The sequence below is a fragment of the Actinosynnema sp. NPDC023587 genome (assembly GCF_040640215.1).
Classification (GTDB): domain Bacteria; phylum Actinomycetota; class Actinomycetes; order Mycobacteriales; family Pseudonocardiaceae; genus Actinosynnema.
The window spans coordinates 904199-960474 of sequence record NZ_JBFABG010000001.1; the positions used below are offsets into that span (position 1 = coordinate 904199).

A 56276-nucleotide genomic window follows, 5' to 3' on the forward strand; every position below is an offset into this window, starting at 1 on the left:
GTCGCGGTGGTCGCCGAGGCCGGCGCGCCGGCACTGGTCGAGACACCGGACGAGGGACAGGCCGAGGACATCGCGTACCTCCGCGAGCACCTGGCCCGATGAGCGTGACACGGGAGGTGGCCGCCGTGCCCGAACGGTCGTCCGGGCGGCGGTCGCACCGGCTCGGCCGGATCGCGCTGGCCGCGCTGGTCCTCCTGTGCGGGCTGACGCTGCTCGCGGGATTCGCCAACAAGGACCGCTGCACCGGCCCGTTCTTCGACCCGTGGGGCCGCAGCCAGCCCGACTACGAGAAGCGCAACAAGCGGGACGTCTGCTACTCGGACATCCAGCACCTGTGGATCGGCCGCGACGTCGACCGGCACGTGTTCCCCTACGTCGACGGCAGCATCAACACCGACGGCGTGCTGATCGGCGGCACGGTCGAGTACCCGGTGCTGACCGGCCTGCTGATCTGGGCCGGGGCGATCTTCGCGCACGACGACGCGACGTTCCTGCTGTTCTCGGCGCTGCTGATGGCCCCGTTCGGGCTGGCCACGGCGTGGCTGCTGGGCAAGTTGAGCCGCTGGCGCGCGCTGCTGTGGGCGGTGGGCCCGCCGCTGGTGCTCTACGCGTTCCACAACTGGGACCTGCCGGTGGTGTTCTGCGCGGTGGCGGCGGTGTTCGTCGTGCACCGGGGCTGGGGGCGCACGCCCAGACCGCTGGTGGACCGCGCGGTGGTCGCGGCGGTGCTGCTCGGGCTGGGGTTCGCGTTCAAGATCTACCCGGCGGCGTTCGTGCTGCCGCTGTGCCTGTACGTGCTGACCGGCGGCCGTGAGGGCCTGGGCGAGGACCGCAAGCTCGACTGGCCGGGCGCGGTGAAGGTGGCGCTCGCGGCGGCCCTCACGGTCCTGCTGGTGAACCTGCCGTTCGCGCTGGCCGGGTTCGCGGGCTGGCAGGCGTCGTTCACGTTCCAGCAGTTGCGCCGGGTCGACATCACCACGAACTCGATCTGGTTCTGGGGCATGCGCCCGTTCATGCCGGACGAGACGATGCAGGCGGTCGTCGGCGTGCTGTCGCCGGTGGGCATCCTGGCGTCGTTCGGCCTGGCCTGCTGGATCGGCTGGCGGCGGTTCCAGCGCGAGGGCATCTACCCGTGGGTGCCGGTGTCGGCGGCGATGCTGTGCGGGTTCCTGCTGCTGCACAAGGTCCACTCGCCGCAGTACACGCTGTGGCTGGTGCCGATGTTCGTGCTGCTGCGCGTCCCGCTCGGCTGGGCGTTCGCGTACTTCGCGGCCGACCTCGCGATGGGCATCGGCATCTTCCGCTGGTACTACGCGATCGAGTTCGGCCAGCCGTCCGGCATCTACGACGGGCTCGCCGCGCAGGCCGTGACGATCGGCGTGTGGGGCCGGGCGGCGCTGCTCGCCACGTTGTTCTTCGTGTTCCTGAAGGCGCAGGTGAGCTTCCGGGACCGCCCGCTGGACCGGTTCCTCGCGGTGACGAAGGCGAGGGCGAAGCCCTGACCGACTTCCTGGACGCCACCAGGGCCGCCTACGACGTGGTCGCGGTGTCCTACGAGGAGCTGCTCCGGGACGACCTGGCGGCCAACGCGCCGGACCGGGCCGTGCTCGGGCTGTTCGCGGAGTGCGCCACCGGCCGGGTCGCCGACGTCGGCTGCGGACCGGGCCGGATCACCGCGCACCTGGCCTCGCTCGGGGTGGACGCGTTCGGCGTCGACCTGTCGCCGGGGATGGTCGAGGTGGCCCGCGCCCGCCACCCGCACCTGCGGTTCGAGGTCGGGTCGATGACGTCGCCGGACCTGCCGGACGAGTCGCTCGGGGGCCTGGTGGCCTGGTACTCGCTGATCCACGTCCCGCCGGAGCTGCACCCGGAGGTGCTCGCCGGGTTCTTCCGCGTCCTGGAGCCGGGCGGTCACCTGCTGCTGGCGTTCCAGGTCGGCGACGAGCGCCGCGACCTCACCGAGGGCTACGGCCACCGGATCGACCTCACGGCGTACCGGCTGCCGCCGGAGCGGATCGCGGCGCACCTGGTCGACGCCGGGTTCGAGCCGCGCACCACGGTCGTCCGCGCGCCCGAGCCTCGGGAGAAGACCGCGCAGGCGTACCTGATCGCCCGCAAACCGGGGTGAGGTGCGGCGGGGTCCGCGAACCCCGCCGCACCGTCAGCTCCGTGCCGAAACGATCGCCCCGACCACCAGGCGGACGAGCCTGACCAGCACCACGAGCAGCCCCGGGCAGATGACGGCACAGGTCAGGGCCAGGTCGTCGGAGGCTCCGTACGCCTCGGCCGTCGCGGTGATCGCCCACGCGGACAACCCGCCGTGCACCGCGAACAACGCCAGCCGCGCCGCGACCGCCCGCACCGGCACGAGCGCCACGGCCACCCAGAAGACGGTGAAGAAGAAGCTGACCACCAGCCCCGTCAAGCCACCACCCATCAGGACCTCCTCCTGATCACCGGCTGTGGCCGGGGTCGGGAACCAGGGTCCCCTGCGAGCAGAACTGCTTGAACGGCGGGTTGATCCCGGCGTTGGAGTCGCCCCCGGGCACCGGTTGATCGCTGACGACGAACTGGCCGGCGCGGTTCATCGCCCGACCGTCGTGGTAGAGGTGCTGGTCCGGCATCAGGCTGCTGACCGGCACCGGGGTCTGCGGGCGCAACCGCTGGATCGCGCCGTCCGCGCACACCTCGAAGTACAGCTCCTGCCAGATGGGCGGCGCTTTGCCGAAGATCGACGAATTGATGCCGGATATGCCGCCCGCGTTGAAGAACATGCCCTGGACGGTGCTCACGAGGTCCTTCACCAGGCCGGGCACGCGACCGTCGTTCTCCAGCCGGTCGACCCAGGCGGTCACCGCGCGCACGCACACCGCGTTCGTCGTGGTCTGCGTGCCCGACGCGTCGAGCAGCGCGGGTGCGGTGCCACCCGACGAGGAGGAACGGCCGGGCAGCAGCCCCGTCCGCACCGGGTCGAACAGGTCCTGCACGACGAAGCCCCTCGCCCGGACGGGCGAGGGGCTTCGTCGTGCGTCGGTGGGGATCAGGCCGCCGGGACCGCCCGCGCCCGCCGGCCGATCCGCAGCACCCGCTGGTCCGGCGCGCCGTCCAGGAACCCGCCGCACGGGTCGTCGTCGCCCGCCCGGCGCACCAGGTCCAGCGACGGCCGGTAGATCTCCCGCAGGATGATCACACTCAGCGCGATCACCGCGACGTCCCGGATCACCACCGCGCCCAGGAACCAGTCGATCGGCAGGCCCTTGTTGTCGGTGCCCAGGTAGAAGTACATGCGGGGGGCCCAGACCAGCGCGTCGACCGCCATCCACGCCAGCAGCGGCTTCCAGCGCGGCAGCGCCAGCACGGCCAGCGGCACCAGCCACAGCGAGTACTGCGGGCTCCACACCTTGTTCGTCAGCAGGAACGCCGCCACCACCAGGAACCCGAGCTGCGCCAGGCGCGGCCGGGTCGGGGCCGACAGCGTCACGTACCCGATCCCCAGGCAGCACAGCAGGAACAGCACCGCGCTGACCGTGTTCAGCACCTCGGGGGCCTGCCCGTGCAGCAGGCCGGGGTCGAAGCCCTGCCAGTTCGTCCACTGCGCGACCACGTTGTAGAGCGAGTCCGGGTCCACGCCGCGTTCGGTGTTGAGCCGGAAGAACTCCCGCCAGCCGTCCGGGTAGAGGTACGCGATCGGCGCGTTCACCGCCGCCCACGTGGCCAGCGTCGCGGCCAGCGTCGACAGGCCGGCCTTCACCTTGCCGGTGCGCCAGCACAGCAGCAGCAGAGGCCCGAGCAGGAACAGCGGGTACAGCTTCGCCGCGCCGCCCAGCCCGAGCAGGACACCGGCCAGCACCGGTTTCTTCCGCGCCCAGGCCAGCAGGCCCGCCGTCGCGAACGCCGTGGCGAGCGTGTCGAAGTTGGTGAACGCGTGCACCACGACCAGCGGTGACACCGCGACGATCGCCGCGTCCCAGACCCGCCGCCGGGCGAGCCGGGCCACCGCCCACGCGGTCACCAGCCACGCCAGCGCCAGCCACAGCGCGGTGATGTTGAAGTACACGATCACCGTCATCGGGTTCGGCAGCCAGCCGGTCTGCGCGATGACCGTCCAACCCTGCGCCATCTTCGCGTTGAGCCACTGGAACACGCCGGTCAGCACCGGGTACTCCATGTACCGGACGTGCTCGGTCGCCTTGCCCTCGTCGTCCACCCAGGACGTCTTGTAGGGGAACATCCCCGGCTGGTCGAGCCGCTCCGCGGTGTACAGCGGCACGGTGTCGGAGTAGCACATCGCGGTGAACTGCCTGCTGCCCCGCCAGTCGAGCTGCGCCACGCCGTTCTGGTCGGTGTACTGCTGCACGCACGGCGACTTCGCGATCCACGCGAACGACAGGGTCACCACGGCCAGCAGCAGCACGACGCGCACCGGCGTCCAGAACCACTGGCGTCCCACCGAGGCGTGCCGGCCGAGCGCTCCGCCGAGCGGTCTGGACGCCGCCTTCGCCAACGGCTCGGTCCACGTGGGGTACACCCGCTCGTCCGGGCCGAGCGAATCGGTGTCGTCGGCGCTCGCCGGTGTGTGCTGTGAAGGGCTGGACACCTGCCGGATGCTACGGGGAGGCGTCCACGGTTGTGGTGAAGAAGGCCGGTCGGGAGGGAATCCGGATCGGTTCCCCGGGAAGAGGACCCCGCGACCCGGCCCCGTGCGACGACGAGGGCGGGGCGCGCACCGCGCACCCCGCCCTCGTCGTCAGTCGACTACCGCCTGGTCATCCGGACTTCCGGTGGGCTCTGCGGTGTCACGCCGCCCCCGCCCCCGATCGGATCGGGGTTCGGGTTCGGGATCGTGGGCTCGCTGGTCGGCACCGTCGTCGTCTGGCACTGGCGGCCGAGGCACCGCGTCGTGGTCGTGGTCGTCGTCGGCTCGACCTCGGTCGGCTTCGGCGGCGTGGTGGTCGTGGTCTTCTCCTCGACGTCCCTGGGGACCGTCGTGGTGGTCGTCGGAACGATCTTCGGCGCTTCGATCTGGCCGATCGCGTTGGCCTTCGGGAACCGGTCCACCGGCTGGCCGTTCATCGCCTGGTTCATGAACTGCTGCCAGATCTGGCCGGGGATGCCGGAACCGTAGATGTCCCTGCCCAGGTTGTTGATCAGCGCCTTGCTGCCCGTGTCCGTACCGAGCCACACGCCGACGGACAGCGTCGGGGTGTAGCCCACCATCCACGCCTTGGCGTTCTGCGAGGTGTCGGCGAGCTCGTGCGTGCCGGTCTTGCCCGCGCAGTCGCGCTTCTCGGCGCAGCCGATGTTGGACTTGGTCGGGATCTCCTTCAGCACGTCCGTGACGTTGTCCGCGATGTCCTGGCTCTTGGTCGCGTCCGTGTCGAACGCGGGCGAGGTGACGTCGACGTGCTGGTGGATCATGTCGCCGGCCGCGTTGGTGATCTTCGTGATGAAGAACGGCTCGTGGTAGACGCCGCGCGCGGCGAACGTCGCGTACGCCGAGGTCATGTCGAACGGCCGGACCAGCGTCTGGCCACCACCGATCGAGATGTTGCCGTCGGGGACGCCGCCGTCCTCGCCGACCAGGAGCTTGCGCGTCCCGCCGTCGTAGTTGATCTCGCGCGGGATGCCCGCCTGGTGGGCGGCCTCCGCGACGTTGCCGGTGCCGATCTGCATGGCCATGTCGAAGAACACGGTGTTGACCGACTTCACCATCGCCTCGCGCACGCTGCACTGCTTCGGCACCGCGCAGGAGACGCCGAGCGAGTTGCGGACGGGGCGGTTCTCACCGCGACCGGGGAACGTCCGGGGCGAACTGCCGTCGTAGAGCTTGCCCGCGCCCTCGCCCTTCTGGAGGGCCGCGACGAAGTCGAACGGCTTGAACGACGAGCCGGGCTCCTGGAGGGTGCCCTTCTGGTAGTCGATGCCGTTGCCGTCGCCGCCCATGTAGGCGCGCACCGCACCGGTCGCCGGGTCGATGGCGGACATCGAGGCCCGCAGGTCCGGGTCCTCGCCCGCCAGCTTGTCGCTCACCGCCCGCTCGGCGGCGGTCTGGAGCGTCGGGTCGATCGTGGTGTGCACGATCGCGCCGGACTTCTGGGCCCGCTCGACCGGCCAGTCGACCTTGGCCATCTCGGCCTCGACCTGCATCCGGATGAACAGCCGGGTCCCGTCCAGCCCGTTGGACTCGATCTCGGCCAGCGGGCGCAGCTCCGGCTGCTGCTGCGCGTTGCGGTACTCCTGGTCGATCCAGTTGCCCTTGACGAGCTGGTCCATCACGTAGTTCCAGCGTTCCTTGACGTACAGGGGCTCCTCGGACCGGCCGGGGCTCTGGATCATGCCCGCGAGCAGCGCGGCTTCGGGCTGGGTGAGCTCCTTGAGGTCGTTGCGGTTGAAGTAGACCTTCGCGGCCTCCTTCACGCCGTACGCGGAGCGGCCCAGGTAGATCGTGTTCAGGTAGGCCGTCAGGATGTCCTTCTTGTCCTGCGACTCGGACATCTTGTACGCCTTGACGACCTCGGTGAACTTCCGGCTCAGCGTGCCCTGGTCCTCGGTGGTCGCCTGCTTCACGTACTGCTGGGTGAGGCCGGAGCCACCGCTGTCCCGGCCGGTCGCCTGGTAGAAGACCGCGCGGGCGATGGCGGTGAAGTCGAAGCCCGGGTTCGTCTCGAAGGTCGGGTCCTCGGCCGCGAACACCGCCTGTTTGAGCTGGTCGGGCAGGTCCTCGTACTTGACCAGGGTGCGGTTCGCGCCGGAGGGCGCGATCTTGGTCATCTCCGAGCCGTCGGAGTACAGGATGGTGATCGCCTTGGCCTGCTCGAAGGCGACCTGCTCCGGGTTCGGCACGTTGACCAACTGGTAGGCGATGGCGAACGCGACGATCGGGCCGAGGATCATCAGGAACAGGCCGACGTAGGTGACGCGGCGCACCCGCCGCCAGATCTTCTTCCGGCGCAGGACCTTCGCCTCCTCCGGAGTCGGCTCGTCCTCGTAGTCGTCCTCGTAGAACGGCTCCAGCTCGACCTCGTCCTCGCGGTGGGTGAGCAGCTCCGGCTCACGGGCCACCGTCTGGTGCACCGGGGGCAGCAGGTCGGTCGGCTCCTCGCCCGGCCGTCGCGGCGGGCCGCCGGGACCGCCGGCAGGGGGGCGTCCGGGCGGCACGGGGCCGTTCGGGCCGGGCCGGCGGGTGCCGCCGGGAGGCGTGGTGGGGCGCGCCGGACCTCGGGGGACCTGGCGCGTGGCGTTCGGGTCGGCGTTGGCCGGACCCGGCACCCCGGGAGCGCCCGGACGCGGTGCCGCGCCGCCGTGGGACCCGGGGCCGGGGGGCGCACCGGGACCGCCGCGCGGGTTCGGACCACCGGGGCCCGGCTCGGGCGCGCGGCGTCGACCGCCACCGCCCTGCGGGAAACCGCCCGGCGGCGTGCCGGTGCCCTGGGGGGGACCACCCTGCGGACCGCCCTGGGGAGGACCGCCCTGCGGGATGCCGCCCGGGGGCGTGCCCAGGGGCGGGCGTCCCGGCGGCGGACCACCGGCCGGCGGGCGCGCGAAACCGCCCGGCGGCGTGCCCTGGCGGGGACCCGGCTGGCGGGCGAAACCGCCCGGCGGGGTGTTCGGACGCTCCGGCTGATCCCCTGCGCCGTGGCGTGGGGGCTGCGCGCCGCCGTCCGGGTCCTCCCCGGTCGGCCATTGCGGCTCTCCGCCACGGTGCCTGTCGTCATGCTGGTCGTTCACGAAAAAGCCTCCCAGACCGGCGTGCCGTCGCACGCGGTTCGGTGGTCGTACGCCGTCGCCCGGGATGAGCGACGTCCGTGGTCGGAGACGTCCTTCACTCCGCCGCGGTCCTCCTCCGTGGCTTTCGAGAGTCCAGGCCACGTGTTCCCAGGACGTATGACTGCACCAGGTGGTTCCAACTGCACGTGCGGCAAACTTCCACCACGTACACGGTGAACTCCTCGAAGAGGTTCGCCATGCGGGTGAGCTCCTCGACGGTGCGCGCGGAGCCGGCCGCGTGCTTGAGCTCGTCGCCGTAGACCCAGGACACCAGGGTAAGCGGCTCCTTGCGGCACACCGGGCACGTCACATCGCTCGGCCGGCCGTGGAACTTCGCGGCTCGCAGCAGGTACGGGCTCGCGTCGCAGACCTCCATCGTGCCCGTCCGGCCCGCGTAGACCTCCGCCAGCAGCGCACGGCGCTGTAGCGCGTAGTCCACGACCTGCCGTTGGGTCAGCACGGGACCAGAGTACGTGGCGGCCCCACCCCCTCGTTGAGCCGTTCAGGGCAGTGGCCGTGATCACGGTGTGACCTGGCGCGCCACGCCGCTTCTCGACTCGTGGGCGGATGTATCGCCCCGATATACTGGCCGCACACATCGGCAGCAGGTGGGGGAGGTGTCACGTGCTGGAGTTCGCCATCCTCGGACTGCTGCACGAGGCACCGATGCACGGCTACGAGCTGCGCAAGCGCCTCCACGAGCTGCTGGGCGCGTTCCGCGCGTTCTCCTACGGAACGCTGTACCCCACGCTGCGCAGGTTGCAGCGCGACGGGTGGATCATCGAGGAGGCCCCGGAGGAGGTCCGGTCCTGGGGCCGCCGCGCGCGGAAGGTCTACAAGCTCACCGCCGAGGGCAAGGAGCGGTTCGCCGACCTCCTGGTCAACGCGGGCCCGCAGACGTGGGACGACGACTCCTTCGGCGTCCACCTGGCGTTCTTCTCCCGAACGCCCGCCGAGATCAGGATGCGGATCCTCGAAGGCCGCCGGCGGCGGGTCGAGGAGCGCCGGGAAGGGCTGCGGACGGCCCTGGCGGGCGCGAGCGAGCGGATCGACCGCTACACGCGCGAGCTGCACCGCATGGGGTTGGACAGCACCGAGCGCGAAGTGCGGTGGCTCAACGAGCTGATCGCGCACGAGCAGGCCGAACAGCGCGAACAGGACGAAAAGCCCAATGGGCATTGACGTAGAACAAGAAGGAGGACTCGGCATGGGCGACAACCGCCGCACCGTTCGAGTGGCCATCGTCGGGGTCGGCAACTGCGCGGCGTCGCTGGTGCAGGGTGTCCACTACTACCGCGATGCCGACCCGAGCACCCGCGTGCCCGGTCTGATGCACGTCGAGTTCGGCGACTACCACGTCCGCGACGTGGAGTTCGTGGCCGCGTTCGACGTGGACGCCAAGAAGGTCGGCGTCGACCTGTCCGAGGCGATCGTGGCCAGCGAGAACAACACGGTCAAGATCGCGGACGTGCCGCCGCTCGGCGTCACGGTCCAGCGCGGGCACACCCTCGACGGGCTCGGCCGGTTCTACCGGGAGACCATCGAGGAGTCCGACGAGCAGCCGGTGGACGTGGCGCAGGCGCTGCGCGACGCCGAGGTCGACGTGCTGGTCTCGTACCTGCCGGTCGGCTCCGAGGACGCGGACCGCCACTACGCGCAGGCGGCGATCGACGCGCGGGTGGCGTTCGTGAACGCGCTGCCGGTGTTCATCGCCTCCGACCCGGAGTGGGCCCGCAAGTTCGAGGAGGCCGGCGTCCCGATCGTCGGCGACGACATCAAGTCCCAGGTCGGCGCGACCATCACGCACCGCGTGCTGGCGAAGCTCTTCGAGGACCGGGGCGTCCAGCTCGACCGCACCATGCAGTTGAACGTGGGCGGCAACATGGACTTCCTGAACATGAAGGAGCTGGAGCGGCTGGAGTCCAAGAAGGTCTCCAAGACCCAGGCCGTCACCTCGCAGGTGGATCGCGACCTCGGCAAGCGGAACGTGCACATCGGACCGTCGGACTACGTGGCCTGGCTGGACGACCGCAAGTGGGCGTACGTGCGGCTGGAGGGCCGGGCGTTCGGCGACGTGCCGCTGAACCTGGAGTACAAGCTGGAGGTCTGGGACTCGCCGAACTCGGCGGGCATCATCATCGACGCGGTGCGCGCGGCGAAGATCGCCCTGGACCGGGGTATCGGCGGACCGATCCTGTCGGCGTCCTCGTACTTCATGAAGTCCCCGCCGGTCCAGTACTCGGACTCGGCGGCGCACGAGGCGGTCGAGGCGTTCATCCGCGGCGACGTGGAGCGCTGACCACCCCACCTCCGGGCACCCACCCCCTCGGTCCGCCGGCTCCGGCCTGCGGACCGAGGGGGTGGGTGCGTCGTCCCGCCGCCCGGCCGGGGCCGTCCACCCGTGCCGACCCGTCCGGCCCCGCACCGGTTCAGCCGAACAGCGCCGCCGGCAGGTCGGTGATCGAGCGCAGCACGGTGACCCGCGCCAACACCGCCGGGTCCGGCGGGAAGTGCGGGTTCGGGACGGCGTAGACGGTCATCGCGGCGGCGAGCGCCGAGCGCAGCCCGTTGGTGGAGTCCTCGACGGCCGCGCAGCGGGACGCCTCGACGCCGAGTTCGCCGGTGGCCAGCAGGTACACGTCCGGCGCGGGTTTGCCCGCGCCCGCCCGCTCGCTGGACACCGCGACCGGCACGACGTCGGCCAGGCCGGTCGCGGCGAGGAACGACGTGATCAGCACGGGCGGGGACGAACTGGCGATGGCGACCGGGCAGCGGGCGGCGACCGCGCGCACCACGTCCACCGCGCCGGGCAGCACGGGAGGCCCGGCCTCGTACCGGTGGGCCATCTCGGCCACGACGCCGGCCGCGGCCTCGGCCGGGTCCAGCCGCACGCCGACCGCCGTGACCAGGTACTCCGCCCACTCGGGGGTGCTCATCCCCTGCATCGCGCGGGTCGAGTCGGGCAGCCAGGTGCCGCCGTGCCGGCGGGCGAACGCCTGCCGCACCTCGTCCCACACGGTCTCGGAGTCGACGAGCACGCCGTCGAGGTCGAACACCACCGCATCCATCCCCGCACCGTAGTGGGAGACCACTTACTTAGCTACCCTAAGCAAATAATATCAGGACAGCTAAGTGAACTTCCTCGACCAACCCCGTCAGGTGCGGGTCACGGCGTTCGCCGCGGTGATCGTGGTCGCGACCGTGCTGTGCTCGCTCGCGTCGAACATCACCCAGTTGGTGGGCCTACGGGCCGTCTGGGGCCTCGGCAACGCCTTCTTCATCGCCACCGTGCTTAGCGTCATCGTCGGCGCGGCGGCCGGCGGCCAGGGCAAGGCGGTCCTGCTCTACGAGGCCGCGCTCGGCATCGGCCTCTCGGTCGGCGCGCTGCTCATGCTGGTGATGGCGATTCCGGTCAAGCCGCTGCCGATGGTCGCGGTGATCGTCAGCGGCGCGGAACGGCCGATCACGCCCACCGACGTGCTCGTCGGCGAAGAGGGGTGCCCCGTGCGGCATCTTCCCCACTGTGCGCAGGAGTGTGCGGGCCATCCGTCGTAGCGGTGGTGCGCTATGGGTTCACCGGCGGCTGACCAATCCCGAAACATGCGGTGAGCAGGAGGTTCCGGGCGGTGAGTGGTCGAGGTGTTCGTTCGGCGTTCACCTCGACGTCCGGTGGATGAGGCGTTGCCGACCTACCGTCGCCGAGTTCCCACTGAGCGATCTCGGAGGCCCGTCGTGTCCTCGTCCACCACCGGATCCACCACCGGGGGCCGCGCGCTGCTGCCCCTGCTGCCCAACCACCCCCTGGGGCGGTCGGCGATCACCTGCAAGTACCGCTGCGGCGACGCCTGCGCGCACGAGGCCCCCAACACGTCCGACAACAGCTACTTCGGCGACGTGGTCGGCGAGGTCGTGCGCCGGCGCGGCCTGCTCAAGGCCGGTGCGGTGCTCGCCGTCGCGGGTGCGGGCCTCGGGTTCGCCGGTGCGGGCACGGCCGCCGCCGCGCCCGAGGTCGAGGCGGACCGCGACCTCGGCGGCGGACGTCGCCGGGACGGGCTGAACTTCAAGGCCGTCGCGCCGAACACCGAGGACCGGATCGTCACGCCGGAGGGCTACGAGTCCGCGATCGTCATCCGCTGGGGCGACCCTGTGCTGCCGGGCGCGCCGGAGTTCGACTTCGACAACCAGACGGCCGCCGCGCAGGCCGAGCAGTTCGGCTACAACAACGACTTCTGCGGCCTGGTCCCGCTGAACCACTGGAACCGGTGGCTCATGGTCAGCAACCACGAGTACACCACCGAAGAGTTCCTGTTCGAGAACTGGGACGGGAACAACCCGACCCGCGAGCAGACCGAGATCGCGTGGGCCGCGCACGGCCTGTCCGTGGTGCTGGTCGAGCGCGAGCACCGCAGCGGCAAGCTGGTGCCGAAGGTGGACCGCCACTACAACCGCCGGATCACCGCGACCACCGAGTTCAAGGTCACCGGACCGGCCGCCGGCTCGGCGCTGCTGAAGACGTCCGCCGACCCGACCGGCAGGAAGGTGCTCGGCACGCTGAACAACTGCGCCGGCGGCGTGACCCCGTGGGGCACGATCCTGTCCGGCGAGGAGAACTTCAACCAGTACTTCGCCAACGCGGGCAGCGTCACCGACCCGGCGGTGAAGGAGCGGCTGGCCCGCTACGGCCTCGGCGGCGCGGCGTCCACCCGCAAGTGGGAGCGCTTCGACAAGCGGTTCGACGTGGCGCGGGAACCCAACGAGGTCAACAGGTTCGGCTGGGTGGTCGAGATCGACCCGCTCGACCCGACGTCCACGCCGGTCAAGCACACCGCGCTGGGGCGCTTCAAGCACGAGGGCGCGAACGTCATCATCGCGCGGGACGGCCGCGTCGTCGCGTACATGGGTGACGACGAGCGCTTCGACTACATGTACAAGTTCGTCTCCGACGACCGGTACAAGCCGGGCAACAGCCGCCACGCCCGTGAGCACAACAAGAAGCTGCTCGACAACGGCACGCTCTACGTCGCCGAGTTCACCGGCGACAGCCCGGCCGGCGAGTTCGACGGCTCCGGCAAGCTCCCGTCCGACGGCGAGTTCGACGGCGCGGGCCGGTGGATCCCGCTCGCGGCCGGCACCCGGTCGTTCGTGGAGGGCTTCACCGCGGAAGAGGTCTACGTCTTCACGCGGCAGGCGGCCGACAAGGTCGGCGCGACCAAGATGGACCGCCCCGAGGACGTCGAGCCGAACCCGCGCAACCGTCGCATCTACGCGGCCCTGACCAACAACACCGACCGCGGCAAGGCCGGCAAGGAAGGCGCGACGGAGATCAACCCGCGCGTCAACAACAAGCACGGGCACGTCCTGGAGATCGAAGAGCGGCGCGGCGACAACACCGCGCTGACGTTCTCCTGGAAGCTGCTGCTGGTGTGCGGCGACCCGACGTCGGCGGACACCTACTTCGGCGGCTACGACAAGACCCAGGTCTCGCCGATCTCGTGCCCGGACAACGTGGCGTTCGACAGCCACGGCAACCTGTGGATCTCCACCGACGGCAACGCCCTGAAGTCCAACGACGGCCTGTTCGCCGTCCCGGTCGAGGGCCGTTACCGGGGCCGGGTCAAGCAGTTCCTCACCGTGCCGAAGGGCGCGGAGACCTGCGGCCCGGTCGTGCAGGACGACTTCGTGCTGGTCAGCGTCCAGCACCCGGGCGAGATCGACGGCGCGTCGGCGAACAACCCGCTCTCCCACTGGCCGGACGGCGGCACCAGCCAACCGCGCCCGGCCGTCGTGGTGGCGTGGAAGAAGGACAAGGGCCGCATCTGCGGCTGACCGGGTGCCGCGCCGGGTCGCCGACGCGGGTGCCACGACGGGAGCCGGGCGGCACGAGACCCGGCTCCCGCTGTTCGCGAACTACCGGTTCCGCCAGGCAAGGGGCGACAGCGTGACGGCGGCCTGGGCGATCTTGCGGGCCGTTCCGGTCCGGATGCCCCGCAGCGCCGAGTCGATCCACCCGTCGACCCGCTGGACGCCGATGTCGCGGTACTCGACGGCCTGGAGCAGCATCTCCAGCTTGTCCGCGTCCCTGGCGCACCGGGCCTCGACCGTCTCCCCCGACTCGTACTCGTCGACGGCCGCCCGGACCACCTCCCGAGACCGGTCGGGCAGTTCGGCGGTCTGGTCGGCGGTGATGCGCCGGGGATCGGGCTTGTCGACGTAACCGCCGATCGTGTGCGGGAGGTCGCCGGTCCGGGTCTCCTGCGTGTCGTGCCACAGCGCCAGGTGCGAAGCCCGCGCCGGGTCACCACCCTCCTCGGCGGCGATCAAGGCGGCCAACTGCGCGACCCGCATCGTGTGCTCCGCAACGGACTCCGGATCGCGCACACCCGCGTGCGTCCACCCGGTCCGGCGGGTCCGCTTCAGAACTCCGAGTTCGTAGCCGAACGCCGCGAGCGAGGTGCCTTCGTCGGTCATGCGGTTCTCCTTGGTCGGCGATGCGCAGCAAGTGGTCGAAGAAGTGTCGCTGCTCTCCCGCGTCGACCCGGCGCACGGGCCGCGTCTCGCGGCGCTCCCTGCGACCTCGTCTGGGCCACGACCTGGGGTACCGACGCCAACGACCCGAACCCTGTTCGCCTGCGCGGACGGCCGTGACCAGCGTCCGGTACCGGCGATCTTGGCGTGGGGCGGGGAAGACGGGACGATGACGGCATTGATCGTCTTGCCGACCAGGAGGTGGCGTCATGCCGAGCAGGATCGGCGGGAGTGCGGCGTCTGATCTGTTGCGGGACCTCGCCGGGAGAACGGTCCACGGGCCGGAGCCACGCGGTGCCGGCAAATACCACTACGTGCACACTTCCAGCACCTACCTGCGCAGAATCCAGACGCTGGGCAGTCGGGAGATCCAGGGCAGCGTCGATCACGAGGAACGTCGGCAGTGGATCGCGGCCGACGGGTCGGGGCGGCTGCTGGTGACCCAGGACGGCCGGTGCGTGCAACCCTCCGGTGACTTCGAGCCGGGGCGGTTGCCGGCCACCTTCGTCACCGACACCGATCCCGCCGCCCTCGCCGCCGAGTTGCGGAAGGGGAACCCTAGGGGCTCCACCCCGGCCGCGCTCACGCTGTTCGGCCGGATCTGGAAGAACCAGGTCGTCCCGCCGGCGTTGCAACGCCTGCTCCTGCTCGACCTGGCCGACTGCCCCGACCTCTCGGTGGGCAGCGCGCCCCGGGTTTTCGCCGCCCGGTCCGGTGTCGCCGTCGGGTACGTCGACGAGGAGCGGCACACCCGACATCTCCTGGTGTTCGACCAGGAGACCGGTGCGCTGATCGGCGACGACCTGGTCGCGCTGGACGGTGCCGAGGTGCCGGTGCCCACCCCCGCGCCCATCAGCAGCACCGAATGGCATTCCTCGGGGTACTCCACGACCACCGCCGAGCCGCCCGGTTAGGGCGTCTCACCACCCGCGCGCGAGGGGTGCCGGCGGGTCAGCCGGCAGCGGACCGGTGGCGAAGCTCTAGGGTCGAGCCATGACCGAACGTCCCGTCGCCCTGATCACCGGCGCGTCCCGAGGGATCGGGTTCGCCGTCGCCCGCGCGCTGGCCCCCACCCACGACCTGCTGCTGGGCGGGCGCGAGGTGGAAACCGACCTGCCGAACGCGCGCCCGTGGGCCGTCGACCTGACCGACGCCGCCGCGCTCGCCGACGCCGCGAAGGACCTCACCCGCCTGGACGTGCTGGTGCACAGCGCGGGGATCGCCGAGCTCGGCCCGCTCGCCGAGGTCACCGCCGACACCTGGCGGCGGACGTTCGAGCTGAACCTGTTCGCGGTGGCCGAGCTGACCCGGTTGACGCTCCCGCTGCTGCGCGCCGCCCGGGGTGACGTCGTCCTGATCAACTCCGGCGCGGGCAAGCGCGCCGACGCGAACTGGGGCGTCTACGCGGCCAGCAAGTTCGCCCTGCGCGCCTACGCCGACGTGCTGCGCGCCGAGGAGACCGACCTCCGGGTCACCTCGGTCCACCCGGGCCGGGTGGACACCGACATGCAGCGCGACGTCCGCGCCCAGGAGGCCGGCGACTACGAGCCCGGCAAGTACCTCACGGCCGACTCGGTCGCCCGCGCCGTCCTCACCGCCGTCCTGGCCGACGAGGACGCGCACTTCCCCGAGATCGCCGTCCGCCCCCGCGCCCGCTAGCCACCACGACCCGCGCGCACGTCGGCGGACGACAGCCGGCGCAGCCGCACGACGGCTAGCGCAGCCGCCGGGACACCGCCGCGACCCCCGCCTGGGCCTCCCGCCGGTCCACGCGGGTGGTGTCGCCGTCCGCCACCACCTGCTCGCCCGCGACCCACACGTCCTTGACCCGCCGCGTGCCCGACGCCCACACGAGGTTCGCCAGCACCTGGTCGTCCGGCGCGTCCAGGCCGGTCGCGAACGCCGGGTCGTCCACGTCGACGTGCACGACGTCGCCCCACCGGCCGACCTCCAGCGCGCCCAGGTCGTCCCGGCCCAGCGCGCCCGCGCCGCCCCGGGTGGCCAGCAGCAGCGCGTCGGCGGCGCGGATCGCGGTGGCGTCCATCGACGTCACGCGCGCGAGCAGCGCCGCCAGCCGGGCCTCCTCGAACAGGTCCAGGTCGTCGTTGGACGCCGGGCCGTCGGTGCCCAGGCCGATCGGCACGCCCGCGTCCAGGTACCCGCGCAGCGGCGCGATCCCGGACGCCAGCTTGGTGTTGGAGCCGGGGCAGTGCGCGACGCCCACCCGGTGCTCGGCGTAGATCGCGATGTCCTCCGGCGACAGGTGCACGGAGTGCGCCGACAGCACCCGCCCGCCGAGCACGCCGGCCCGCTCCAGCAGCCGGGGCACGGAGCCGTGCGCCGCGCGCTGGGCCACGTCCTCCTCCAGCGACTCGGCGACGTGCAGTTGCAGCAGCGCGCCGCGCTCGCGGGCCTCGCCGGCGATCTCGGCGAGCGCCTCGGGCTTGAGCAGGTACGCCGAGTGGGGCCCGTAGGACAGCTCGACCCGCTCGTGCGGGCCGAACCGCAGCCCGTCCGCGTCGATCCACCGGCTGATCTCGTCGGTCATCGGCCGCCACGGCATCCCCGGCAGGTCCATGATCGCCGCCCCGAACACCACCCGCGAGCCCGCGCGGAGCACGGCGTCGGTGAGCTCGGGACCGTGGAAGTACATCTCGGAGCTGGTGGTGACGCCGTTGCGCAGCATCTCCACCGCGCCGAGCAGCATGCCCGCGCCGATGTCCGACGCCGTCATCCTCGCCTCGGCGGGCCACATCGCCTCGCGCAGCCACCGCAGCAGCGGCAGGTCGCCGCCGAGGCCGCGGAGCACCACCATCGGGCTGTGCGCGTGGGTGTTCACCAGGCCGGGCAGCAGGATGCCGGTCAGCTCGCGGACCTCGCCGTCGAACGCGGGCGCGTCGGCGGCGGGGCCGACGTGGGCCACCCGGCCGTCGACGACGTCGACGACCGCGTCCCGCAGCACGGTGCAGGACGGATCACACGGCAGGACCACGGGAGCGTGCAGGCGCAACGACATGCCGACGATCCTGCCGCACGGCTCACCCCGTCTCGGCGATGGGCAGTTCGGCGCGGACCTCCCAGCCGCCGCCGTCGCGCCGCCCGGCGGTGAACGTGCCGCCCAGCAGGGCCACCCGTTCGCGCATTCCCACCAGGCCGAACCCGCCGGAACCGCCGACCGGCGCGGCTTTCGGGGCGCGGCCGTCGTCGGCCACCACGACCAGCACCGCGTCCGCCACGACCGCCACCGAGACGTCCACGGCGGACACCCCTTCGGCGTGCTTCCGGGCGTTGGTCAGGGATTCCTGTACCAGGCGCAGCACCGAGCGGGCCAGCGAGGGCGGCACCTCGGACGGCAGGTCGAGGCTGAGCCGCACCGGCTGGCCGGACTGCGCCACGACCTGCCGCACGTCGTCGGCCAGGTCGCTGGTCGCCGCCGGCGCGTCGCTCTCCGCGCCGCGCAACGTCCCGACCAGCCGGCGCATCGCGGTCAGCGCCTCGCTCCCGCTCTGCGCGATGATCGGCAGCACCTCCTGCGCCGCCGCCGGGACGGCCTGCGCCGCCTGCGCGTGCACGACGATCGCGGTCACGTAGTGCGCGACGACGTCGTGCAGCTCACGGGCCAGCGCGATCCGCTCGGCGTGCTGCGCGGCGGTCACCTCGGAGCGCACGAGCGTGGCCCGTTCCCGGTCCCGCGCCCGGAAGTACAGCCCGGTGCCCACCGACAGCACCAGCAGCACCACGCCGGCGATGACCTGCGGCCACGAGCCCGGCCCGCGGTAGTCGTGGAGCTCGGCGTACTCGTCCCAGAACGACGGCCGGAGCCAGTGCGTCGAGGCCGCCGCGCCGACCAGCACGAGGGTGCCGACGAGCGCCTTGAGCACGGGGGCCTGCCGCACCACGATCGCGGTGGTCGCCATCACCGCCGCCGTCTCCGACAGCACCAGCTCGCCCACCACCGAACCCGTCGGCGTCTCGCCCGCCACCCGTAGCAGCACGGACGTGGCCAGCACGGCGGTCGCGCCGGCCAGCGCGGCGTCGAACGGGCGGCGCGGGGCCAGCACCGCGATCCCGGCCAGCACCAGCGTGCCGGGCAGTTGCCACCAGTTGTCGGCGTCGAGCGCTTCGGTGCCGACGAAGAGGAGCAGTGCGCCCGCCAGCGGCCACTGGCGGCGGGCCAGTGCGCGCCAGCCGAGGTGAGAGCTCTCCACAGCACGTCACGGTATGTCCTCGGAGCTGAGAGCGCGTCCGCCCGGGGGTGTGCGGCGGGTCATCCGCAGGACTGACCCGAACGCGCCGGGAAATACCCCGCTGGCCGATGTCGGATGAGCTTTTCGCGGGTGACTCTGGAGTGGCAGTCGGGGAACGGAGGAACGTCGTGCTGAGTGTTGTGGCGACCTGGGCGGGTGCGGTACTCGGTCTGTTGGTGCTGGTCCTGATGGCGCTGGCGGGCGTGCTGGTCGATTCGCAGCGGTGATCCGATCACGCTCCCGGGTACCCGCGGAGAAGTTCCGCGAGGCGTCCGGGGGAATGCGGCCGGGTGGTTTCCACCGGGCCGGGGGAAAAGCGTGCCGGCCCGCCGGAGCGCGCCCGGCGGGCGGCGACGGGATCGAGCCGGAAGGCCGGGCGGTTGCCCGCCGGCCGCTGCCGGGAGCGCAGCCAGGACAGCCGGTGCAGCGATTCGGCGTGGTGGTCGGTGATGGTGACCTGGGCCAGGTCGAACGAGTGCAGCACGGCCCGGTTCAGCTCCACCGCGGCCCGGTCGCGCCAGAGCGAGCGCTCGGCGGACGTGTCCAGGCCCAGCGCCTCGGCCACCGGGCGGGCGGCCCCGCAGGCGTTCTCGTCGGCCAGGCTGCGGGAGCCGATCTCGGAGCCGACGAACCAGGTGTTGAACGGTGCGGCGGGGTAGTGCACGCCGCCGACGGACAGCCGCAGGTTGGTGATCAGCGGCACGGAGTGCCAGCGCAGCCCGAGGGACCCGAACCACGGCAGGTCGGGGTGCTCCAGGCACACCTCGTGCACCACGTCGGGCGGGATCGCGAACAGCCTCGGCCCCTCGTGCGCGGTCTCCACCACGAGCGGGAGCACGTCGAACGGGCCGGGCGGGCCGGGTGCGCGCCAGCCCAGGCCCCGCACCACGTCGGTGAACCCCCGGTAGCGGAGGTCGCCGCCGCCGTCCGCGTGGCCCGCGTACCGGACGAGCTGCTCGTTCCAGATCACCGGGCCGGGCGCGGCGGGGGCGTCCGGGGCGAACACGGTGATCAGCGGCCGGATCGCACCGCCGTTGGTGGCCAGTCGGAGGTGTTCCACGCACTCGGCGGCCACGGCACCGGCGTTGCGCAACCCGCGCAGGTCGCGGACCTTCAGCCGACGCCAGGGGACGCCGCTGGTGCACCAGCCGCTGTCCCGCAGCGCGATCCGCGCGCCGTAGGAGAGCTCGGGCGTGGTGTGCCGGTAGGTGCCGGTCTCGGCGATCTCGTCGCGGATGTGCGCGAGGCGCGGTCCGACCGGCCCGGCCTCGGGGTGGGCGATGTGGAACATGCGGAGGAAACCCTCGGCGGCGTCCAGGTCGAGCGTTACCGGTTCGTTGTCGATGGCGGTCACGGTCGGCAACCGTAGTTGCGGAACGAGGTGACTCGTCACTGCCAGACGGGGCACACCAAGTGATCACGCTGGCCCACTCGATGGGATGACGAAACAACGCAGAGTTGCCGCGTCGACCACTCCACGTCGTGACTTTATGACACGGTCAGGTGAGTTCGATCCGGTCGAACATCAGATCGTGGCTGATCCGGTCCTCCTCGACGGCCCGCTGCTCGAACTTCGTCACGGGCCGCCAGTCCGGGCGCGGGGCCCAGTCGGCGTGCCGGTTGCGCAGCAGCGGCTCGGCCGAGCAGACCGCCAGCATCTGCTCGGCGTAGTTCTCCCAGTCGGTGGCCAGGTGCAGCGTGCCGCCGGGCCGCAGGCGGGTCGCGAGCAGGCGCACGAACTCCGGCTGCACGAGCCGGCGCTTGTGGTGCTTCTTCTTCGGCCACGGGTCCGGGAAGAAGATCCGGACACCGGTCAGCGAGTCGGGCGCGACGTGCTCGGTGAGCAGGTCGACGGCGTCACCGCGCAGCACGCGCAGGTTCGTCACGCCGAGCGCCTCGGCGCGCATCAGCAACTGGGCGAGGCCGGGCTTGTAGACCTCGACGGCCACGTAGTTGAGCTCGGGCGCGGCGGCGACCAGCCGGGAGGTCGTCTCGCCCATGCCGGACCCGATCTCCAGCAGCACCGGGGCCTCCCGGTCGAACCACCCGGCGAAGTCGAGGGGACCGGCCGGGAGCGCCTTGACCTCGCGGCCCAAGCGCTCCCAGTGGCGGTCCCAGGCCCGCTCCTGCCCGACGGTCATCCGCTCACCGCGTTGCACGTAGCTGACGATGGAGCGGTGGTGGGCCGGGCGATGGCTGGACGTCGTCACGGGCGTACAGCCTAAGCGGTGGATCGGGCGGCGCTGCGTCAGGCGATGTTCTCCAGGTCGTCGATCTGGTCGCGCAGCTCGGCGGGGGTGAACGGGAGGGGCCGGCGCAGGCCCGGTCCCCGGTGGGCGGGGAGCAGGTCCACCCAGCCAGCGTGGCGGTCGGTGAACTGGACGGTGGTGGGGTCGGCGGGGCCGTACACGCCGCTCTCGGACGGCACGAACTCCCAGTACCCGACCTCGCCCTCGGTCGCCCACGGCACGAAGACCCAGCCGGGTCGGGCGGCCAGCAGCGCGGTCACCTCGTCCTCGACGGCGAAACCGGCCGCGCGGGAGGGCAGCTTGCCCCGGTCGAGCGCGCGGAGCCACCACGGCGCGGGTGCCGCACCGCCCACGGCCCGGTAGAGGGCCAGCACCTGTTGCTCGTCGGCCCGGTGGATCCAGGCCCGCCGGCTCTGCGCCGGTGCGGTGGAGAGGCCGGCACCACCGGCGGGTTCGATCGCGTGCGACCATTCGAGGGCGATCATCGGCTCGACGCGAAGGGCGCGGTCACGTTGCCGTGGCACCCTCTTCGAACCGGCCGACGACTCGGCGTTCACATCTGGATCGAGCACCGTCACGGGTTCACCTCCGGGGAGTTCCTTGACGGGGGTTATCCGAATTCGTGTGCGGCACGTCGCCGCCTCACGATTCGCTGCTTTCCATCTGACCTGGTTCAGACGGTTCTGTCACCGTGCTGTGCGGGAGTTCACGGGGCCTTCACGGCTCCCCTACTCCGATTGCCGGTCCGGGGCTGTTCGAAACGTGGAATCATCGGAATATCTGTGACCTCGACCACAGGGGGAAATCGGGGATGAGGAGCCGGGTGATCGCCGTCGTCGGCGCGATCCTGCTATTCCTTCCGGGGGCGGCTTGGGGCACCGGCGCGAGGTCTTCCGGGTGGCGGGCGCAGACCGTCGGAGAACAGCAGTGGCACCTGGGCGCGATGGGCGTGGCGCGGGCCTACGACTGGGCGCGCGGCGACGGCGTAGTGGTCGCCGTGGTCGACTCCGGCGTCGACGCCGGCACCCCTGACCTGGCCGGAGCGCTGCTGCCGGGTGCCGGCTTCGGCAGTGCGGCGGGCACCGGCGGCACCGCGGACGAAAACGGCCACGGCACCGCGATGGCCACTCTCATCGCCGGTCGGGCGATCGGCGGAGGTGCGTTGGGAGTAGCGCCGGGCGCGCGCATCCTGCCGGTTTCGGTGGGGTCGGGCGGCGGTCGGTTCACCACCGCTTCGGTCTCCTCCGGGATTTCCTGGGCGGTGGACAACGGGGCCGACGTGATCAACCTTTCGCTCACCTCGGAAGCGACCCTGACGCCGGATTTGCGGCACGCCGTCGACTACGCGTTCGACCACGACGTCGTCGTGGTCGCGGGCACCGGGAATGCCGGCGTGCGGCACGTCGGCGCGCCCGCGAACATCCGGGGGGTGATCGCGGTGTCCGGGACCGAGGAGGGGAATGCGGTGTGGGCGTCGTCCAACACCGGTCCCGAGACGGTGTTGGCGGCACCGGCCCGGGGCATCGTCACGGCGGTGCCGGCCGGGGTCTCCTCCACCGGCTACGCCTCGGTCGACGGGACCTCGGCGGCCACCGCCCTGGTCTCCGGCGCGGCGGCCCTGGTCCGGTCGAGGTTCCCCGACCTGGACGCCGGGAACGTGGTGCACCGGCTGATCACCACCGCCGTCGACCTGGGCCCCGCCGGGCGGGACGACCTGACCGGGTTCGGCCTGGTCGACGTGGTGGCGGCGCTGTCCGCGGAGGTCGCGCCGGTGGACCGCAACCCGCTGGCCCCGCCGCCCCGCACCACGACCGCGACCCCGCCGACCGCGCCGACCGCGCCGACCGGCGAGCCGGGTGACGGGGTCGCCGCCACCGGACCCGAGGCGACGCCGAGGTTCCGGCTGCTGGTGGCGTTCGGCGGGCTGCTGCTGGTCGTGGTCGCCGTGGTCGTGGTCGCGCTGCTGCTGTCCCGCCGGTCGCGGCCGGCGGGACCCCGGGTCGTCGAGCTGCCGCCGCCGTCCGACGACTTCTGGCGGCACGTGCCCTGAGCCGCTACTCGTGCGCGTGGTACTCGACCGACTCGCGGGTGAGCTGCATGAAAGCCTCCTCCAGCGACCCGAGCTGGGGGCTCAGCTCGTGCAGGGTGATGTCGTGCCGCGCGGCCAGCTCGCCGATCGCCGCCGCCTCCACGCCGTGGACCACCAGCGCCTGGTCCGCCACGCCGTCCTCGGTGCGGCCCAGTTCGGCGAGCAGCGGGCGCAGCCGGTCGAGCTGCGGCGAGCGGACCTTCACGGTGTCCTCGGTGGCGTCCTTGATGAACTGGGCGGTGCTGGTCTGCGCGATCAGCCGGCCCTTGCCGATGACGATCAGGTCCTGGGCGGTCTGCGCCATCTCCGACAGCAGGTGGCTGGAGACGAAGACCGTGCGGCCCTCCTCGGCCAGGCGGTGCATGAACTGGCGGATCCAGAGGATGCCCTCCGGGTCCAGGCCGTTCACCGGCTCGTCGAACAGCAGCACCCTCGGGTCGCCCAGCAGCGTGCCGGCGATGCCCAGGCGCTGCGACATGCCCAGCGAGAACCCGCCCGCGCGGCGCTTGGCGACCTGGGACAGGCCGACCAGGTCCAGCACCTCGTCCACCCGCCCGTCGGGGATGCCGTTGGACTTGGCCAGCCACTGGAGGTGGGCGCGCGCGGAGCGGTTGGGGTGCACCCACTTGGCGTCCAGCAGCGCGCCGACCGTCCGCAGTGGTCGGTGCAGCTCGTGGTAGTCCTTGCCGTCGATCAGGACCTTGCCGCCCGACGGGCGGTCCAGTCCGAGGATCATCCGCATGGTGGTGGACTTGCCCGCGCCGTTCGGGCCGAGGAAGCCGGTGACCCGACCCGCCTCGACCGTGAACGAGAGGTTGTCCACGGCCACGGTGCTCCCGTAGCGCTTGGTCAGTCCGGTCGCCTCGATCATGGCTGCTCCTGTCCGATCCGCCACTGCCGAACGTGCCACTGCCGAACGTGCCACTGCGTCGAACGACGAGAGCTCGGGTCACCCCCCGAAGGTGACCCGAGCTCTCCCCCTTTCCCCCTGTTCCCGGCGCGGCCGGCCCCGATGCCGGCCGTGTCGGGGACGATCGGTCCTAGGCGTCCCGCCGCTTCACGACGACCAGCGAGATGACGTAGACCGCGAGCGCGATGGCCGCGAAGTACCCCAGCGAGCCCCACGGCGACAGCTCGCCGACCACCGGCGGCCCCGCGCCGTCCGGCAGCGATCCCACGTCCGGGTCGCCGAAGATGAACTTGCTGACCACGGTGAACGGCATCCACTTCTGGATGTCGTCGCCGATGTTGGGGATGAAGCCGACCACGCTCTCCAGCACCAGCGCGAACACCAGGATGATCGACACCGCGCCGGCGGTCTGCCGGACCAGCGCGCCGACGCCCAGCGCCAGGATCGCGCCCGCCGCGTACACCAGGCCGATGCCGGCCACGTGCCGCCAGTCGGCGGCGGAGGTCAGCGCGAGCTGCGAGTTGTCGCTCGCCAGCACCCAACTGATGCCCCACGAGCCGAACGCCACGGCCTCGCCGACCAGGCCGGCCAGCAGCGAGACCACGACCGCCTTCGCGACCAGCGGCGAGATGCGGTCCGGCACGGCCTGGAACGTCGCCTTGATCGTGCCGAAGCGGTACTCGGTGGTCACCGCCAGCGCGGCCATCACCATGATCACGTAGAGGCCGAAGGTGTGCGTGAACACGGCCCCGATCACCGGCATCGGCGCGCCGTCCCAGTTCGCCGCGATGATCGCGGTGAGACCGACGGTCAGGCCGAGCGCCAGCACCATGCACCACCACGGGGACCGCGTGGTGAAGAGCTTGATCCGTTCAACAGCGAGCAGAGTCATGTCACTTTCCCGTCTCGACCGCGTGGTACTCGACCGAATCACCCGTGAGCCGCATGAAGGCCTCTTCCAGCGAACCGCGCTGGGGGCTCAACTCGTGCAGCACCACGCCGGCGGAAGCCGCGATGTCACCGATCTGGTCACTGGAAGCACCCGACACGGTCAACAGCGTGTCGGCGTCCTCGTGGACCGTGAAGCCCTTGTCCACCAGCAGCGCGCCGAGCTTGTCGGCGTGCGGGCTGCGCACCTTGACGGTGTTCTCGGCGGACCGCTCCACGAACTCCTCGGTGGAGGACTGCGAGATCAGCTTGCCCCGCCCGATGACCACGAGGTCGGTGGCGGTCACCGCCATCTCCGACAGCAGGTGGCTGGACACCAGGACGGTGCGCCCCTCGGCCGCCAGGCCCTGCATGAACCGGCGGATCCAGAGGATGCCCTCCGGGTCCAGGCCGTTCACCGGCTCGTCGAACAGCAGGACCTTCGGGTCGCCGAGCAACGCCCCCGCGATGCCCAGCCGCTGCGACATGCCCAGCGAGAACCCCCCGGCGCGGCGCTTGGCCACCTTCGACAGCCCGACCAGGTCCAGCACCTCGTCCACCCGGCGGACGGGCAACCCGTTGGACTTGGCCAGCCACTGGAGGTGGGCGCGTGCGGAGCGGTTCGGGTGCACCCACTTGGCGTCCAGCAGCGCGCCGACGGTCCGCAGCGGGCGGTCCAGCTTCGCGTACGGCGTCCCGTCGATCAGCACCTTGCCGGACGACGGGCGGTCGAGCCCGAGGATCATCCGCATGGTGGTGGACTTGCCCGCGCCGTTGGGGCCCAGGAAGCCGGTGACGCGACCCGGTGCGATGGTGAACGACAGGTTGTCCACCGCCACCGTGTTCCCGTAGCGCTTGGTGAGGCCGACAGCCTCGATCATGGTTTCTCCCCCTGGACGGCACATCCCCGGTCTCGACGAGAACTCTGCCCGGTCGGCGGGGTCGTCCACATCGGTCTGTAGTTGACTCGTGGGTGCGACTTCAGTCTTATCGTCCTTGCTACCTCGGTTGTAGTAATCCGTGATCACCCTGAGTACAACCCTGAGGGGTCGCCCGGTGGTCGTCGGGGTTCCGGTGGTCCTACGGTGGCGGTATGGGTTACACCGACGCCCCGAACGGCTGGTGGCGCGAGTTCGTCTCGGCCACCCCGGCACGAACCGGCAAGCTGGCCGTCGTCCGCAAGGACGGCTCGCCGCACGTTTCGCCCGTCTGGGTCGACCTGGACGGGGGCACCATCGTCTTCACCACCCACCTCGACTCGGTCAAGGGCAGGTCCATCACCCGCGACGGCCGGGTCTCCCTCTGCCTGGACGACGAGAAACCCCCGTTCGCCTTCGTCACGATCACCGGTCGTGCGGAGATCGTGGACGATCCCGAACAGGTCCGCTACTGGACGGGCCGGATCGGGGGGCGCTACATGGGCGCGACGCGGGCCAACGAGTACGCGGAGCGCAACGGCGGCCCCGGCGAGGTCGTCGTCCGCATCCGGGACGCGCACGTCGTCGCGAAGGTCGACGTGGCCGAGTAGTCCGATCGGGTGGACCACGTCGTGGTCCACGACCGGCCGGGTGGACATCCGGGCGATCAGCCGCCGGAGCACCCGCGCGGGCCGACTGACCGGCGCGGGGCACCACCACGGCGGCTGACGACCGCCGTCGCGCTAGGCGAACCAGCGGTCGAGCTCGGCGGCTGCGCCGTCCTCCAGCACCGTCGAGGTGACGGCGTCCGCGACCGCCCGCACGGTCGCGGGTGCCTGACCCATCGCCACGCCGCGCGCGGCCCACTTGAGCATCTCCACGTCGTTGTGCCCGTCGCCGATGGCGAGGGTGTCCTCCTCGGGCACGCCGAGGCGCACCCGCAGGTCTTCCAGCGCCGACCCCTTGGTCACGCCCGACGGCGACACGGTCACCCACGGCTCGGTGTTGTCCACCCACCACGTCACGCCGGGCAGCTCGACGTCGAGCATGCGCAACGCCACCTCCTCGGGCGTCCGGCCGGTCCACCGCATGACCAGCCGGGGCGTGGTGTCGGCGGTGAGCTCGGCGGCGGACACCTGGTGGACCTCGCCCCACAGGTCGCCGTCGGGGAAGCGGCCCAGCGACAGGTTGCCGACGCCGATCCGCTCGGTGGCGAACACCGCGCCGGGGAACAGGCCGCGCAGCAGGCCCACGGTGGGGCCGGCGTCGAAGCCGAGTTCGCGGACCACCTCGCGGGCGGCGGTGTCCCACCACACCGCGCCGTTGGAGCAGATCGCGGTGGTGTCGCGGAGCCCGAGGTCGTCGGCGATCGGGCGGGTGCCGATCAGGCTGCGACCGGTGGCGAGGACCACGTGCGCGCCGTGGTCGACCGCGCGCCCAACGGCGGCGCGCACGGCGGGGGCGATGTCCTCCCGGCCCGCCGGGGTGATGGTGCCGTCGATGTCCAGGGCGACGAGGCGCGGTCTCCGGCTCACCGGCCGAACCCTAGTGGACCAGGTTATTGAATCGTGGTTCAATAACGGGGTGGCGCGACCGAAGACCATCACCGACGAGCGCCTGCTGACCGCGACCGCCGTGGTGATCGGCCGCCGGGGGCCGGGGTTCACCCTCGCCGAGGTGGCCGCCGAGGCGGGCGTCTCGGTCGGCACCGCGGCGCAGCGGTTCGGCTCGAAGCTCGGGCTGCTGCGAGCGCTGACCAGGCAGACCACCTCGGACGTCGAGCGCCGGATGCTCGCCGCCGCCCGCGCGTGCGCCGACCCGGCGGCGGGGCTGCGCGCGGCCCTGCTGACGTGGTTCGAGGACGTGGCCGACCCGGTCGAGGCGGGCAACCACCTGGCGCAGCTCGGGGTCGACCTGATCGACCCGGAGCTGCGGGCGCTGCTCGGCGAGCTCCACGCGGTGACCGAGCGGACCGTGCTCGCGCTCACCCGCGAGGTGGACCTGCCGAGCGGACCGCCGGCCGGCCGCGCGGCGCGGGTGCTCACCGGTCTGCTCTTCGGCGTGTCGATGGACTGGTCGGTCCGGCCGCGCGGTGCGCTGGCGGACCGACTGGCGGAGGACGTGGACGCGGTGTTGGCCGCGTGGCGGAAGGGGAGCTGATGTCGTTGCGGGGCAAGGTGGCCGCGGTCACGGGGGCGACGCGGGGCGCGGGACGGGCCATCGCGGTGGAGCTGGGCGCGGCGGGCGCGACCGTGTTCGTCGGCGGTCGGTCGACGCGCGGGTCGAAGTCGCCGATCGGGCGGGACGAGACGATCGAGGAGACCGCCGAACTGGTCGACGCGGCGGGTGGCCGGGGCATCGCGGTGCGGTGCGACTTCACCGCGGCGCGGGACGTCGACGCGTTCCGGGCGCGCATCGAGTCCGAAGGGGACGGACGCCTGGACGTCCTGGTGGACGACGTGTGGGGCGGCGAGGCCGACACGGAGTTCATCCCGTTCTGGGAGCAGGACCTGGAGCGGCAGCTCGGCATGTGGCGCAACAGCGTCCAGGCGCACCTGGTCGCGCTGCACCGGCTGATCCCGCTGGTGATCGCCCGGCCGGGCGGGCTGGTGGTCGAGGTGACCGACGGCGACAGCGACGAGCACTACTCCGGGATGCTGGCCTACGACTCGGTGAAGGTCGCGATCCGGCGGTTCGGCGTGGTGCTGGCGCGGGACGTCGCGAAGTACGGGACGACGTCGGTCGCGGTCACGCCGGGGTTCCTGCGGTCGGAGCAGATGCTGGAGCACTTCGGCGTGACCGAGGAGAACTGGCGGGACGCGATCCCCCGGTCGCCGCACTACGCGATGTCCGAGACGCCCCGGTACGTCGGGCGCGGGATCGCGGCGCTCGCGGCCGACCCCGAGCGCGACCGGTTCACCGGCAGGGCGCTCGCGTCGTGGACCCTCATGCGGGAGTACGGCTTCACCGACGTCGACGGTTCGCGACCGGACTGGGGGCGGTGGAACGAGGAGGTCGTGAAGCCGGAGCTCGACCCGACCGCGGTCGACGTCGCGCGGTACCGCTGAGCCCGGGGGTGCCCGGCACCCGCGCCGGCTGAACGGCGGCGTCGCCGGCCGCACGGCCCGCCAGGTCGCGGAGGAGCACCTGGTGAGCCGTGCGGGACCGCCCGCGAGGGGTCAGACGTCGCCGGGGCGGACCAGTCCGGTCTCGTAGGCCAGCACCACGGCCTGCACCCGGTCGCGCAGCTCCAGCTTCGCCAAGATCCGCCCCACGTGCGTCTTCACCGTCGCCTCGGACAGGAACAGCTTCCGCGCGATCTCGGTGTTCGACAGCCCCTTGGCGATCAGCACCAGCACCTCGCGCTCGCGCTCGGTCAACGCCTCCAGCACGGACGCGTCCCGCAGCTCGCCGCCGCTCTCCCCGAGGAACCGGCTGAGCAGCCGCTTGGTGACCGACGGCGACACGACGGCGTCCCCGGAGGCCACCGCCCGCAGCGCCGACACCAGGTCAGCCGGCGGCGTGTCCTTCAGCAGGAACCCGGACGCCCCGTTGCGCAGCGCCGACAGGGCGTACTCGTCCATGTCGAACGTGGTCATGACCAGCACCTTGGCGGTGCCGGCCTCGGCGATCCGCTTGGTCGCCTCCACCCCGTCCAGCACCGGCATCCGCACGTCCATCAACACCACGTCCGGCCGCAGCGAAGCCGCCAGGTGCACCGCGTCGAGCCCGTCGCCGGCCTCGCCGACCACGTCGATGTCCTCCTGGGCACCGAGCACCATCCGGAAGCCCATCCGCATGAGCTCCTGATCATCCACCAGCAGTACTCGGATCACGTTCCCCACCCTATGACGGCACCAGCGGGAGCACCGCGCGCACCCGCCACCCGCCGCCGGGGTTGGGCCCGGCCTCCAGCGTGCCGCCGAGCACACCGGCCCGCTCGCGCATCCCGATCAACCCGTTCCCACCCGCCACCGCGACGATGTCGTGGGGCGTCCCGAACCCGTCGTCGGAGACCTCCAGCTCCACCCGCTCGCCCTCGTGGGCGACGCGCACCACGGCCGTCGCACCCGCCCCGGCGTGCTTGAGCGTGTTGGTCAGCGCCTCCTGCACGATCCGGTAGATCCCCAGCCCCAGTCCGGTGGGCAGCAGCGCGAGGTCGCCCGCCGTCTCCAACCGCACCGGCAGGCCGGACGTGCGCAGGCTCTCGGTGAGCTCCGCCAGGTCGCCCGCGCCCGGCTGCGGTGCCCACTGGGTGCCGGACTGGCCCTCCGACCGCAGCACGCCGAGCAGCCGCCGCAGCTCGGTCAGCGCCTGCCGCCCGGTGTCCGCGATGGTCCCCATGGCGGCCTGGGCCAGCTCCGGGTTCGACTTGATCGCGTACCCGGCCCCGTCCGCCTGCACGACCATCACCGACACCGCGTGGGCCACCACGTCGTGCAGCTCGCGCGCGATCCGCGACCGCTCCTCGCCGACCGCGATCCGGGCCTGCTGGTCGCGTTCGGTCTCCAGCATCCGGAGCCGCTTCTCCAGCTCGACGTTGTAGGCCCGGCGCGCGCCGACGAACTCGCCGAGCGCCCAGCTGAAACCGAAGACGACCGCGATCATGAAGACCAGGACGACGGATTCGAGGGCCGTGCCGATCCGCCAGAACGCCCACGTGATCGTGCCGGCGGCCAGCCAGACCGCGTAGACCAGCGCCGGTTTGCGCCCGACGAAGGCCACCATCGTGTACAGCGCGAAGGCCAGCGCGAAGTCCGCCGGCCGCACCGGCAGCCCGTCGTCGAGCCGGCCGTGGGTGAGCAACTGGAGGATGCCGGCGGCCAGGATCGTGTAACTGGTGCCGCGCGGGTACTTGCGGCGGAATGCCACCGGCACGACCAGGAGCAGGCCCACGAAGATCAGCGCCGGCACCGGCACGCTGCCGGCGGCGGCCATCGCGCCCAGGTCGAACAACGCGAGAAACCCGGCGATCAGGGAATCCCCGAACACCGGGTGAGCTCGCATCCAGAGGCTCAGCCGACGCACGTGACCAGGTTAGGCAACGGTCTGCCCGGCCCGCGTCGCGCCACGGTCTGACCTCGACTAATCCTCCAGGCGGATGGCTTTCACCTGGTGGTCTTGATCTGCAACGGGTCGGTCTCGGCGGGCTTGACCGGCTCGACCCGGGGCGACTGCGACGGCACGTGGTGCTCCCGCTCGAACTGCTGGTGGTCGCGCGACATCTCGTCGGCCATCTGCTGCTGGATCTGCCGGTCCCGGATGCGGCCGAGGATGACCATCGTCACCCCGTGCACCAGAGCCAGCAGGAGCAGCACTATGCCGAGCTTCACCACGACGTTCTTCGCCGCGTCGCCGGTGTCGACGTCGATGATGGAGACCAGCGCCAGCAGCCCGAGCACCACGAGGTGGAACAGCACGGTGGCGAGCGCGGTCATCGACTTGGCGGCCTCGGGGTCGCCGTAAGCGCGGCGCATGTACGCTCGCCCGCTGCGGTAGATGAGCTGGCCGTCGATCAGCACCAGCACCACGCCCAGCAGCAGGAACACCGCGTAATCCTGTCCCATGACGTGACCTCCCTCTCGGCTCGGCGAATACCCCCGAGGGCCCGTTCACAAACCGCTCCTCACCCGGTCGTGGCACGATCTGCGCGTGACCGCCCAGGCGCACCAGCTCGCCGGCCCGCTGTCGGCCGCCGTGGCGAACCTGTGCGCCGGGCTCCGGTCCCAGGTGTCCCCGAACACCGCCGCCGGGTTCCAGGAGGTGCTGCGCCGGCTGTCCGCGCCGCTCCAGGTGGCCGTGGCGGGCCGCATCAAGTCCGGCAAGTCGACCCTGGTCAACGCCCTGATCGGCCGCCGGGTCGCGCCCACCGACGTGGGCGAGTGCACCCGGCTGGTGACCCGGTTCCAGTACGGCACGGTGGACCGCATCGAGGTGGTGTTCACCGACGGCCGCAAGCAGGTGCTCCCGTTCGACGCGAACGGCAGCATCCCGGCCGAACTCGGCGTGGACGTCGGCGACGTCTCGCACATCGAGGCCTACCTGACCAACGCCGTGCTGCGGGACCTGACCGTGATCGACACGCCGGGCCTGGGTTCGCTGGACGCCGCGTCGGTCGCCCGCACCGAGACGCTGCTGGGCAGCGAGCTGGACCCGGTGTCGCGCAACGCGGTGGCCGGCGCGGAGGCCGTGCTCTACGTGGTCACGCAGGGCGTGCGCGGTGACGACCACCAGGCGCTGGCCGCGTTCACCGCCGCGACGGCCGGCCGCGAGGCGGGTCCGGTGAACGCGATCGCCGTGCTGAACAAGGCGGACACCATCGCCGCCGAGACGGTCGAGGGCGCGGGCGGTGACACGTGGAAGGCGGCCGTGCTGCTCGCCGAGCGCCAGGCGCACACGCTCAAGCCCCGGGTCGCGGACGTGATCCCGGTGATCGGCCTGGTGGCGGAGTCGGTGGAGACCGGCGGGTTCACCTCGGCCGACGCGGACGCGCTGCGCAGGCTCGCCGAGCTGGACGACGCGACCCGCGAGACGATGCTGATCTCGGCGGACCTGTTCGTGACGTGGGAGTGCGACGTGCCGGTCGGCGTGCGCACCCGGCTGCTGGAGAAGCTCGACCTCTACGGAATCCGCTGCGCGCTGACCGCGCTGGACGCCGAGCCGACGACCACCGCGGGCGCGCTGCGCCGCAAGCTGCTCGACGCGTCCGGCCTGGCCGGCGTGCGCGGCGCGCTCAACGCGGTGTTCCGGTCGCGCGCGGACGGCATCAAGGCCGCCGCCGCGCTCGCGTCGGTGACCGCGCTGGCCGCCGCGTCCGGTGACCCGAACGAGCGGCAGCGCGTGCACGACGCGATCGAGGTGCTGCTGGCCAAGCCGGAGGCGCACCAGTTGCGGCTGCTGGAGGCGTTGACGCTGGTCGCCTCCGGTGCCGTCACGATGCCCACCGACCTGGCCGAAGAGGTGCTGCGGTTCGGCACCTCGCCGGACCCCGCCGAGCAGTTGGGGATGCGCGGCCGGCCGCACCCGGAGCTGGTCGCCCACGCCCTGGAGCGGGCGGGCTGGTGGCGGTCCTTCGCCTCGTTCGGCGCGACGCCCGCGCAGAGCCGCGTGGCGCACGTGGTGCACCGGGCGTACTTCCTCATCTGGCAACAACTGCGGGGGCGGCGATGACAAGCGGAACGGAATACCCGTCGGACGCGTCGGAGCCCGACGTGAAGACGACCATCGCCGGCGAGTTGTTGGACCAGGCGCTGGCGGAGCGGCGAGCCCTGGTGCAGCTCTGCCTGTACGCGCTGGACCGCGCCCGCAGCTCGGGTGTGGTGGAGCGGCTGGAAGAGGGCCTCTCCGGGATCGGGGTGACCGCGTGGCGTCCCGACGGCGAGCGCTTCGACCCGTCCCTGCACGAGGCCGGCGGCACGGTGCCGACCGACGACACGTCGTTGGACGGCACCGTCGCGGAGACCGAGGTGGTCGGGTTCGTGGACCGGGGGCGCACGTTGCGCGCGCCGATCGTGACCGTCTACACGGCGCGATGAGCACCCTCCCGCAGGCGGTCCGGCAGACCCGCGAACGCCTCACCGCCCTGGTTCGCGGCATCGACCCGCGAGCGGCGGCGTTCGTGGAGACCCGGCGCGGCGGCGCGGCGTCGGTGGTCGTGGTCGGCGAGACCAACCGGGGCAAGAGCTCGCTGGTGAACGCCTTGCTGGCGACGCCGGGGCTGTCGCCGGTCGACGCCGAGGTGGCCACCGCGACGTACCTGGTGTTCCGGCACGGCGCGGAGTGGTCGGCGCGCGCCTGCTACCCCGGGTCGATGTCGCCGGTGCCGTTCGACCGCGCGGAGCTGGTCAACTGGGTGTCGGCGGCGCACGAGCTGCCGGAGGGCATGTTGCCGCCCCGGTACGTGGAGGTGGACGCGCCGATCCCGCTGCTGGAGCGGCTGTCCGTTGTGGACACCCCCGGCGTCGGCGGGCTGGAGTCGGTGCACGGCGAGCTGGCGGCCGAGGCGGCGGCGTCCGCGACCGCGCTGCTGTTCGTGGTGGACGCGTCCGCGCCGTTCACCCGCGGTGAGCTGGAATTCCTCACCACGGTGGGGGAACGCGTCGAGACCGTCGTGTTCGCGCTGACCAAGGTGGACCAGTACCGCGGGTGGCGGACCGTGCTGGAGGCCGACCAGGCGCTGCTCGCCGAGCACGCGCCGAGGTTCGCCGGCGCGACGTTCCACCCGGTGTCGTCGCGGATGTTCGAGCTGGCGTCCACGGCGGCGAACCCGGACGCGGCGGCGATGCTGCGCGAGCGGTCCGGGATCGGCGACCTGCAAGGGGCGTTGCAGGAGCTGGTGGTCGGCCGGGCGGCGATGCTCGGCGAGGCCAACGCCCTGCGCGCGCTGGCCACCGTGCTCGACGAGCTGGTCGCGCGCGGTGAGGCGGACAAGCGGGCTTTGTCGTCGGGCGAGGAGGAGGCCGAGACGCTGCGCGCGCGGCGCGACGAGCTGAACTCGCAGCGCCGGTCGTCCACCCGGAGTTGGCAGGTCCGGTTGCGCGGCGAGGTGCAGCGGGCCCGCGTCGAGGGCAGCCACGAGGTCAGCCGCCAGATGCGGGACGTGCAGACGTGGTTCCGGACGGCGATCGACGCGGCGACCCGCGAGCAGTTGGCCGGGCTGCCGCAGCAGGTGGACGTCGCGTTGCAGGTGGTGTCCGGCCGGATCAGCGGCGGTCTGGGCGTCCGGTTGTCCCGGGTGGCCGACTCGGCGCTGGCCGACCTGTTCTCGGCGGAGGAGCTCGCGGTGATCCGCGGCCAGTTCGCGCGCGGCGTCACGCCGCCCGTGGTGCTGCGCCCGCCGGAGAAGCGCGCGCCGACCGCCGAGGACAAGTTGCTGGTGTTCATGGGGGTGTCCGGCGGTCTCGGCGCGGGCCGGCTGGCCGCGCTGCCGCTGGCCGGCCTCGGCGTCGCCGCGCTGAACCCGATCGTCCTGCCGGTGACCATCGTGCTGGGGTTGGGCGCGGGCTGGTGGATGGCCCGGACCAGGAAGCACTCGGCGGACAAGCAGCACCTCAAGCAGTGGCTGTCGGACGCCATCGCGGACGCCCGGTCCACCGTGGACCAGCTCGTGGCCGAGCAGCTCATCGAGGCCGAGCAGCAGCTCTCACTGGCGCTCGACGACGCGCTCGGCAAGCGGGTCGACGCCATCGAGGCGGACTTGCGCGAGGTCGACAAGGCGCTGCGGATGGAGGCCGGCGAGCGCGCCAAGGCGCTCGGTTCCGCCACCCGCCGGCTCGCCGAGCTGCGGGCCGGCCGGGCGAAGGTGGACGAGCTGCTGGAGCGGATCAGGGCGCTGCGCGACCGGGTCTGAGGCGGTTGACAGGTCAAGCGGTTGCGTGATCGGTCCCTGACAACGGGTGACGCGGGTTCCCCCGCGGAACCGAATCGGCATAACGTGAGTCCTACCGGTACTTGAGCGCAGGAGGTGGGTTCCGGGTGTACGTCGACGAGACAGGCGCGACCGATGGCGAGCTGAAGGTCACCGTCGAGGACGAGGAGTACACCGCCGAGGCGACCTACGACCTCAACGACGACGGCATCGACGAGAGTGCCGTGGTGGAGACCGACGACGGCGGGCACCTCGCGTTCAGCGACACCGACGGCGACGGTGACGCGGACCTGATGAGCACGTTCGACAAGGACGGCGACCTGGTCGGCCAGGCGAAGTTCGACGAGCGGTCCGGCGAGTGGATCGCCGTCGACCCGGACGACGACCACACCCGGCAGACCAACGCGAACGCCGGCAAGCCCATCACCGTGGACGTCGAGAGCGGCCCGGACCAGGAGGTCGGCCCGGCCACCGAGGACACCGACGGCGACGGCCGCGCGGACACCGCCGTGGTCAAGGACGCCGAGGGCGACACCTGGCTGTTCACGGACTCGGACGGCGACGGCGAGGCCGACATCGCCACCGAGATCACCGCCGCCGGCGAGGTCACGATGTCCAGGCACACCGGCGACGACGAGTGGACCCAGGTCGAGCACGGCAAGATCGACTCGACCGGCAAGTACGTGCCGGACTCGAAGAACGGGCTCGACGGCGACGAGGTGTGGTCCGGCGGCGCGGGCGGCGACGAGAAGGTGACGGTGTCCGGCGTGGTGCGGATCGACTCCGTGACGGGTCAGTGGATCAGCCCGAACTGATCAGTCGGGTGCGCGCCGACCTCTGGTCCGAGCACGGGTTCTTCCTGATCCGTGCCGACGAGGGGGAGATGGGCCACCCGCTGCCCGAGTTCTTCGACCACCCGCTGCCGCTGTGCGGCGTGGTGGCCGACGCGGTGTTCTTCCTCGACTACACGGGCTTGCAGTCCGTGGACTGCGACGTGGAATCCTGGTCCGGGCCGCCGGCCGAGCCGGACGGGTACGAGGAGCAGGCGGAGGTCGAGGTCGTGCTGAGCACGCCGACGTTCTCGCTCTGCGGCCCGTTCGACGAGGGCGTGGAGGGCATCGCACTGGCCCGTGCCGGGAAGCAGCACCTCCGCGTGCACTGCACCGGCCGCGACGAGGCCCGTCGCCGCTACCAGGCCGACCCCACGGCCGACCTGGCCGGCGTCGAGCACTGGCGAATCCAGATCTGGCCCGCCTGACCGGCCGTGCCGCGATCCGGGGTGTCGGACACCGGCAGGAGCACGGTGCAGCCCTCGGGGACCCGGTCGGTGAGCGTCACCGTGGTACCGGAGGCGTTCGGGAAGTCCCACTCGGAGCCCTGGTAGGTCCGGCGGCGTCCAAGCCCGCGCGGCTTCTTGTCGTACCTGTTCTCGGCTCCATCCACAGGTCTGTCCACACCTGTGGAGAACTCGAACAGATGTTCGACGCAGTCTAAGGGCGCACCGAGGCGAGGAGGGCCTTCCAAGCGCGAGGGGTGAACGCGAACCACGGTCCGCAGACGTTCTTCGAGTCACGTACCCGCACAGCACCCTCGTCAAACCGCACTTCGACACAAGCATCGCTCGTTGCGGCGCTTCGGCTGCTTTTGATCCATCCGGTGTCGTGGGTCATGGCCACCTCTCGACGTGTCTAGCGCTGGATGAACGCCCGCCAAGTGCGTGCCCGGAACCGGAACTGCGGCCCGGTGGGGTTCTTGGAGTCCCGTACGAGCACGTGGATGTCGGTCAACCGCACCTCGACGCAAGCGTTGCTGCCACCGGAACTGCGGCTGCTCTTGATCCATCCGGTGTCGCGCGTCATCGGCTCCCCTTGATCCTCTCGACCAGCAGCGCACGGGTGTCTTCGTGGCTCAGCGCCAACTCCTCGACCCGCTTGAACAACCGCTGCATCGGCTCGATGTCCTCGGGCTGATCGTAGAAGGTCGCAGGGCCGTGCAGAACAGGCGCGAACATCACGGGCATGGCGTGCGGGAAGTCCAGCACCACAAGACCCCCGCCCAACGCGGGGTTGTCGACAGCGGTGTTCGGGACGATCCGGACGCTCAGCGAGGGGTGTCGCTCGGTCAACTGGAGCAGGTGCAACACCTGGCCCCGCATCACGGCCGGCCCGCCGATCGCGTGGTCCAGGGTGTCCTCGGTGAACACCACGCGGATGTCCTTGGGGTCACCGGCTTCCAGCACCCGCCGCTGGTGCTCCTGCCGGAACGCGATCCGCTCGCTGGTCTCCTCCTCCGAGTCGTCCCAGTAGATCGAGTTCGACAACGCCATGATCGCCCGGACGTACTCCGGCGACTGGACGAGCCCCGGGATCACCCCGCACTCGTACCAGTCGATCTCACGCGCGGCGGCCTGGAGTTCGCTCAACCGCTGGAACGGCTCGGGCAGGTTGTCCACGTACGCCCGGCGAGGTGCGCGCCGCCGGGCCGCCGCACCGAGCGCCAGCACGGTCTCCCGCTCCGGTCCGCGCACGCCGTAGAAGTCGAGCAGTTTGACCAACTCGTCGGGGCCGAGCCCGCCCTTGCCGTTCTCCACCTGGCTGAGTCGCCCGCCGGTCCGCCCGATCGCCGCCGCCGCTTCACCCTGCGAGCGGCCGGCCCCGGTGCGGAGCCGGGTCAGCGCCAGTCCGAGTTGCAGGCGCTCGACGGTCGACCTGGCCGTACCCATTGATCACTCCACCCCATCGGGTAATAGCTCAAAGTCTTATTCAACTCTAAACTTTGAGATGTAGCTCTCCGTACTCGATCACATACAACCAGTTGGGAGGCCGTGATGGCCGACGAGGTGTCCGGACGTCGTGAATGGCAGGTCCGGTGTGCGACCGACCGGGGTGCGCCCGCGCGCTGCTCGATCGAGGTGTCCCGGGGTGTCCTGGAGATCTTCGGGCCGGACGACCGCTTCGCGTTCAGCCTCGACCCCGACCTCATCCCCGACTTCCGCACGTCCCTGGACGAAGCCATCGCCCGCGTCGAAGCGGACCTTCCCGTCGTCTGACCCCGTGTGCGATCCTTTGTAACAAGGGGTTGATACAAAGGGGGTAGGCGTAGTGGAGAGCGCACTCTTATACGGCCTGGGTGGTTTGGCGGTCCTGCTCGTCCTGTGGCCCACGCGCTCCGGTGCCAACCGGTTCCTGCGCCGCTGGGGCATCGCCGAGCCGACCGGGCAGCAGGAATCGATCGCCGTCCGCTACCTCCGCAACCGGCGGTTGCTCTACCCGCCGCTGCTCTTCCTCGTCCCCTCCGCCGCCGACGCGCTCGCCGGTCTGCTCGGCTTCCCGCCCCCCGAACCCGGTCTGCTCCAGAGTTACGCGGCCCTGATCATCGCGCTGCTGCTCGCGGAAGCGGTGGCGGCGGTGCGGCCGGTGCGCGGCCTGCGGGTCGCGGCGCTGGCTCCGCGCCGCTGGCACGACGTGGTTCCCCGCACAGCGGTGGTCATCCTGCTCGCGCTGTTCGCCGCTGCTGCGCTGCTCGCCGTGGTGGACCTGCTCGCACAACCGGTGCTGCGCCGCGTCGTGTCGTCGGCCAAGGGCTACTCGCCGGAGCACCTGGACCACGTCCTCCGGCCCACCGCCGTCCCGGTGCTGGCCGGCGTGGTGATCGGCGCGGCGGCGGTGTTCGGTGTGGTCCGGTTGGCGGTCCGGCGCGCGCCTACCGGCGATCCCGGGTCGGACGCGGTGCTGCGCACCCGGAGCGCGCGGGTCGCGGTGGGGCTCGGGATGGCGTGGGCGGGGTCGCTGCTGACCGCCGCCCCTTCCCGGCTCTTGGCCGTCGACGGCCTCTTCGACGGCGTCCCGGACACCGCTCCCGCCTGGTTCGCGGCCGTCCCGGCGCTGAGGTGGCTCGGCCTGCTCGTGTTCGTCGTCTCGCTGGGCGGTTGGATGTGGGTGGTGAACCCGGCGAAGCGCGACCTCCCGGTGTCGAACGAGGGGGTGCGTTGATGTCGCTCGTGGCGTGCGTCCGGGCCGCGCCGTGACCGGCTCGCGGTGGGTCGTGGTCGACCCGGACAACGGGGTGCCGCCGTGGCGGCAGATCCGCGACCAGCTCGTCCACCTGATCCGGTCGGGCGCGCTGTCGGCCGGTACGCCGTTCCCGCCGATCCGCCAGCTCGCCCGCGACCTGGGCCTGTCGGCGGGCACGGTGGCGCGCGTCTACCGGGAGCTCGAAACCGGCGGACTGCTGGTCACCGCGCGCCGCCGGGGCACGGTCGTCGCCGACCTGCCGCCGCACGCCTCCCCGCCCGACCCGCTGGCCGACGCCGCCGCCCGTTTTGTCGCGGAAGTCCGTGCGCTGGGTGGCGATGAGCACGCGGCGGAAGCGGCTGTGCGCGCCGCCTGGTCGGACTGACAACAACCCGGACAATTTCCGTGCAATTCTTGCACCACGGTGTGAGAGCGCTCTCACAGACGTCTCGCCACGTCACGGGTTCGCAACCGGGAGGTGTGGTGGCCGACGCACCCGCCGGCTCTTGCATTCTGGCAACTAAAGCGCAGGTCACAGTGGGGTTTGTGATGATCGGGTGCTGAATCGATTCCAGAATCGGTTTTGTGAGGGAGCCGACAGGACAGACAGGCGTTACCGGGGATTAACCCGGCTAACCTCCGTCTATCCCTTAACGGCACGCCCTCCACCGGGGCGGGCGAAGCCATTCCCGAGGACGTCCCACCCGGACAACGGCGTCCACCGTGGGCCGGCGCGCAGCTAGGAGACGAGACGAGATGACGGCAGTGACCATTCCCGGTCTCGACCAGGCACCGACCAACCACGCGCGGCTGCTCTCCTGGGTGCGCGAGGTCGCCGATCTCACCTGCCCCGACGAGGTCGTCTGGGCCGACGGGTCCCAGGACGAATGGGACCGCCTCACGGCCAAACTGGTGGACGCCGGCACGTTCGTCCCGCTGAAGAAGAAACCCAACTCGTTCTGGGCGGCCTCGGACCCGACCGACGTGGCGCGGGTGGAGGAGCGCACCTTCATCTGTTCCGTGGACGAAGCCGACTGCGGCCCCACGAACAACTGGATGGACCCCGCCGAGATGAAGGAGCTCATGACCGAGCTCTACCGGGGTTCGATGCGCGGTCGGACGATGTACGTGATCCCGTTCTGCATGGGCCCGCTGGACGCCGAGAAGCCCATGCTGGGCGTGGAGATCACCGACTCCGAGTACGTCGTGGTCTCGATGCACATCATGACCCGGATGGGCAGCAGGGCGCTGGCCCGCTTCGGCGAGGACGGCGACTTCGTCAAGGCGCTGCACTCGATCGGCGCGCCGCTGGAGCCGGGCCAGGAGGACGTCCCGTGGCCCTGCAACGAGACCAAGTACATCACCCAGTTCCCCGAGGAGCGGACGATCTGGTCGTTCGGCTCGGGCTACGGCGGCAACGCCCTGCTGGGCAAGAAGTGCTACTCGCTGCGCATCGCCTCGGTGATGGCGCGCGACGAGGGCTGGCTGGCCGAGCACATGCTCATCCTCAAGCTGACCTCGCCCGAGGCCAAGGTCTACTACATCGCGGCGGCGTTCCCGAGCGCGTGCGGCAAGACCAACCTCGCCATGCTGGAGCCGACCATCCCGGGCTGGAAGGTCGAGACCCTGGGTGACGACATCGCCTGGATGCGCTTCGGCGAGGACGGCCGCCTCTACGCGGTCAACCCGGAGAACGGCTTCTTCGGCGTCGCGCCCGGCACCGACTACCACACCAACCCGAACGCCATGCGCACCATCGAGAAGGGCAACTCGCTCTTCACGAACGTCGCGCTGACCGACGACGGCGACGTGTGGTGGGAGGGCATGGGCGAGCCGCCCGCGCACCTCACCTCGTGGAAGAAGCAGGACTGGACGCCCGACAGCGACGAGCTGTCCTCGCACCCGAACTCGCGCTACTGCACGCCGATCGCGCAGTGCGACATCAAGGCCCCCGAGTGGGAGGACCCGAACGGCGTCCCGATCTCGGCGATCTTCTTCGGCGGTCGCCGGGCGACGACGATCCCGCTGATCACCGAGTCGCGCGACTGGCAGCACGGCGTGTTCATGGGTGCCACGCTGTCCAGCGAGACGACCGCCGCCGCCGTCGGCCAGGTCGGCGTCGTGCGCCGCGACCCGATGGCGATGCTGCCGTTCATCGGCTACCACGCCGGTGACTACTTCCAGCACTGGATCGACACCGGCAAGTCGGCCGACGCCGACAAGCTGCCCAAGATCTTCTACGTCAACTGGTTCCGCCGGGGCGAGGACAAGCGCTTCCTGTGGCCCGGGTTCGGCGAGAACTCGCGCGTGCTGAAGTGGGCCATCGAGCGCATCGAGGGCAAGGCCGCCGCGCGGGAGACGCCGATCGGCCACGTGCCGACCGCCGACGAGCTGGACCTCTCGGAGCTCGACGCCGTGCACGAGGACATCGCGGCGGCGCTGAACTTCGACGCCGACGAGTGGCGGGCCGAGATCCCGATGATCGAGGAGTGGTTCGCGAAGATCGGCGACAAGGTGCCGACCTCGCTGCGCGACGAGCTGGAGGCGTTGAAGCTCCGCCTCGGCTGAGCCCGCCGCCCGTGACCGGGCGCGCCGGACGTGTGCTTTCGGGAGACCCGGTGGACGACGACGTCCACCGGGTCTCTTTTTGATCACCCGCGGTGACTTCGGGCCGGTCCCGAGGTACCAAGGAGGGGTGGACCAGCAGGACGACTTCCTCGGCGGCCTGCACTTCGACGGGCACCGGGACGTGCGGGTCGGGCCGCAGACCGGGATCGTGCGCTACTACCCGGTCGGACCCCCGGCCGAGCCGCCGGACGACCGCCGCGCGTCGCCGTGGTGGCACGTCCTGGGCGTGCTCGTCGGCGCGGTGGGGATCGTGGTGGCCGCCTTCGCGTGGGGCTACGGGATCGACCAGTTCGACGAGGTCCGGGTGCGCGGCCTGGTGGGCGTGGGACTGGCGGGTCTCGTGGTGGGGTCGATGACCGCGGGGCGGCTGTCCCCAGCCGCTCCGCTGACCGCCGGCGTGCTCGCCACGGGTGCTTCGGTGGCCGACGAACTGATCGTGCTGCCGGTCTTGCCGGTGCTCAGAGCGGTGCTGGAGAGCGGGATGCCGTTCGGCTTCGGGGTGCTGCTGCTGGTGCTCGCGTTCCGCCGCCGCTAGTTGTCCACAGGTTGTGGATGAAGCTGTGCACAGGCTGTGGACTTCACCGGCTCGGGGTGGCCGGCCACCCGTCTCACGCGGGCAGCGCTCTGGTGCCCAGTCCCCACAGCCGGCCGGTGAACGGGCGCGTCGCCTCGGCGTAGCAGACCGCCGTGGTGAAGCCCTCCGACCACGCCTGCGAGCCGAACGAGCGCCACGACGCGAACACGTCCTGGCGGTGCGCGCCGAGGTACCCGGCCACCGCCGTGGCGCAGTGCTCCCGGGCCTTCTCGTCGACCTGCTCCCGCGACGGCGTCGGATCGCCGGGCTTGCCCAGGGTCAGCACGCCCGGCACCGCCTCGGCCAGGTGCGGGCCGTCGCACAGGGTGATCCGGGCGTCGGCGTCCTTGCTCGGCGAGCCCTGCGCGCAGAGCTGGACCTGGCCGAACCCCGCACCCCGGAGCAGGTCGCGCACCACGCCGGTGCGCTCGCGGCGCTGTCCGTCCGGGCCGAGTTCGACCACCGCGCACAGCCGCCAGCGGTGGCCCGCCGCCCACCCGTCGCGGCTGGGCCACAGGATGTGCGCCTGGAGCCGGGTCGCATCGTGGTCGGGGCTGCCCAGGTAGGCCGCGACCGCCTTGCGGCAGCCCGAGATCCCCTGGCGGCGGAGGTCCCGCTCACTCGGGTAGTCGCCACCCATCCCGGTGAACTCGCCGAGGCCGACCGTCTCGGCCTCGTGCGGTTGGGCGCAGTCCACGACGACCAGCGCGCCGTCGGTGCACTGGCCGGTCTTCGGCAGGTCGCGCGCGGCCGGGGTGAGGGACGGCCGGACCACCTCGTCCCGGGGCGACCCGGCGACCTGCGAGGTGCACGCCGTGGTGCAGGCGAGCGAGAGCACGAGCAGTCCGATCATCGCCCGCGTGATCCGCACGCCCGTCAGACTACTGCGGCCGAGCGGTCACCCGGCCGACCATCCGGCGCACCGCACGCGGCCGACGGCCCGGCGCGCCCCACCGGTCAGGCGATCCGGCGCGCCTCGCCCGCGATGGCCGCCACCGCCACCCCCTCCCCGGCCAACGCCTCGCGCACGGCCCGCGCGACGTCGACCGCACCGGTGGCGTCCCCGTGGACGCACAAGGAGTCCACCCGCATCCGCACGATCCGCCCGTCCACGGTCCGCACCTGCCCGTCCACCGCCAGCGCCACGCTCCGCTGCACGATCTCCGCCACCGAGTGCAGCACCGCCCCGGGCAGCCGCCGGTCGACCAGCGTCCCCCGCCCGGTGTACGCGCGGTCCGCGAAGCCCTCGAACCGGACCGGCAGCCCGGCGACCTCGGCGCGCTTCATCCACACCGCGCCCGGCAGCCCCACCACCGGCAACGACGGGTCGAACGCGCGCACCGCGTCGACCACCGCGTCCGCCTGCGTCTCGTGCGTCCCCAGCGCGTTGTACAGAGCGCCGTGCGGCTTCACGTACGACACGCGCGTCCCGGCCGCCCGCGCACAGGCGTCCAGCCCGCCGAGCTGGTAGAGCACGTCGGCCGTGAGTTCCGCCGGGGAGACGTCCACGAACCGCCGCCCGAACCCGGCCAGGTCCCGGTACCCGACGTGCGCGCCGATCGCGACGCCCGCCGCGCCGGCCGTCGCGCACGTGCGGGACATGATCGACGGATCGCCCGCGTGGAACCCGCAGGCGATGTTCGCGCTGGTCACGACGTTCAGCAGAGCGTCGTCGTCGCCCACCGCCCAGCGGCCGAAGCCCTCGCCCAGATCGGCGTTCAGGTCCATGGTGTGCATCGCGGTCGGGTCTCGGTTCGGGACGCGGGACCCCCTCCTCCCTTCGTTCAATGTAGGGATTGTTCAACAATCCATCAATCCCCCGTTTGGTTTGTAGAGCGGGACTAGACTCCCCGGCATGACGAGCGTTGAGGGCGGTTGGCTGGCGGCGCTGGCCAAGGACCGGGGCGACATCGATCGTTCGAGCACCGCCGAGCGGGTCGCCGACAAGATCCGCACCCGCGTCCTGGACGGGGCCATCGAGCCCGGTCAGCCGCTCAACGAGAAGGCGCTCGGCGACGCCCTGCGGGTCTCCCGCAACACCCTGCGCGAGGCGTTCCGCCTGCTCACCCACGAACGCCTGCTGGTGCACGAGTACAGCAAGGGCGTCTCGGTCCGGAAGCCCGACCGGCACGACATCGAGGACCTCTACGCCGCCCGCCGGGTCATCGAGGGCGGTGCCCTCCGCTGCTGGCCCGACGCCACCGAGAAGGCCAGGTCGGCCGTCCGGGACGCCGTCGCCCTGGGCCTGTCCAGCGCGGAGAAGGAGGACTGGACGACGGTCGGCACCGCCAACATCCGGTTCCACCAGGCCATCACCGCCCTGGCCGGCAGCGCCCGCCTGGACGAGGAGATCAAGCGCCTGCTGGCCGAGCTCCGGCTGGCCTTCCACGTCATGGGCGACCCGAGCGACTTCTACGTCGGCTACATCCCGCTGAACCGGCTGATCAGCACCCACCTCGACAACGGCGGGCTGCGCGCGGCCGAGGACGCCCTCGCCGACTACTTCGACCGCGCCGAGAAGCACGTGGTGGACGGCCTGAGCGGAGAGTGACGGGGGCCGCGCCGCCACCTCGCAGCCGGTGGACGTCCCGCCGAACACCGTGACGGCAACCCCCCGACGGCCCTAGCATCCTGCGACACCCAGCAACCCGGGTCGCACGGAGGGCCACATGCCACGAAAGCCCAGCCTGCGCTGGCGCAACTGGAACCTGTTGCTGCTGGTCCCGCTGCTCATGCTCGTCACGCCGTGGTTCAACTTCGACGGCCCGCGCCTGTTCGGCCTGCCGTTCTTCTACTGGTACCAGTTCGCCTGGGTGCCGGTCGGCGTGGTCTGCGTCGGCCTCGTCCACGTCATGACCAAGGACGAACCCGTCGTGCGCGACCGGCCCGACCCGCTCGGCGTGGACGACCTGGACGAGGGGGCGAAGTAGGTGCGGTGGATCGAGCTGGTCGTCTTCAGCGCGTTGTTCCTGCTGGTCACGGTCCTGGGCTTCCTCGCGGCGAAGTGGCGGTCGGGCAGCACGCTCGACCACCTCGACGAGTGGGGGCTGGGCGGTCGCAAGTTCGGCTCGTGGATCACCTGGTTCCTGGTCGGCGGTGACCTCTACACCGCGTACACGTTCGTCGCGGTGCCCGCCCTGGTGTTCGGCGCGGGCGCGACCGGCTTCTTCGCCCTGCCGTACACGGTGATCCTCTACCCGCTCGTCTTCCTGCCGCTGGTGCGCATGTGGTCGGTGTCCCGCGTGCACGGCTACGTCACGCCCGCCGACTTCGTGCGCGGCCGGTACGGCTCGCACTGGCTGGCGCTGATCGTCGCGATCACCGGCATCGTCGCGACCATGCCGTACATCGCGTTGCAGCTCGTCGGCCTCGAAGCGGTGCTGCGGACGATGGGGCTCAACGGCTCCGGCATCCTCGGCCACGCGCCCCTGCTGATCGCGTTCCTCATCCTCGCGCTCTACACCTACCAGTCCGGCCTGCGCGCGCCCGCGCTGATCGCTTTCGTCAAGGACGCGCTGATCTACGTCGTGATCCTGGTGGCCGTGATCTACCTGCCGGGCAAGTTCGGCGGCTGGGGCGCGATCTTCGACACCGCGCAGGCCAAGTACGAGGCCACGCCCGCCAAGACCGACGGCATCCTGCTGGGCGTGGACAACCAGCTCCAGTACGCGACCCTGGCTCTGGGTTCCGCGCTGGCGCTGTTCCTGTACCCGCACTCGCTGACCGGCATCCTCGCCTCGCGCGGGCGCAACGTCATCAAGCGCAACATGGTGGCGCTGCCCGCCTACTCGCTGCTGCTGGGCCTGCTGGCGATGCTGGGGTTCGTGGCGATCAGCGCGGACGTCGCGCCGATCACCAACCAGGCCACCGGCCGCCCGGACACGAACACCATCGTCCCGGTGCTGTTCGGCGAGGAGTTCCCGTCCTGGTTCGCCGGGATCGCGTTCGCCGCCATCGGCATCGGCGCGCTGGTGCCCGCCGCCATCATGTCCATCGCGGCGGCGAACCTGTGGACCCGCAACATCTACAAGGAGTACCTGAAGAAGGACGCCACGTCGGCGCAGGAGGCCAAGCAGGCCAAGGTCGCCTCGCTGGTGGTGAAGTTCGGCGCGGTCGCGTTCATCGTGTTCGTCGACCCGCAGTTCTCCATCGACCTCCAGCTCATCGGCGGCGTGATGATCCTCCAGACGCTGCCCGCCGTGGCGGTCGCCCTGTACACCAGGTGGTTCCACGTGCACGGGCTGGTCGTCGGGTGGGTCGTGGGCATGGGCTGGGGCATGTACCTGCTCTACGGAATCCCCAGCGCGGACGGCAAGCGCCCGCACTTCGGGGGGTCCGCGCTGGCCCTGGACGAGCTGTCGCTGTTCGGCTGGCACCCCTTCAGCGGGTCGACCGTGCAGATCTACGTCGGCATCGTCACCGTCGTGGCCAACCTGGCGGTCGCCGCCGTCGTCACGCTGGTCGCCAAGCGGCTGCGGGCGTTCAATGGCACGGACGAGACCACGGGCGAGGACTACCACGTGGACGAGGACAGCCACCGCGTCAAGCCGGTGGCCGCGCACTGAAGAGTCAGGGCCGCAGCACCAGCGCCGCCGCGCCGACGAGTCCCGCCTGGCCACCCAGCCGGGCGGGCTCCACCCGGAAACCGTCCAAGTAGGACAGTCCACAGTGGTCTGCCACGGCCTTCCGGATCGGGTCGAGCAACAGGTCCCCGGCGAGCGCCACACCACCGCCGACCACCGCCAGGTCCAGGTCGCACACCGCCGCCGCGGCCACGATGGCCAACCCCACCGCGCGCCCGGCCCGGTCGAACGCCGCCCGGGGCAGCTCCTGCCCGGCCAGCGCCGCCGCCGCGAGGTGCGCCGCGTCCGCCTCGTCCGGCCCCTGCCACCCCCGCCGGCGCGCCCACGCGACCATCCGGGGCCCGCCCGCCACGGTCTCCGCGCAACCGCGCCCGCCGCACGTGCACGCCTCGCCGTCCGGCTCCACCACGACGTGGCCGAGGTGCCCGGCGTTGCCCGTCCGCCCGCCGAACGGCCGCCCGCCCAGCACCAGCCCGCCGCCGACCCCGGTCGACACCACCAGCCCGACCATGAACCGGCTGCCCCGGCCCGCGCCCTGCCAGTGCTCGCCCAGCGCCATGCACGCCCCGTCGCCCGCCAGCTCCACCGGCACGCCCGGCACCAGCGCGGCCATCCGGTCGCGCAGCGGGAACCCCTGCCACGCGGTCACGTTGATCGGGCTCGCGGTGCCCAGCACGGCGTCCACCGGTCCGGCGCACGCGATGCCGACCCCCGCGACCTCCTCGCCGTCGAGCACCTGCCCGACCACGTCCTCGACCGCCCGCCAGGTCTCCTCGGCGTCGTCGGTCGGCGTGGCCACCCGCACCGGCCGCCGCACCGCACCGCTCCGGTCCACCAGCCCACCGGCGATCTTGGTGCCGCCCACGTCCACCGCCAGCACCAGGTCCGTCACACCGACCACCCTAGGTGACGCCGCGCGTCCCGGTCCGCCGCCCGGGACCCCGGGGCGGTCAGCGCTTGAGCATCCGCGTGAGACCCGCCGCGACCGTCGTGGCCAGCACCCAGCCGGTGACGATCAACCCGGCCGCGATCCACTGCGACGCACCCCCGGTCTGCCACCGGTTCTTGTTGCCCAGGTCGACGATCGGGACCACCAGGTCGATCGTGTACAGCCACGCGTTGAAGTGCATCCGGTCGTCGGAGTTGATCACCAACAGCGGTGTCCCGACGGAGAACCAGAGGCTGCCCAGCACCCACGACACCACCAGCCACGCCAACGCGCGCGCCGGTCGGTACCCGTAGCCCACCATCGACCGCTGGAGCCAGCTCCACAGCAGCACCAGCGGTCCCAACACCTTCCTGCCCTCGGCCACCGCCCGGTAGCGCAGCCGCTGCTTCTCCACGTGGACGGTCGCCGCGTGCTCGTCGTTGCCGCCGGCCCGCAGCATCTCGGCGAACTGGTCGTACGGGCCGGGCCGGTAGGTGCGCCGCATCGCCTGCCGCAGCCAGCGCAAGCGGCGCTCGACCTCCCGGTCGTCGCGCAGGTCGATGGGGTTGCGCAGCGAGTCGTAGCGGAACTCCTCCAGGTCGATCCACCCGGTGGCCGACCAGAACGTCTCGTCGTCCTCCAACGACGTGCAGCGCACCTGGCGCAGCGTGACGTCGCCGCGCGGCGGGCTGATCGGGGTCAGCACGAGCTCCTGGACCTGCATCCCGAGCAGGTTCAGCGCGTGGCTGTCGAGCTTGTCGCCGAGCACCGCGCCCGCGAAGTTCGCCATCCGCCCGATCTGCGCCCGCCGGGCCCGCACCCCGCCGTGCGCCACGAACTCCTTCGCGCCGCGCGCGCAGATCAGGTCCCGGCCGATCACCGCGCCGCCGACGTCCACCGACGGTTTGCCCGCCGACATGTGCCGGTAGCGGCCGGGTTGCGTGATGCGGCTGCCGCGCAGGTCGAGGTTCGCGCCGATCTGCACGCCGCGCAGCTCCAGCCCGCCCGCCACCTCGACCTCGCGCAGGGTCAGGTTGCTGCCGATGAGCGACCGGTTGCCCAGCAGGGCGTCGGCGCGCGGGTTGTCCACAGTGGACCCGTCGAGGGTGAGGCTGCCCTTCACCCGCACGTCGACCATCCGGATCTGGCCGCGCACGTGCGCCTGGCGCGCGAGGACGTCGCCGCCGATCCGCGCGCCGTCCAGGTGCAGCGCCCGGCCGTGGCCGGTGGGGTCGGTGCCGCCCGGCGGGCTCAGCGCGTCGAACCGGCCGCCGGACAGCGACAGCGTGCCGCCGAGCGCGGCGTTGACCATGCGGACCGTGCCCGCGCCGGTGAAACCCCGGTCGAGGTGCACGTCACCGTCGACGGTGATCCGGTCCAGCACCACCGTCGACGTCGGGTCGGCGTGCGGGTCGAGCGCGGCCTCGTCGTCGGCCCGCCCCTCGGTCACGGTCGCGCCGCGCAGGGTGAGCTCGGAGGCGACGCGGGCGCTGGCCAGCAGCACCGTGCCGCGGATCGTCGAGTTGCTCAGCAGCAGGCTCCCGCCGACGTGCGCGTTCGTGCCGCGCACCGCGTAGCCGCCGGGGTTGTCCAGCACGCTGCCGGCGAAGTTGCAGTAGCCGCCGATCTGGGCGCTCGCCAGCCGCAGCTCACCGACCACGGACACCTGTTGCGCGAGCAGCGCGCCCGCGAGCTTCACCCGGTCCGCCTGCACCGCCACGCCGCCCGGTACCAGCAGCGAGCTGCCGCGCAGCGACAGGGACGCGGCGATGTCCGCGTCGGTGAGGTCCACCAGGCCCTCGACCGTGCTGCCCGCCAGCGACACCTCGGTCGAGCTGCTCAGGTTGCGGGCCCGCAGGCCGGGCAGCAGGCAGTCCGCGAACTCGACCCCGGCCAGCCGGGCCTGCCGCAGGTCGGGCGGCTCCTCGAACCGGCAGCGGACGAACTCCAGCAGGTAGTTCAGCTCCACCGCGCGCAGGTCCAGCGGCCCGGTGAGGTAGCGGTCGACCACCCGGATCACCGGCGTCGCGCTCGGCTCGCGCCGGGCCGGCCACCGACCGCCGTCGGCCTCGCCCACCCCGCGCAGCACGTCCGCCGCCGGCATTCGGTGGGTGCGCGGCGGGCTGGGGTCGAACACGTCCAGCCCGCGCGCCCCCGTCTCGGTCATGTGATCGACAATGCGGGTTCGGTGGTCGCGCCCGCAAGCAGATCAGCGCAAATGCTCCGTCTGCCCGCCGGAACTCCCCCGTCGGTGCGCCCCGGGATCAGTCGCCCGGCCCCTGGTGCGTCGGGTCCAGCACGCGCGCCAGGAACGACTGGGTGCGGGCGTGCTGCGGGTCGCCGATGACCTGCGCCGCCGGCCCCTCCTCCACCACGTACCCGCCGTCCATGAACAGCACCCGGTCGGCCACCTCGCGGGCGAACTGCATCTCGTGCGTCACGACCAGCATGGTCATGCCCTCGTCGGCGAGCTGCCGCATCACGCCCAGCACGTCGCCCACCAGCTCGGGGTCCAGCGCCGAGGTCGGCTCGTCGAACAGCATCACCGACGGGTCCATGGACAGCGCCCGCGCGATCGCCGCCCGCTGCTGCTGCCCGCCGGAGAGCTGCGCCGGCATGGCGTTGACCTTGTCCGACAACCCGACCCGCTCCAGGTTGCGCAGCGCGGTCTCCTGCGCCTGCTCCGGCGAGCGCCGCAACACCTGGCGCTGGGCCACGGTCAGGTTGTTCAGCACGTTGAGGTGCGAGAACAGGTTGAACCCCTGGAACACCATGCCGATCCGGGTCCGCGCGGCGTCGATGTCGACGTCCGGGTCGGTCAGCTCCTCGCCGTTGACCACGATCCGGCCGGCGGTCGGCTCCTCCAGCAGGTTCACGCAGCGCAGCAGCGTCGACTTGCCCGAACCGGAGGGCCCGATGACGCACACGACGTCACCGCGCCGCACCGACACGTCGATGCCCTTGAGCACCTCCAGCGACCCGAACGACTTCGTCAACCCGGTGATCTCGACGGCCAGGTCCGGCTCCGCCGCGTCCACGGGTGGGACTTCCTCGGACATCGCCTACACCCCCGTCGTTTCCGGCGCGCTCAGCTTCTTGCCGCCGGTCTGCCGTTCCAGGTACCGCGAGAGCTGGCCCAGCGGCAGCGTGATGATCAGGTAGCACAGGCCCGCGATGAGCAGCGGGGTCAGCGACGGCGACCGGCTCAGCGTTTCCCGGCCGAGCTTGGTCAGCTCGTACTCCGCCGCGGTCAGGCCCACCACCGAGATCAGCGAGGAGTCCTTGATCAGCATGATCAGCTCGTTGGTCAGCGGCGGCAGGATGATCCGGAACGCCTGCGGGATCACCACGGTCAGCAGCGTGCGGCCGTGCGACATGCCCAGCGACCGGGCGGCCTCGATCTGGCCCTTCGGCACCGCCTGGATGCCCGCCCGGATCGTCTCGCCGATGTAGGCGCTGCCGACGATGCCGAGCGCCAGGCCCGCCGTGGAGTTGATCTCGAACTTGAGGCCGAACGCGAGCGGCACGGCCACGCTCAGCGCGACGAACACCAGCAGGGCGGGCACGCCCCGGAAGAACTCGATGTAGATCGTGGCGATCCAGCGCCAGGGCGCGACCGGCGACAGCTTCATCAGCGCCAGCAGCAGGCCCAGTCCCAGGCCGATCGCGAACCCGAACGCGCTGTAGACGATCGTGTTGACCAGCGCGGTCGTGATGACGTTCGGGAACATCTTCGCCGCGGTGTCCACGTCGAAGAAGGACTTCTTGATCTCGCCCCAGTCCGCGAGGAACGCGATCAGCAGGACGAGCACGAGCAGCAGCGCGTACTGCGCACGGCGGAAGACGATCGCCCGCCGCCGTTTGGACATGGCCATGTTCAGGGCCTCTCGCGGGAGGGGTCGGGCCGGGAGCGGTCCGGACGGGAACCGGACAGGACGTCCGGACAGGGGGCGGGGCCGGTGTCCGCGACACCGGCCCCGCGGTCAACCGGTCACTTCTTCTCCGGCTTCTTGCCGAACCACTTCTCGTAGAGCCGGTCGTACTCGCCGCTGTCCTTGGCCTTCTTCAGGACCTCGTCGACCTTGGCCTTCAGGGCGGTGTTGCCCTTCTTGAGGCCGATGCCGTACGACTCGCCGGTGTCGAACTCCTTGGTCACCGAGGTGTCCGGGTACTCCTTGGCGTAGTCGTAGAGCACGCCGTTGTCGTTGATCGCCGCGTCCACCGCGCCGGTGCGCACGGCGGTCTCCATCAGCGGCAGGTCCTCGAACTGGACGACGGTGTAGCCGTGGGTCGCGGAGTTGTCGTTGGCGTACCCCTCGCCCGTGGTGCCCTGCTGGACGCCGAGGCGCTTGCCCTTGAGGTCGGGCAGGTCCTTGACCGCGGAGTCCTTCTTGACCAGCAGCGCCTGCGAGGCGTCGAAGTACGGCTCCGAGAAGTCGATCGCCGCCTGGCGCTCGGGGTTGATCGTCATGCCGGCGGCGGCGAGGTCGCACTCGTTGGTGGTGAAGACCGTCCCCGAGGTGATGTTCTCGAAGGGCGTGTCGAAGATTTCCTGGTCGACCTTGAGGTCGGCGGCGATCAGGTTGACCAGGTCGACGTCGAAGCCGACGGTCTTGTCGCCGTCGGTGTACTGGAACGGCTTGTAGGACAGGTGCGTGCAGGTGACCAGCTTGCCGCTCTTGACCAGGGTGATCCCCGACCCGCCGTCCTGAGGGGTGCCGGTGTCGACCTTGGTCGCGCACGCCGTCGCGGCGAGCGCTAGGACGGGCAGCATGGCGAGCACTGCGTGCCTGGTACGACGGGCCACGGCGTCACTCCTCGTAACTGTGTCGGTCGAGTGTTCCGGCATACTGCCACTTGGGCCAGGTGGTGCACAGCACGTGCGTGTTACAGCCCGAAGTCACGCACGAATATTGCGTCACAAGGACGGCCAGGCCGCAATATGTTCAGGCGCTTGGTTCACATCACACAGCAGGTGCACCGAAAGTGCGCGTTCGGCGACGGTCCGTCAGCAGGTCGGCGACCAGGGCCGTCCAGCCGGTCTGGTGCGTCGCGCCGAGGCCCTCGCCCGTGTCGCCGTCGAAGTACTCGCTGAAGGTGACGTGCTCCCGCCACAGCGCGGAGTCGGTGGACTCCACCCGCTTGCCGTCCGCCGGGCGGCGGCCGTCGTGGTCGGGCAGGAACAGCGACACCAGCCGCCGGACCAGCTCGTCCGCCGCCTCGCCGGCCGTCACGTAGCGCAGCGAGCGGGTGGGGAGTTCCACGTGGAACCGACCCTCGTGGAACGACTCGACCGTCCGCAGGGCCTCGACCAGCAGGGCGTTCGTCGGGAACCAGACCGGGCCGCGCCAGTTGGAGTTGCCGCCGAACATCGGCGTGCGGGACTCGCCGGGCTCGTAGCCCATCCGGTGCTCCTGGTCCGCCACCTGCACCTCCAGGCCCTCCCGGTGCGCGGCGGACAGGCTGCGGATGCCGTGCGGCGACAGGAACTCGCCCTCGTCGAACATCCGGCCCAGCACCCGGCGGAGCTTGTCCTCGTCCAGCAGGGACAGCAGCACGCGGCCGTCGCGCCTGGTCAGGAACCTGCCGAGCTCGGGCCGTCGGGCCAGCAGGTGGTCCAGCCGGCGGGCGAACCCGGGCAGCTCCTCGAACACCCACGGCTCCAGCACCGCGCACGCCAGCACCGGGATCAGGCCCACCATCGACCGCACCCGCAGCGGCTGCGACTCGACCGAGCCGTCGGGCAGCCGGCGCGAGGCGACGTCGTAGCAGAAGCCGTCGGTCTCGTCCCAGATCCCGCGCCCGCCGGAGCCGAACCGGGTGGACGCCTCGGCGATGCTCAGGAAGTGCTCGACGAACTTCGTGGCCACGTCCTCGTAGGAGTCGTCGTGCCGGGCCAGCTCCAGCGCCATCCGCATCAGGTGCAGGCTGTACGCGGCCATCCACGACGTCGCGTCGGACTGCTCCAGCCGCCACTGGCCGAGCATCGGCTCGGACCGGTTGACCGGCCCGATGTTGTCCATGCCGAGGAACCCGCCCTCGAACAGGTGGCTGCCGTCGGCGTCCTTCCGGTTGACCCACCAGGAGAAGTTCAGCAGGAGCTTGTGGAAGACCTTCGCCAGGAACTTCCGGTCGGGGTCGATCGCGAACACCTGGAGCGCCGCCCACGCGTGCACCGGCGGGTTCACGTCGCCGAACTCCCACTCGTAGGCGGGGAGCTGGCCGTTCGGGTGCATCAACCACTCGCGGCACAGCAGGAGGAGCTGCTCCTTGGCGAACGCCGGGTCGACCCGGGCGAACGGCACGGTGTGGAAGGCCAGGTCCCACGCGGCGAACCAGGGGTACTCCCACTCGTCCGGCATGGAGATCACGTCCGCCACGTCGAAGTGCCGCCAGTGCGCGTTGCGGGCGTGCGGCGACTGCCGCGACCTCGGTGCGGCGGGCTGCGCCGGATCGCCGTCCAGCCACTCCCGGGTGCGGAACCGGTAGTGCTGCTTGGTCCACATCAGACCGGCCAGCGCACGGCGGGTCACCTTGTCCCGCAACGGGTCCAGGTCCGTGCGGTGGAACGCGTCGGCATCCGCCAAGCGCTCGTCCACAGTGGACTGGAAGGTCGGGCCGAACGCGTCGGGGTGTCCGTCGCCCTCGATCAGGCGGAGCCGCACGGTGACCGTCTCGCCGGGCTCGACCGGGTCGAACGAGTACCAGGCGGCGGCCTTGGTGCCGCTCTCGCCCTCGTCGTCCGGCCCGATCACCCGGCACGCCTTGGCGTCCCCGCCCACCACGTACCGGTCGATGCCGTCCTTGGTGTGCCGGGCCGGGTTGTCGGCCGCGTCGAACAGCTCGACCTCGTTGGTCTCGTTCTCGGTGACCAGCAACGTCGGCGTGCCCTCGACGTGCAGCGTGTACCGGCCCAGCGCGCCGTGCTCGGCCGTGAACCGCCGCCACCCGTCCCTGGTCGACGCCCGCAGGTCCGGCTTGCGGTCGTCCCGGCCCCACGCCCAGGTGTTGCGGAACCACAACTGGGGCAGCAGGTGCAGCGGCGCGGGGTCCGGTCCGTGGTTGGTGGCGGCGATCTCGACGCAGATGTCGGTCGGGGCCGCCTTGGCGTAGCTGACCTGGACGTCGAAGAACCGGTTCTCGTCCAGCACCCCCGTGTCGGACAGCTCGGGCTCGCGCGCCTGCCGGCCGGCGTTGACCGCCATCTCGCGCAGTTCGCGGTAGGGGAACTCGGCCTGCGGGTACCGGTAGACCACGCGCATCCACGAGTGCGTGGGCGTGCCGTCGGTGACCCACCAGTGCTCTTTGACGTCCTCGCCGTGGTTGCCCTCGTTGTTGGTCAGGCCGAAGTACCGCTCCTTGAGGATCGGGTCGCGGCCGTTCCACAGGGCGAGCCCGAGGTTGAGGAACCCGTGCACGTCGCAGATGCCCGCGATGCCGTCCTCGCCCCAGCGGTAGGCGCGGGAGCGCGCGTGCTCGAACGGGAACGAGGTCCAGGCGTCACCACCCGCCGAGTAGTCCTCCCGGACCGTCCCCCACTGCCGTCCGGCCAGGTAGGGGCCCCACAGCCGCCAGGGCGAGGTGGGCGCGTCGGACTGCGCCAGCCTCGCCTGCTCCCGTTGTTCGTCCACCGAACCAGTGTGCGGCATCGATCCAGTGAACCGGGTTACCGACCGGTTCCCATCACACCGACGGGTGGGGCTTCGACCACGTTCGGGTCATGACTCAGCGTCATGACGACCGGGTGCCGGCCACCGGAGCGGTCTCGCCGACAGGTGGACCGCCGCGCGGACCCGACCCCGGTGGGGCCGGGTCCGGGTCCGGCTCACCGCCGGGCGTGCGCGTCCAGCACCACGGCCACGGCCTCGGTGATCCGGGCCGCGTGGCCCAGGTGCAGCCACTCGTCGGGCACGTGGCAGTTGCTGTCCGGGCCCACCGCGCCGGTCACCAGGAATTGCGCGTCCGGGTACGCGTCGTGCAGCAGGCCCATGAACGGGATCGAGCCGCCCAGCGACACGGTCCGCCACGGCGCGCCGAACACCTCCTCGCCGATCACGTCCAGCGTCTTCCGCAGCCACGGCGCGAGCTCCGGCGCGTTCCAGCCGTCCGCGTGCTCGACCCGGGACAGCTCGACCACCGCGCCGTAGGGCACGTCCTCGGTCAGCAGCCGCCCGACCGCCTCGACGGACGCCTTGGCGTCGGCCGTCGGCGGCAGGCGGAAGCTCAGCACCAGCGTGGTGAACGGCCGCAGCACGTTGCCCGCGTCCTGCGGGGCGGGCAGGCCGTCCGCGCCGGTGACGGACAGCGTCGGCCGCCACCCGGCGTTCAGGGCCAGTTCGACCTCGTCGGTGGTCACCGGCCGCACGCCCGGTGCCCACGGCACCGAGGACACCTGCACGCCCGGTGCGCTGGCGATGGCCTCACGCACTTCGGCGACCCGGTTCGCCGGCACCTCCACGTGCATCTCGCGGATCAGCACCTCGCCGGTGGCCGAGTCCTCCAGCCGGTCCAGCAGTTGCCGGACCACGCGGAAGGAGCTCGGCACGATCCCG

The 56276-nt window shown here is 71.7% G+C and carries 56 protein-coding genes and 1 pseudogene (2 of these 57 running past the window's edge); 26 read left to right on the top strand and 31 right to left on the bottom strand.

What is annotated here, in order from left to right; genetic code table 11:
• The 3 genes in view from AB0G01_RS04510 to AB0G01_RS04520 are tightly spaced (each overlapping or abutting the next) and all read left to right on the top strand, a layout consistent with a single transcriptional unit that may run on beyond the window.
• On the top strand, nucleotides 1-102 hold the final stretch of the coding sequence (locus AB0G01_RS04510) for a deoxyribonuclease IV (protein WP_360939589.1). Its footprint begins 669 nt before the window's first position; the window shows 102 of its 771 coding nt (coding positions 670-771); its start codon lies beyond the left edge, outside the window; the stop codon is at nucleotides 100-102.
• Nucleotides 99-1502, top strand: coding sequence for a hypothetical protein (locus AB0G01_RS04515; protein ID WP_360939591.1), 1404 nt, complete (start codon nucleotides 99-101; stop codon nucleotides 1500-1502). Before AB0G01_RS04510 ends, AB0G01_RS04515 begins: the two co-directional genes overlap by 4 nt.
• The gene (locus AB0G01_RS04520) at nucleotides 1499-2128 is read left to right on the top strand and encodes a methyltransferase domain-containing protein (RefSeq protein WP_360939872.1); all 630 of its coding nucleotides are present in this window, start codon (nucleotides 1499-1501) and stop codon (nucleotides 2126-2128) included. Before AB0G01_RS04515 ends, AB0G01_RS04520 begins: the two co-directional genes overlap by 4 nt.
• Before the next feature lie 33 nt (nucleotides 2129-2161).
• On the opposite strand, the gene AB0G01_RS04525 is transcribed toward AB0G01_RS04520, so the two are convergent.
• The 5 genes from AB0G01_RS04525 to AB0G01_RS04545 all read right to left on the bottom strand — a co-directional run bounded on the left by AB0G01_RS04525 (nucleotide 2162) and on the right by AB0G01_RS04545 (nucleotide 8227).
• Entirely contained in the window at nucleotides 2162-2437 is a 276-nt protein-coding gene (locus AB0G01_RS04525) for a hypothetical protein (protein WP_360939593.1), read from the bottom strand.
• Nucleotides 2438-2453: 16 nt separating this feature from the next.
• Nucleotides 2454-2987 carry a hypothetical protein gene (locus tag AB0G01_RS04530; RefSeq protein ID WP_360939594.1) on the bottom strand — a complete coding sequence of 178 codons (534 nt, stop codon included), beginning with the start codon at nucleotides 2985-2987 and terminating at the stop codon, nucleotides 2454-2456.
• A gap of 53 nt (nucleotides 2988-3040) precedes the next feature.
• Nucleotides 3041-4597: a glycosyltransferase 87 family protein gene (locus AB0G01_RS04535; protein WP_360939596.1), complete on the bottom strand. Its 1557-nt coding sequence runs from the start codon at nucleotides 4595-4597 to the stop codon at nucleotides 3041-3043.
• Between the two features lie 158 nt (nucleotides 4598-4755).
• Nucleotides 4756-7269 carry a transglycosylase domain-containing protein gene (locus AB0G01_RS04540; RefSeq protein ID WP_360939598.1) on the bottom strand — a complete coding sequence of 838 codons (2514 nt, stop codon included), beginning with the start codon at nucleotides 7267-7269 and terminating at the stop codon, nucleotides 4756-4758.
• 553 nt (nucleotides 7270-7822) lie between these two features.
• Nucleotides 7823-8227, bottom strand: a complete 405-nt coding sequence (locus AB0G01_RS04545; protein ID WP_360939600.1) for a DUF5318 domain-containing protein — start codon at nucleotides 8225-8227, stop codon at nucleotides 7823-7825.
• A gap of 164 nt (nucleotides 8228-8391) precedes the next feature.
• Between AB0G01_RS04545 and AB0G01_RS04550 the strand changes: the two genes are divergently transcribed.
• A complete protein-coding gene (locus AB0G01_RS04550) occupies nucleotides 8392-8949 on the top strand; it encodes a PadR family transcriptional regulator (RefSeq protein ID WP_360939602.1) in 558 nt (185 codons plus the stop codon).
• Between the two features lie 25 nt (nucleotides 8950-8974).
• Entirely contained in the window at nucleotides 8975-10066 is a 1092-nt protein-coding gene (locus AB0G01_RS04555) for an inositol-3-phosphate synthase (protein ID WP_360939604.1), read from the top strand.
• A 130-nt stretch (nucleotides 10067-10196) separates the two neighbouring features.
• On the opposite strand, the gene AB0G01_RS04560 is transcribed toward AB0G01_RS04555, so the two are convergent.
• Entirely contained in the window at nucleotides 10197-10835 is a 639-nt protein-coding gene (locus AB0G01_RS04560) for an HAD family phosphatase (protein ID WP_360939606.1), read from the bottom strand.
• 64 nt (nucleotides 10836-10899) lie between these two features.
• Between AB0G01_RS04560 and AB0G01_RS04565 the strand changes: the two are divergent.
• Nucleotides 10900-11157, top strand: a pseudogene (locus tag AB0G01_RS04565) (hypothetical protein); the annotation flags it as partial.
• Between the two features lie 342 nt (nucleotides 11158-11499).
• Nucleotides 11500-13593, top strand: coding sequence for a PhoX family phosphatase (locus AB0G01_RS04570; protein WP_360939608.1), 2094 nt, complete (start codon nucleotides 11500-11502; stop codon nucleotides 13591-13593).
• An 81-nt stretch (nucleotides 13594-13674) separates the two neighbouring features.
• Here the strand turns inward: AB0G01_RS04570 and AB0G01_RS04575 are convergent, their stop codons facing one another.
• Nucleotides 13675-14235 (bottom strand): HD domain-containing protein, encoded by a 561-nt coding sequence (locus AB0G01_RS04575; RefSeq protein ID WP_360939610.1) that lies wholly within the window; start codon nucleotides 14233-14235, stop codon nucleotides 13675-13677.
• 266 nt (nucleotides 14236-14501) lie between these two features.
• Here AB0G01_RS04575 and AB0G01_RS04580 point away from each other — a divergent pair, with 266 nt between their 5' ends.
• Nucleotides 14502-15206 carry a hypothetical protein gene (locus tag AB0G01_RS04580; protein ID WP_360939611.1) on the top strand — a complete coding sequence of 235 codons (705 nt, stop codon included), beginning with the start codon at nucleotides 14502-14504 and terminating at the stop codon, nucleotides 15204-15206.
• Nucleotides 15207-15285: 79 nt separating this feature from the next.
• On the top strand, nucleotides 15286-15951 hold the full coding sequence (locus AB0G01_RS04585; RefSeq protein WP_360939613.1) for an SDR family oxidoreductase: 666 nt from the start codon (nucleotides 15286-15288) through the stop codon (nucleotides 15949-15951).
• A 55-nt stretch (nucleotides 15952-16006) separates the two neighbouring features.
• Here AB0G01_RS04585 and AB0G01_RS04590 read toward each other — a convergent pair whose 3' ends face one another.
• From AB0G01_RS04590 to AB0G01_RS04610, 5 genes are all read right to left on the bottom strand, one after another.
• Complete coding sequence (locus AB0G01_RS04590; protein WP_360939615.1) at nucleotides 16007-17308, bottom strand: amidohydrolase; 1302 nt, start codon at nucleotides 17306-17308, stop codon at nucleotides 16007-16009.
• Nucleotides 17309-17330: 22 nt separating this feature from the next.
• The gene (locus AB0G01_RS04595) at nucleotides 17331-18500 is read right to left on the bottom strand and encodes a histidine kinase (protein ID WP_360939617.1); all 1170 of its coding nucleotides are present in this window, start codon (nucleotides 18498-18500) and stop codon (nucleotides 17331-17333) included.
• 271 nt (nucleotides 18501-18771) lie between these two features.
• Nucleotides 18772-19893 carry a nitric oxide synthase oxygenase gene (locus AB0G01_RS04600; RefSeq protein ID WP_360939618.1) on the bottom strand — a complete coding sequence of 374 codons (1122 nt, stop codon included), beginning with the start codon at nucleotides 19891-19893 and terminating at the stop codon, nucleotides 18772-18774.
• Nucleotides 19894-20038: 145 nt separating this feature from the next.
• Nucleotides 20039-20680: a tRNA (guanosine(46)-N7)-methyltransferase TrmB gene (gene trmB / locus AB0G01_RS04605; RefSeq protein ID WP_360939874.1), complete on the bottom strand. Its 642-nt coding sequence runs from the start codon at nucleotides 20678-20680 to the stop codon at nucleotides 20039-20041.
• Between the two features lie 107 nt (nucleotides 20681-20787).
• On the bottom strand, nucleotides 20788-21273 hold the full coding sequence (locus tag AB0G01_RS04610; RefSeq protein ID WP_360939620.1) for a hypothetical protein: 486 nt from the start codon (nucleotides 21271-21273) through the stop codon (nucleotides 20788-20790).
• Between the two features lie 338 nt (nucleotides 21274-21611).
• On the opposite strand from AB0G01_RS04610, the gene AB0G01_RS04615 reads away from it, so the two are divergent.
• Nucleotides 21612-22838: a S8 family serine peptidase gene (locus AB0G01_RS04615; RefSeq protein WP_360939622.1), complete on the top strand. Its 1227-nt coding sequence runs from the start codon at nucleotides 21612-21614 to the stop codon at nucleotides 22836-22838.
• A gap of 4 nt (nucleotides 22839-22842) precedes the next feature.
• On the opposite strand, the gene AB0G01_RS04620 is transcribed toward AB0G01_RS04615, so the two are convergent.
• From AB0G01_RS04620 to AB0G01_RS04630, 3 genes are all read right to left on the bottom strand, one after another.
• Entirely contained in the window at nucleotides 22843-23748 is a 906-nt protein-coding gene (locus AB0G01_RS04620) for an ABC transporter ATP-binding protein (RefSeq protein WP_360939624.1), read from the bottom strand.
• Nucleotides 23749-23917: 169 nt separating this feature from the next.
• A complete protein-coding gene (locus AB0G01_RS04625; protein WP_360939626.1) occupies nucleotides 23918-24679 on the bottom strand; it encodes a hypothetical protein in 762 nt (253 codons plus the stop codon).
• A 1-nt stretch (nucleotide 24680) separates the two neighbouring features.
• Entirely contained in the window at nucleotides 24681-25595 is a 915-nt protein-coding gene (locus AB0G01_RS04630) for an ATP-binding cassette domain-containing protein (protein WP_360939628.1), read from the bottom strand.
• 212 nt (nucleotides 25596-25807) lie between these two features.
• Between AB0G01_RS04630 and AB0G01_RS04635 the strand changes: the two genes are divergently transcribed.
• Nucleotides 25808-26242, top strand: a complete 435-nt coding sequence (locus AB0G01_RS04635; RefSeq protein ID WP_360939630.1) for a PPOX class F420-dependent oxidoreductase — start codon at nucleotides 25808-25810, stop codon at nucleotides 26240-26242.
• Nucleotides 26243-26374: 132 nt separating this feature from the next.
• Here AB0G01_RS04635 and AB0G01_RS04640 read toward each other — a convergent pair whose 3' ends face one another.
• Nucleotides 26375-27166: an HAD family hydrolase gene (locus AB0G01_RS04640; protein WP_360939632.1), complete on the bottom strand. Its 792-nt coding sequence runs from the start codon at nucleotides 27164-27166 to the stop codon at nucleotides 26375-26377.
• A gap of 49 nt (nucleotides 27167-27215) precedes the next feature.
• On the opposite strand from AB0G01_RS04640, the gene AB0G01_RS04645 reads away from it, so the two are divergent.
• Together AB0G01_RS04645 and AB0G01_RS04650 are read left to right on the top strand one after the other, a co-directional pair.
• Nucleotides 27216-27791 (top strand): TetR/AcrR family transcriptional regulator, encoded by a 576-nt coding sequence (locus AB0G01_RS04645; protein WP_360939634.1) that lies wholly within the window; start codon nucleotides 27216-27218, stop codon nucleotides 27789-27791.
• Nucleotides 27791-28699 (top strand): SDR family oxidoreductase, encoded by a 909-nt coding sequence (locus AB0G01_RS04650; RefSeq protein WP_360939876.1) that lies wholly within the window; start codon nucleotides 27791-27793, stop codon nucleotides 28697-28699. The genes AB0G01_RS04645 and AB0G01_RS04650 overlap by 1 nt, the downstream gene beginning before the upstream one ends.
• Before the next feature lie 111 nt (nucleotides 28700-28810).
• On the opposite strand, the gene AB0G01_RS04655 is transcribed toward AB0G01_RS04650, so the two are convergent.
• The 3 genes from AB0G01_RS04655 to AB0G01_RS04665 form a co-directional block, all read right to left on the bottom strand.
• Nucleotides 28811-29467: a response regulator transcription factor gene (locus tag AB0G01_RS04655; protein ID WP_360939636.1), complete on the bottom strand. Its 657-nt coding sequence runs from the start codon at nucleotides 29465-29467 to the stop codon at nucleotides 28811-28813.
• Between the two features lie 10 nt (nucleotides 29468-29477).
• Complete coding sequence (locus tag AB0G01_RS04660; protein WP_360939878.1) at nucleotides 29478-30638, bottom strand: sensor histidine kinase; 1161 nt, start codon at nucleotides 30636-30638, stop codon at nucleotides 29478-29480.
• A gap of 101 nt (nucleotides 30639-30739) precedes the next feature.
• Entirely contained in the window at nucleotides 30740-31198 is a 459-nt protein-coding gene (locus AB0G01_RS04665; protein ID WP_360939638.1) for a hypothetical protein, read from the bottom strand.
• A gap of 85 nt (nucleotides 31199-31283) precedes the next feature.
• Between AB0G01_RS04665 and AB0G01_RS04670 the strand changes: the two genes are divergently transcribed.
• The 5 genes from AB0G01_RS04670 (at nucleotide 31284) to AB0G01_RS04690 (ending at nucleotide 36256) form a co-directional block, all read left to right on the top strand.
• The gene (locus AB0G01_RS04670) at nucleotides 31284-32801 is read left to right on the top strand and encodes a dynamin family protein (protein WP_360939640.1); all 1518 of its coding nucleotides are present in this window, start codon (nucleotides 31284-31286) and stop codon (nucleotides 32799-32801) included.
• Complete coding sequence (gene grpE, locus AB0G01_RS04675) at nucleotides 32798-33166, top strand: nucleotide exchange factor GrpE (RefSeq protein WP_360939642.1); 369 nt, start codon at nucleotides 32798-32800, stop codon at nucleotides 33164-33166. The genes AB0G01_RS04670 and grpE overlap by 4 nt, the downstream gene beginning before the upstream one ends.
• A complete protein-coding gene (locus AB0G01_RS04680; RefSeq protein WP_360939644.1) occupies nucleotides 33163-34980 on the top strand; it encodes a dynamin family protein in 1818 nt (605 codons plus the stop codon). The genes grpE and AB0G01_RS04680 overlap by 4 nt, the downstream gene beginning before the upstream one ends.
• 125 nt (nucleotides 34981-35105) lie before the next feature.
• Entirely contained in the window at nucleotides 35106-35813 is a 708-nt protein-coding gene (locus tag AB0G01_RS04685; protein ID WP_360939646.1) for a hypothetical protein, read from the top strand.
• A complete protein-coding gene (locus tag AB0G01_RS04690; RefSeq protein WP_360939647.1) occupies nucleotides 35795-36256 on the top strand; it encodes a hypothetical protein in 462 nt (153 codons plus the stop codon). Before AB0G01_RS04685 ends, AB0G01_RS04690 begins: the two co-directional genes overlap by 19 nt.
• A gap of 232 nt (nucleotides 36257-36488) precedes the next feature.
• Here the strand turns inward: AB0G01_RS04690 and AB0G01_RS04695 are convergent, their stop codons facing one another.
• The 3 genes from AB0G01_RS04695 to AB0G01_RS04705 are packed head-to-tail and all read right to left on the bottom strand — an operon-like array spanning nucleotide 36489 to nucleotide 37720.
• A complete protein-coding gene (locus AB0G01_RS04695; RefSeq protein WP_360939649.1) occupies nucleotides 36489-36668 on the bottom strand; it encodes a DUF397 domain-containing protein in 180 nt (59 codons plus the stop codon).
• Nucleotides 36669-36686: 18 nt separating this feature from the next.
• A complete protein-coding gene (locus tag AB0G01_RS04700) occupies nucleotides 36687-36857 on the bottom strand; it encodes a DUF397 domain-containing protein (RefSeq protein WP_360939651.1) in 171 nt (56 codons plus the stop codon).
• On the bottom strand, nucleotides 36854-37720 hold the full coding sequence (locus AB0G01_RS04705; RefSeq protein ID WP_360939653.1) for a helix-turn-helix transcriptional regulator: 867 nt from the start codon (nucleotides 37718-37720) through the stop codon (nucleotides 36854-36856). The genes AB0G01_RS04700 and AB0G01_RS04705 overlap by 4 nt, the downstream gene beginning before the upstream one ends.
• Nucleotides 37721-37825: 105 nt before the next feature.
• Between AB0G01_RS04705 and AB0G01_RS04710 the strand changes: the two genes are divergently transcribed.
• The 5 genes from AB0G01_RS04710 (at nucleotide 37826) to AB0G01_RS04730 (ending at nucleotide 42174) form a co-directional block, all read left to right on the top strand.
• Nucleotides 37826-38047, top strand: coding sequence for a hypothetical protein (locus AB0G01_RS04710; protein ID WP_360939655.1), 222 nt, complete (start codon nucleotides 37826-37828; stop codon nucleotides 38045-38047).
• A gap of 85 nt (nucleotides 38048-38132) precedes the next feature.
• Nucleotides 38133-38990: a hypothetical protein gene (locus AB0G01_RS04715; protein WP_360939657.1), complete on the top strand. Its 858-nt coding sequence runs from the start codon at nucleotides 38133-38135 to the stop codon at nucleotides 38988-38990.
• 31 nt (nucleotides 38991-39021) lie between these two features.
• The gene (locus tag AB0G01_RS04720; protein WP_360939659.1) at nucleotides 39022-39396 is read left to right on the top strand and encodes a GntR family transcriptional regulator; all 375 of its coding nucleotides are present in this window, start codon (nucleotides 39022-39024) and stop codon (nucleotides 39394-39396) included.
• A gap of 371 nt (nucleotides 39397-39767) precedes the next feature.
• Nucleotides 39768-41579: a phosphoenolpyruvate carboxykinase (GTP) gene (locus AB0G01_RS04725; protein WP_360939661.1), complete on the top strand. Its 1812-nt coding sequence runs from the start codon at nucleotides 39768-39770 to the stop codon at nucleotides 41577-41579.
• 127 nt (nucleotides 41580-41706) lie between these two features.
• Complete coding sequence (locus AB0G01_RS04730; protein WP_360939663.1) at nucleotides 41707-42174, top strand: hypothetical protein; 468 nt, start codon at nucleotides 41707-41709, stop codon at nucleotides 42172-42174.
• 73 nt (nucleotides 42175-42247) lie between these two features.
• On the opposite strand, the gene AB0G01_RS04735 is transcribed toward AB0G01_RS04730, so the two are convergent.
• Together AB0G01_RS04735 and AB0G01_RS04740 are read right to left on the bottom strand one after the other, a co-directional pair.
• Nucleotides 42248-43084 (bottom strand): septum formation family protein, encoded by an 837-nt coding sequence (locus AB0G01_RS04735; RefSeq protein ID WP_360939665.1) that lies wholly within the window; start codon nucleotides 43082-43084, stop codon nucleotides 42248-42250.
• Nucleotides 43085-43170: 86 nt separating this feature from the next.
• The gene (locus tag AB0G01_RS04740; protein WP_360939667.1) at nucleotides 43171-43950 is read right to left on the bottom strand and encodes a 5-oxoprolinase subunit PxpA; all 780 of its coding nucleotides are present in this window, start codon (nucleotides 43948-43950) and stop codon (nucleotides 43171-43173) included.
• 118 nt (nucleotides 43951-44068) lie between these two features.
• On the opposite strand from AB0G01_RS04740, the gene AB0G01_RS04745 reads away from it, so the two are divergent.
• The 3 genes from AB0G01_RS04745 to mctP all read left to right on the top strand — a co-directional run bounded on the left by AB0G01_RS04745 (nucleotide 44069) and on the right by mctP (nucleotide 46778).
• On the top strand, nucleotides 44069-44764 hold the full coding sequence (locus tag AB0G01_RS04745) for a GntR family transcriptional regulator (RefSeq protein ID WP_360939669.1): 696 nt from the start codon (nucleotides 44069-44071) through the stop codon (nucleotides 44762-44764).
• 118 nt (nucleotides 44765-44882) lie between these two features.
• Nucleotides 44883-45143, top strand: coding sequence for a DUF3311 domain-containing protein (locus AB0G01_RS04750; RefSeq protein ID WP_360939671.1), 261 nt, complete (start codon nucleotides 44883-44885; stop codon nucleotides 45141-45143).
• Nucleotides 45144-46778, top strand: coding sequence for a monocarboxylate uptake permease MctP (gene mctP / locus AB0G01_RS04755; RefSeq protein ID WP_360939673.1), 1635 nt, complete (start codon nucleotides 45144-45146; stop codon nucleotides 46776-46778). It abuts the gene before it with no gap.
• 4 nt (nucleotides 46779-46782) lie between these two features.
• On the opposite strand, the gene AB0G01_RS04760 is transcribed toward mctP, so the two are convergent.
• The 7 genes from AB0G01_RS04760 to AB0G01_RS04790 form a co-directional block, all read right to left on the bottom strand.
• Entirely contained in the window at nucleotides 46783-47688 is a 906-nt protein-coding gene (locus AB0G01_RS04760; RefSeq protein WP_360939675.1) for an ROK family protein, read from the bottom strand.
• A gap of 58 nt (nucleotides 47689-47746) precedes the next feature.
• A complete protein-coding gene (locus AB0G01_RS04765) occupies nucleotides 47747-49891 on the bottom strand; it encodes a hypothetical protein (RefSeq protein ID WP_360939677.1) in 2145 nt (714 codons plus the stop codon).
• 97 nt (nucleotides 49892-49988) lie between these two features.
• A complete protein-coding gene (locus AB0G01_RS04770) occupies nucleotides 49989-50783 on the bottom strand; it encodes an amino acid ABC transporter ATP-binding protein (protein WP_360939679.1) in 795 nt (264 codons plus the stop codon).
• 3 nt (nucleotides 50784-50786) lie between these two features.
• Entirely contained in the window at nucleotides 50787-51599 is an 813-nt protein-coding gene (locus tag AB0G01_RS04775; RefSeq protein ID WP_360939681.1) for an amino acid ABC transporter permease, read from the bottom strand.
• 116 nt (nucleotides 51600-51715) lie between these two features.
• Nucleotides 51716-52531 carry an ABC transporter substrate-binding protein gene (locus tag AB0G01_RS04780; RefSeq protein ID WP_360939683.1) on the bottom strand — a complete coding sequence of 272 codons (816 nt, stop codon included), beginning with the start codon at nucleotides 52529-52531 and terminating at the stop codon, nucleotides 51716-51718.
• A 157-nt stretch (nucleotides 52532-52688) separates the two neighbouring features.
• Complete coding sequence (locus AB0G01_RS04785; RefSeq protein WP_360939685.1) at nucleotides 52689-55355, bottom strand: glucosidase; 2667 nt, start codon at nucleotides 55353-55355, stop codon at nucleotides 52689-52691.
• A gap of 194 nt (nucleotides 55356-55549) precedes the next feature.
• A protein-coding gene (locus AB0G01_RS04790; protein ID WP_360939687.1) for a M20/M25/M40 family metallo-hydrolase crosses the window boundary here: on the bottom strand, nucleotides 55550-56276 show its 3' portion. 686 nt of this gene lie beyond the right edge of the window; 727 of the gene's 1413 nt are visible here — the last part of the coding sequence; its start codon lies beyond the right edge, outside the window; it ends in the stop codon at nucleotides 55550-55552.

Bases quoted from the DNA above. Each gene is read 5' to 3' on its own strand.
- AB0G01_RS04525 (WP_360939593.1), bottom strand. From the start codon at position 2,437: ATGGGTGGTGGCTTGACGGGGCTGGTGGTCAGCTTCTTCTTCACCGTC.
- AB0G01_RS04695 (WP_360939649.1), bottom strand. From the start codon at position 36,668: ATGACCCACGACACCGGATGGATCAAAAGCAGCCGAAGCGCCGCAACG.
- AB0G01_RS04705 (WP_360939653.1), bottom strand. From the start codon at position 37,720: ATGGGTACGGCCAGGTCGACCGTCGAGCGCCTGCAACTCGGACTGGCG.
- AB0G01_RS04610 (WP_360939620.1), bottom strand. From the start codon at position 21,273: ATGATCGCCCTCGAATGGTCGCACGCGATCGAACCCGCCGGTGGTGCC.
- AB0G01_RS04710 (WP_360939655.1), top strand. From the start codon at position 37,826: ATGGCCGACGAGGTGTCCGGACGTCGTGAATGGCAGGTCCGGTGTGCG.
- AB0G01_RS04650 (WP_360939876.1), top strand. From the start codon at position 27,791: ATGTCGTTGCGGGGCAAGGTGGCCGCGGTCACGGGGGCGACGCGGGGC.
- AB0G01_RS04580 (WP_360939611.1), top strand. From the start codon at position 14,502: ATGCCGAGCAGGATCGGCGGGAGTGCGGCGTCTGATCTGTTGCGGGAC.
- grpE (WP_360939642.1), top strand. From the start codon at position 32,798: ATGACAAGCGGAACGGAATACCCGTCGGACGCGTCGGAGCCCGACGTG.
- AB0G01_RS04585 (WP_360939613.1), top strand. From the start codon at position 15,286: ATGACCGAACGTCCCGTCGCCCTGATCACCGGCGCGTCCCGAGGGATC.
- AB0G01_RS04560 (WP_360939606.1), bottom strand. From the start codon at position 10,835: ATGGATGCGGTGGTGTTCGACCTCGACGGCGTGCTCGTCGACTCCGAG.
- trmB (WP_360939874.1), bottom strand. From the start codon at position 20,680: ATGACCGTCGGGCAGGAGCGGGCCTGGGACCGCCACTGGGAGCGCTTG.
- AB0G01_RS04700 (WP_360939651.1), bottom strand. From the start codon at position 36,857: ATGACGCGCGACACCGGATGGATCAAGAGCAGCCGCAGTTCCGGTGGC.
- AB0G01_RS04765 (WP_360939677.1), bottom strand. From the start codon at position 49,891: ATGACCGAGACGGGGGCGCGCGGGCTGGACGTGTTCGACCCCAGCCCG.
- AB0G01_RS04770 (WP_360939679.1), bottom strand. From the start codon at position 50,783: ATGTCCGAGGAAGTCCCACCCGTGGACGCGGCGGAGCCGGACCTGGCC.
- AB0G01_RS04555 (WP_360939604.1), top strand. From the start codon at position 8,975: ATGGGCGACAACCGCCGCACCGTTCGAGTGGCCATCGTCGGGGTCGGC.
- AB0G01_RS04680 (WP_360939644.1), top strand. From the start codon at position 33,163: ATGAGCACCCTCCCGCAGGCGGTCCGGCAGACCCGCGAACGCCTCACC.
- AB0G01_RS04590 (WP_360939615.1), bottom strand. From the start codon at position 17,308: ATGTCGTTGCGCCTGCACGCTCCCGTGGTCCTGCCGTGTGATCCGTCC.
- AB0G01_RS04620 (WP_360939624.1), bottom strand. From the start codon at position 23,748: ATGATCGAGGCGACCGGACTGACCAAGCGCTACGGGAGCACCGTGGCC.
- AB0G01_RS04515 (WP_360939591.1), top strand. From the start codon at position 99: ATGAGCGTGACACGGGAGGTGGCCGCCGTGCCCGAACGGTCGTCCGGG.
- AB0G01_RS04750 (WP_360939671.1), top strand. From the start codon at position 44,883: ATGCCACGAAAGCCCAGCCTGCGCTGGCGCAACTGGAACCTGTTGCTG.
- AB0G01_RS04745 (WP_360939669.1), top strand. From the start codon at position 44,069: ATGACGAGCGTTGAGGGCGGTTGGCTGGCGGCGCTGGCCAAGGACCGG.
- AB0G01_RS04740 (WP_360939667.1), bottom strand. From the start codon at position 43,950: ATGCACACCATGGACCTGAACGCCGATCTGGGCGAGGGCTTCGGCCGC.
- AB0G01_RS04665 (WP_360939638.1), bottom strand. From the start codon at position 31,198: ATGGGACAGGATTACGCGGTGTTCCTGCTGCTGGGCGTGGTGCTGGTG.
- AB0G01_RS04660 (WP_360939878.1), bottom strand. From the start codon at position 30,638: ATGCGAGCTCACCCGGTGTTCGGGGATTCCCTGATCGCCGGGTTTCTC.
- AB0G01_RS04725 (WP_360939661.1), top strand. From the start codon at position 39,768: ATGACGGCAGTGACCATTCCCGGTCTCGACCAGGCACCGACCAACCAC.
- AB0G01_RS04630 (WP_360939628.1), bottom strand. From the start codon at position 25,595: ATGATCGAGGCTGTCGGCCTCACCAAGCGCTACGGGAACACGGTGGCG.
- AB0G01_RS04635 (WP_360939630.1), top strand. From the start codon at position 25,808: ATGGGTTACACCGACGCCCCGAACGGCTGGTGGCGCGAGTTCGTCTCG.
- AB0G01_RS04625 (WP_360939626.1), bottom strand. From the start codon at position 24,679: ATGACTCTGCTCGCTGTTGAACGGATCAAGCTCTTCACCACGCGGTCC.
- AB0G01_RS04775 (WP_360939681.1), bottom strand. From the start codon at position 51,599: ATGGCCATGTCCAAACGGCGGCGGGCGATCGTCTTCCGCCGTGCGCAG.
- AB0G01_RS04575 (WP_360939610.1), bottom strand. From the start codon at position 14,235: ATGACCGACGAAGGCACCTCGCTCGCGGCGTTCGGCTACGAACTCGGA.